This is a genomic window from Kitasatospora sp. NPDC005856, from assembly GCF_040629945.1.
GTDB lineage: Bacteria > Actinomycetota > Actinomycetes > Streptomycetales > Streptomycetaceae > Kitasatospora.
In genome coordinates, this window is sequence record NZ_JBEXWT010000004.1 from 107,473 (window position 1) to 165,143 (window position 57,671).

General features: G+C 72.6%; 36 protein-coding genes and 1 pseudogene (2 of these 37 only partly in view). 18 read left to right on the top strand and 19 right to left on the bottom strand.

The window, feature by feature from the left end:
- The 3 genes from ABZ449_RS04795 to ABZ449_RS04805 all read right to left on the bottom strand — a co-directional run.
- Positions 1-6,583, bottom strand: the 5' portion of a protein-coding gene (locus ABZ449_RS04795) for an amino acid adenylation domain-containing protein (RefSeq protein WP_360340196.1). 2,984 nt of this gene lie to the left of the window's left edge; the window shows 6,583 of its 9,567 coding nt (coding positions 1-6,583); the start codon lies at positions 6,581-6,583; its stop codon lies off the left edge, out of view.
- Positions 6,583-10,821, bottom strand: a complete 4,239-nt coding sequence (locus ABZ449_RS04800; RefSeq protein ID WP_360340199.1) for an amino acid adenylation domain-containing protein — start codon at positions 10,819-10,821, stop codon at positions 6,583-6,585. Before ABZ449_RS04800 ends, ABZ449_RS04795 begins: the two co-directional genes overlap by 1 nt.
- A gap of 509 nt (positions 10,822-11,330) precedes the next feature.
- Entirely contained in the window at positions 11,331-12,857 is a 1,527-nt protein-coding gene (locus ABZ449_RS04805; protein WP_360340202.1) for an FMN-binding glutamate synthase family protein, read from the bottom strand.
- A gap of 278 nt (positions 12,858-13,135) precedes the next feature.
- Here ABZ449_RS04805 and ABZ449_RS04810 point away from each other — a divergent pair, with 278 nt between their 5' ends.
- Complete coding sequence (locus tag ABZ449_RS04810; RefSeq protein ID WP_360340205.1) at positions 13,136-15,103, top strand: lamin tail domain-containing protein; 1,968 nt, start codon at positions 13,136-13,138, stop codon at positions 15,101-15,103.
- A 104-nt stretch (positions 15,104-15,207) separates the two neighbouring features.
- Here ABZ449_RS04810 and ABZ449_RS04815 read toward each other — a convergent pair.
- The 5 genes and pseudogenes from ABZ449_RS04815 to ABZ449_RS04835 all read right to left on the bottom strand — a co-directional run.
- Positions 15,208-15,297 (bottom strand): annotated as a pseudogene (locus ABZ449_RS04815) (L-rhamnose mutarotase); the annotation flags it as partial.
- Positions 15,294-15,947 carry an LUD domain-containing protein gene (locus ABZ449_RS04820; RefSeq protein WP_360340208.1) on the bottom strand — a complete coding sequence of 218 codons (654 nt, stop codon included), beginning with the start codon at positions 15,945-15,947 and terminating at the stop codon, positions 15,294-15,296. The gene ABZ449_RS04820 and the pseudogene ABZ449_RS04815, both read right to left, overlap by 4 nt.
- Positions 15,944-17,419, bottom strand: coding sequence for a LutB/LldF family L-lactate oxidation iron-sulfur protein (locus ABZ449_RS04825; RefSeq protein ID WP_360340211.1), 1,476 nt, complete (start codon positions 17,417-17,419; stop codon positions 15,944-15,946). The genes ABZ449_RS04820 and ABZ449_RS04825 overlap by 4 nt, the downstream gene beginning before the upstream one ends.
- On the bottom strand, positions 17,416-18,156 hold the full coding sequence (locus ABZ449_RS04830) for a (Fe-S)-binding protein (protein ID WP_360340214.1): 741 nt from the start codon (positions 18,154-18,156) through the stop codon (positions 17,416-17,418). Before ABZ449_RS04830 ends, ABZ449_RS04825 begins: the two co-directional genes overlap by 4 nt.
- A gap of 72 nt (positions 18,157-18,228) precedes the next feature.
- Positions 18,229-18,513 carry a hypothetical protein gene (locus ABZ449_RS04835; protein ID WP_360340217.1) on the bottom strand — a complete coding sequence of 95 codons (285 nt, stop codon included), beginning with the start codon at positions 18,511-18,513 and terminating at the stop codon, positions 18,229-18,231.
- A gap of 284 nt (positions 18,514-18,797) precedes the next feature.
- Between ABZ449_RS04835 and ABZ449_RS04840 the strand changes: the two genes are divergently transcribed.
- The 5 genes from ABZ449_RS04840 (at position 18,798) to ABZ449_RS04860 (ending at position 25,059) form a co-directional block, all read left to right on the top strand.
- Positions 18,798-19,028: a hypothetical protein gene (locus ABZ449_RS04840; protein ID WP_360340220.1), complete on the top strand. Its 231-nt coding sequence runs from the start codon at positions 18,798-18,800 to the stop codon at positions 19,026-19,028.
- Positions 19,029-19,057: 29 nt separating this feature from the next.
- Positions 19,058-20,095 carry a hypothetical protein gene (locus ABZ449_RS04845; protein WP_360340223.1) on the top strand — a complete coding sequence of 346 codons (1,038 nt, stop codon included), beginning with the start codon at positions 19,058-19,060 and terminating at the stop codon, positions 20,093-20,095.
- 599 nt (positions 20,096-20,694) lie between these two features.
- Entirely contained in the window at positions 20,695-21,609 is a 915-nt protein-coding gene (locus ABZ449_RS04850; protein ID WP_360340226.1) for a S8 family serine peptidase, read from the top strand.
- A gap of 601 nt (positions 21,610-22,210) precedes the next feature.
- The gene (locus tag ABZ449_RS04855) at positions 22,211-23,392 is read left to right on the top strand and encodes a serine hydrolase domain-containing protein (RefSeq protein ID WP_360340229.1); all 1,182 of its coding nucleotides are present in this window, start codon (positions 22,211-22,213) and stop codon (positions 23,390-23,392) included.
- A 752-nt stretch (positions 23,393-24,144) separates the two neighbouring features.
- Positions 24,145-25,059 (top strand): DUF4436 family protein, encoded by a 915-nt coding sequence (locus ABZ449_RS04860; protein WP_360340232.1) that lies wholly within the window; start codon positions 24,145-24,147, stop codon positions 25,057-25,059.
- Positions 25,060-25,075: 16 nt separating this feature from the next.
- Here the strand turns inward: ABZ449_RS04860 and ABZ449_RS04865 are convergent, their stop codons facing one another.
- Positions 25,076-25,549 (bottom strand): phage tail protein, encoded by a 474-nt coding sequence (locus ABZ449_RS04865; RefSeq protein ID WP_360340235.1) that lies wholly within the window; start codon positions 25,547-25,549, stop codon positions 25,076-25,078.
- A gap of 584 nt (positions 25,550-26,133) precedes the next feature.
- Here ABZ449_RS04865 and ABZ449_RS04870 point away from each other — a divergent pair.
- Both ABZ449_RS04870 and ABZ449_RS04875 read left to right on the top strand, forming a co-directional pair.
- The gene (locus ABZ449_RS04870) at positions 26,134-26,862 is read left to right on the top strand and encodes a peptidase inhibitor family I36 protein (protein ID WP_360340238.1); all 729 of its coding nucleotides are present in this window, start codon (positions 26,134-26,136) and stop codon (positions 26,860-26,862) included.
- Between the two features lie 17 nt (positions 26,863-26,879).
- Positions 26,880-28,391, top strand: coding sequence for a phosphodiester glycosidase family protein (locus tag ABZ449_RS04875; RefSeq protein WP_360340241.1), 1,512 nt, complete (start codon positions 26,880-26,882; stop codon positions 28,389-28,391).
- Positions 28,392-28,642: 251 nt separating this feature from the next.
- On the opposite strand, the gene ABZ449_RS04880 is transcribed toward ABZ449_RS04875, so the two are convergent.
- Positions 28,643-29,827 carry a cytochrome P450 gene (locus tag ABZ449_RS04880; RefSeq protein ID WP_360340244.1) on the bottom strand — a complete coding sequence of 395 codons (1,185 nt, stop codon included), beginning with the start codon at positions 29,825-29,827 and terminating at the stop codon, positions 28,643-28,645.
- A gap of 429 nt (positions 29,828-30,256) precedes the next feature.
- Here ABZ449_RS04880 and ABZ449_RS04885 point away from each other — a divergent pair, with 429 nt between their 5' ends.
- Positions 30,257-31,198, top strand: a complete 942-nt coding sequence (locus ABZ449_RS04885) for a glycoside hydrolase family 19 protein (RefSeq protein WP_360340247.1) — start codon at positions 30,257-30,259, stop codon at positions 31,196-31,198.
- A 158-nt stretch (positions 31,199-31,356) separates the two neighbouring features.
- Positions 31,357-31,653, top strand: a complete 297-nt coding sequence (locus tag ABZ449_RS04890) for a hypothetical protein (RefSeq protein ID WP_360340250.1) — start codon at positions 31,357-31,359, stop codon at positions 31,651-31,653.
- A 62-nt stretch (positions 31,654-31,715) separates the two neighbouring features.
- On the opposite strand, the gene ABZ449_RS04895 is transcribed toward ABZ449_RS04890, so the two are convergent.
- Entirely contained in the window at positions 31,716-32,384 is a 669-nt protein-coding gene (locus tag ABZ449_RS04895) for a metalloregulator ArsR/SmtB family transcription factor (protein WP_360340253.1), read from the bottom strand.
- Between the two features lie 50 nt (positions 32,385-32,434).
- On the opposite strand from ABZ449_RS04895, the gene ABZ449_RS04900 reads away from it, so the two are divergent.
- Both ABZ449_RS04900 and ABZ449_RS04905 read left to right on the top strand, forming a co-directional pair.
- Complete coding sequence (locus ABZ449_RS04900; protein ID WP_360340256.1) at positions 32,435-33,832, top strand: MBL fold metallo-hydrolase; 1,398 nt, start codon at positions 32,435-32,437, stop codon at positions 33,830-33,832.
- A complete protein-coding gene (locus ABZ449_RS04905) occupies positions 33,829-35,136 on the top strand; it encodes an MFS transporter (RefSeq protein WP_360340259.1) in 1,308 nt (435 codons plus the stop codon). The genes ABZ449_RS04900 and ABZ449_RS04905 overlap by 4 nt, the downstream gene beginning before the upstream one ends.
- A gap of 23 nt (positions 35,137-35,159) precedes the next feature.
- Here the strand turns inward: ABZ449_RS04905 and ABZ449_RS04910 are convergent, their stop codons facing one another.
- Positions 35,160-35,819, bottom strand: coding sequence for a DUF1326 domain-containing protein (locus tag ABZ449_RS04910; RefSeq protein ID WP_360340262.1), 660 nt, complete (start codon positions 35,817-35,819; stop codon positions 35,160-35,162).
- A 401-nt stretch (positions 35,820-36,220) separates the two neighbouring features.
- On the opposite strand from ABZ449_RS04910, the gene ABZ449_RS04915 reads away from it, so the two are divergent.
- Positions 36,221-36,844, top strand: a complete 624-nt coding sequence (locus ABZ449_RS04915; protein WP_360340265.1) for a DUF1326 domain-containing protein — start codon at positions 36,221-36,223, stop codon at positions 36,842-36,844.
- A 146-nt stretch (positions 36,845-36,990) separates the two neighbouring features.
- Here ABZ449_RS04915 and ABZ449_RS04920 read toward each other — a convergent pair whose 3' ends face one another.
- Entirely contained in the window at positions 36,991-37,794 is an 804-nt protein-coding gene (locus tag ABZ449_RS04920; protein ID WP_360340268.1) for a DUF2182 domain-containing protein, read from the bottom strand.
- A 154-nt stretch (positions 37,795-37,948) separates the two neighbouring features.
- On the opposite strand from ABZ449_RS04920, the gene ABZ449_RS04925 reads away from it, so the two are divergent.
- Positions 37,949-38,620 carry a class I SAM-dependent methyltransferase gene (locus tag ABZ449_RS04925; protein ID WP_360340271.1) on the top strand — a complete coding sequence of 224 codons (672 nt, stop codon included), beginning with the start codon at positions 37,949-37,951 and terminating at the stop codon, positions 38,618-38,620.
- 130 nt (positions 38,621-38,750) lie between these two features.
- Here the strand turns inward: ABZ449_RS04925 and ABZ449_RS04930 are convergent, their stop codons facing one another.
- Positions 38,751-40,091, bottom strand: a complete 1,341-nt coding sequence (locus tag ABZ449_RS04930) for an NADH-quinone oxidoreductase subunit D (protein WP_360340274.1) — start codon at positions 40,089-40,091, stop codon at positions 38,751-38,753.
- A gap of 1,002 nt (positions 40,092-41,093) precedes the next feature.
- Between ABZ449_RS04930 and ABZ449_RS04935 the strand changes: the two genes are divergently transcribed.
- Positions 41,094-41,513 (top strand): CBS domain-containing protein, encoded by a 420-nt coding sequence (locus ABZ449_RS04935; RefSeq protein ID WP_360340277.1) that lies wholly within the window; start codon positions 41,094-41,096, stop codon positions 41,511-41,513.
- A 64-nt stretch (positions 41,514-41,577) separates the two neighbouring features.
- Here the strand turns inward: ABZ449_RS04935 and ABZ449_RS04940 are convergent, their stop codons facing one another.
- The 4 genes from ABZ449_RS04940 to ABZ449_RS04955 all read right to left on the bottom strand — a co-directional run bounded on the left by ABZ449_RS04940 (position 41,578) and on the right by ABZ449_RS04955 (position 47,040).
- The gene (locus ABZ449_RS04940; protein ID WP_360340280.1) at positions 41,578-43,362 is read right to left on the bottom strand and encodes a prolyl oligopeptidase family serine peptidase; all 1,785 of its coding nucleotides are present in this window, start codon (positions 43,360-43,362) and stop codon (positions 41,578-41,580) included.
- A gap of 4 nt (positions 43,363-43,366) precedes the next feature.
- Complete coding sequence (locus ABZ449_RS04945) at positions 43,367-44,602, bottom strand: MFS transporter (RefSeq protein WP_360340283.1); 1,236 nt, start codon at positions 44,600-44,602, stop codon at positions 43,367-43,369.
- A gap of 105 nt (positions 44,603-44,707) precedes the next feature.
- Positions 44,708-45,874, bottom strand: a complete 1,167-nt coding sequence (locus tag ABZ449_RS04950) for a cytochrome P450 (RefSeq protein WP_360340286.1) — start codon at positions 45,872-45,874, stop codon at positions 44,708-44,710.
- Entirely contained in the window at positions 45,871-47,040 is a 1,170-nt protein-coding gene (locus ABZ449_RS04955) for a cytochrome P450 (RefSeq protein ID WP_360340289.1), read from the bottom strand. Before ABZ449_RS04955 ends, ABZ449_RS04950 begins: the two co-directional genes overlap by 4 nt.
- A 496-nt stretch (positions 47,041-47,536) precedes the next feature.
- On the opposite strand from ABZ449_RS04955, the gene ABZ449_RS04960 reads away from it, so the two are divergent.
- Together ABZ449_RS04960 and ABZ449_RS04965 are read left to right on the top strand one after the other, a co-directional pair.
- Positions 47,537-48,514, top strand: a complete 978-nt coding sequence (locus ABZ449_RS04960; protein WP_360340292.1) for a winged helix-turn-helix domain-containing protein — start codon at positions 47,537-47,539, stop codon at positions 48,512-48,514.
- Between the two features lie 310 nt (positions 48,515-48,824).
- Positions 48,825-49,517, top strand: a complete 693-nt coding sequence (locus ABZ449_RS04965) for a hypothetical protein (RefSeq protein WP_360340295.1) — start codon at positions 48,825-48,827, stop codon at positions 49,515-49,517.
- A 4-nt stretch (positions 49,518-49,521) separates the two neighbouring features.
- Here ABZ449_RS04965 and ABZ449_RS04970 read toward each other — a convergent pair whose 3' ends face one another.
- Entirely contained in the window at positions 49,522-50,367 is an 846-nt protein-coding gene (locus tag ABZ449_RS04970; RefSeq protein WP_360340298.1) for a hypothetical protein, read from the bottom strand.
- Between the two features lie 631 nt (positions 50,368-50,998).
- Between ABZ449_RS04970 and ABZ449_RS04975 the strand changes: the two genes are divergently transcribed.
- A protein-coding gene (locus tag ABZ449_RS04975; RefSeq protein WP_360340301.1) for a LamG-like jellyroll fold domain-containing protein crosses the window boundary here: on the top strand, positions 50,999-57,671 show its 5' portion. It continues 950 nt past the right edge of the window; the window shows 6,673 of its 7,623 coding nt (coding positions 1-6,673); its start codon is at positions 50,999-51,001; the stop codon falls past the right edge of the window.

Below are 57,671 nucleotides of genomic sequence, written 5' to 3' on the forward strand. Positions count from 1 at the left end.
CGGGACGGCCCGCCTGGAGGTGGCGCAGCACCTGCGGATAGGCGGCGGGCCGGGCCTCCAGGTAGTCCGCGATCCGGGCGGCGTCGGCGCGCAGGCCCGCTTCGCTGCTGCTGGACAGCAGCAGGCAGGGCGGCACGGAGGTGTCCGGTCCCGGCCGGTCGGTGCCCGGTGCCGCTTCGCCCGCCGTCGGTCCCGCGCCGCCCGTCAGTCCCGTTCCGCCGGCCGGAACCGCTCCGCCCGTCGTCCCGGGGGTCGACCGGTCGGCCTCCAGGACCGCGTGGGCGTTGGTGCCGCCGATCCCGAAGCTGCTCACCGCCGCGATCCGCTCCCGGTCCGCGGGCCAGGGCCGGGCCTCGGTGGGGATGTAGAAGGGCGTGGGGTCGGCGCCGAGCTGCGGATTGAGGGCGCGGAAGCCGATGTTGGGCGGGATCACGCCGTGGTGGACGGCGAGCGCGGCCCGGACCAGCCCGACCACGCCGGCCGCCGCGCCCAGGTGTCCTATCTGGCTCTTGACCGAGGTCAGCGCGCAGTGCCCGGACCGGTCCAGGTCGTAGGCCTGGCGCAGCGCGCCGACCTCGACCGGGTCGCCGAGCCGGGTGGCGGTGCCATGGGCCTCGATGTAGCCGAGGTCGGCGCCGATGCGACCGCTGCGGCGCAGGGCGGCGCGGATCACCTCGCGTTGCCCGGCGAGCGAGGGGGCGCTGTAACTCAGCTTGTCGGAGCCGTCGTTGTTCAAGGCCGTGCCGGTGATCAGGGCGTAGACGGTGTCGCCGTCGCGTCGCGCCAGCCGGAGCGGCTTGAGCACCACCATGCCGACGCCGCTCGCGCCGATGGTGCCGCCGGCGTCGTCGCTGAAGGGCCGGCAGCGGCCGTCCACGGAGAAGATGTGCTGCGGCTGGTAGCGGTATCCACCGGTGAGGGTCGGGTCGACCAGGACTCCGCCCGCCAGCATCACCTCGGCATCGCCCTGGCGCAGCATCCCGGCGGCGACGTGGACGGCCACCAGCGAACTGGCGCAGGCCGCCTGGGTGGTGAAGGCGGGGCCGGTCAGCCCCAGGTGGTAGGCCGCCTTGGTGGCGAGGAAGTCCTTGTCGTGGTGCAGGGCCAACTGGAAGCCGTCGGGCAGGCGTTCGGGGTCGGCCTCGCGGAGCATGGACTGGAAGTAGGTGCTCTCACCGGCTCCGGCGACCAGGCCGACGCGAAGACGCGACGGGTCGGCGATCCCGGCGTGTGCCAGTGCCTCGACACAGCTCATCAGCAGGTGCCGTTGCTGGGGGTCCATCAGCCGGGCCTCCTGCCGGCTGATGCCGAAGTGGTCCGGGTCGAACTCCAGTGGGCCGTCCAGCTGGCTGCGCGCCCCGACCAGGCCGTCGGCGGCGTCGAAGTGCTCGATGCCGGTACCGCCCGTGGTGACCATCCGCCAGAACGCGGCGAGATCGGAGGCGCCGGGCAGCCGTACCGCCATGCCGACGACCGCGATCGGCTCGTCCAGCGCCATCGGGCCGTCCGACGCGATCAGACCGGCGGCTTCGGCCGGTTCGGCAGCGGTGGCGACGTGTGGGGCCCGTTCCTCCGTGGCCGTCGCCGACCGGTCCAGGAAGCCGGCCAGTGCCCGTACGGTGACGTGCTCGAACAGGTCGGCGACGGTGAAGCGCAAGTCCGCCTCGGTGGTGCAGCGGAGCTGGAATCGCATCAGGCCCAGGCTGGAGGCTCCGGCGTCGAAGAAGGTCTGCCCCGGGTCGATCGCCAGGCCGGTGACCTCCTCGAACACCTCGGTCAGCAGGGCTTCGCGCGCCGACAGGCCGGTGCGCGAAGCCGTCGGCCCGCGCAGGTCCCGCCCGGCGGAGCGCAGCGCGCCCCGGCGGTCCAGCTTGCCGCTCGGGGTCCTGGGCAGCTCCCCCACCACCCGGAAGCGGGCGATCCGGACGTGGCCGGGCAGGAGCGGCGCCAGATGCGCGCTGAGGTCCTCGGCCGTGGGCGCCTCGCCACGGCACTGCAGGCAGGCCACCAGCTCCTCACCGTCGCGGACCACCACCGCGTTGACGACCTCCGGGTGCCGCAGCAGGGCCGCCTCGACCTGTCCCAGTTCCAGCCGGTGTCCGCTCAGCTTGATCTGGTCGTCGTCCCGGCCCAGGAAGTGCAGCCGGCCCTGGTGGTCGAAGCGGGCGCGGTCGCCGCTGCGGTAGCACAGGCCGAGGCCGGGCAGGTCGACGAAGCGCGCGTCGTTGAGCGCCCGGTCTCCCAGGTAGCAGCGCGCCACCATGGTGCCGCCGATCAGCAGGGTGCCGGCGCGGCCGGGGGGAACGGCCTCGTCGGCCTCGTCGACCACCGTGAGCACCGCGTTGGCCACCGGCCGGCCGATGGCGGGACGCTCCGGCCACCCGGTCGGATCGCCGTCCAGGCAGAGGCTGCTCACCACGTGCGTCTCGGTCGGGCCGTAGTGGTTGAACAGCCGCGCGCCCGGCAGGCCCGCGAACCAGCGACGGATCGCCTCGGTGCACACCAGTTGCTCGCCGGCGGTGACCACCTCCCGCAGCCGCGAGGGGTAGCGGCCCAGGTGGACCGCGTGCTCGGCGAGGAGCTGGAGTGCCACGTAGGGCATGAACACGCGCTCCACACCGGCCGTCTCCAGCTGCTCCAGCAGCGCGGGCGCGTCCTGCCGCCAGCCGGGCCGGACCAGGTGCAGGCGGCCGCCGGCGCAGAGCGTCCCGAAGACCTCCTGGAAGGACACGTCGAAGGAGAGCATGGAGAACTGCTGGGTGACCGCCGGACCCGCCAGTCCTCCCGACTCCGCCTGCCACTGCAGCAGGTTGGCCAGGGTGCGGTCGGAGACCTGCACGCCCTTGGGGACGCCGGTGGAGCCCGAGGTGAAGAGGGTGTAGAGCGGTCGGGCGCCGCTGTGCGCCGGGGCGGCGGCGGGTACGGGCGCCGGGGCGGCGGGTGACAGCACCACCGGGTGGCGCGCGAGGCGGCCCGGGTCGACGGCGTCGAACTCCGGGTCACCGCCCGGGGGCAGCAGCACGCACAGCGGCTCCACCTGGTCCAGCACCTGCCGGCGCAGGGCCGGTGGGTAGGACGGGTCGACCGGCACGATGGTCACGTTGAGCCGGGCCAGCGCCAGCAGCGCCACCACGTGCTCGACCGACGGTCCCAGGTGCAGCGCGACGCAGCACGGATCGTCGTCCCGCTCCGGCACGCGGTGGCGGGCCCGCAGCTCGGCGGCGAGCGCCGCCGCGTGGGCGTCGAGTTCGGCGTAGCTCACCGACCGGCCGTCGGACACCAGGGCCGGGGCGTCGGGCGTGCGGGCGACCTGCCGGGCGAAGCCCTCGGCCACCGTCGTCCAGGTCGGCACGGTCGAGGCGCCGCGACCGGGTTGCGGCAGTCCGCGGCGGTAGGGTGCCACGAGCTCGACCGGGGTCGCCGTCCCGCCGTCGGCGAGCAGGTCCAGACCCCGCCGGAACAGGCCCGCCATCGCCGCCACCTCGTCGGCGTCGAAGCGGTCGTCGGCGTACTCCCACAGGCAGTCGAGACCGCCCGCGTGCTCGACCACGGACAGCGTCATCGGGCACTTGGCCTCGGCCGGCGCCCACCACAGCGGGCGGGAGGCGCAGCCGGGCAGGGCCAGGGCACCGAAGTCGGTGTTCTCCAGGACGAACAGGTAGTCGAACGGGGAGTGGCCGCCGGCCGGCTCCCGATCGGCCAGGACGTCGGCCAGCGCGACCTCCTGACGGTCCAGCACCTGCCGGGCTCCGGCACTCAGGCGCAGCAGCTGGCCGCGCAGATCCTCGCGGGGCGCGACGGCCTGCGGCAGCAGCACGGTGTTGGCGAACATGCCGACGCTGCCCTCGAACTCCTGGACCGGCCGGTTGGCCACCGGAGCGGCGATCCGCGGCCTGGTCCCGCCGGTCACCCCGTACAGGCTCCAGGCGAAGACACCGAGCAGCAACTCGAAGCGGGTGATGCCCAGTTCGGCGCAGATCCGGTCCACGGCGGCGCGCCGAACGACGTCCAGCGAGGTGTGCAGCAGGCGGGCCGCCGGGAAGGGCACGGCACCGGACGGGCCGCCGGGGTCGTGGTCCGCCGCCTCGTCCGACCGGTCGTAGTGGGCCCGCAGTTCGGCCCGCTGGGCCAGGTAGGCGGGGCTGGCGAACCAGTCGCTCTGCCAGGCGGCGTAGTCCAGCGGGGTGGGCACCGGGGCGGTGTCCGTCCGCCGCGAGGCCTCGTCGGCGGCGCCGTCGTGCGCGTGCCGGTAGCCGGAGGACAGGTCCTCCAGCAGGACGTTGAGCGACCAGCCGTCGACCGCGATGTGGTGCAGATGGAGCAGCAACTCCCCTCCGCCGTCCTGCGGCAGCCAGCGGGCGCGCAGCATCCGGGGGCGTGCCAGGTCGAACGGCACGGCGAAGAAACGTTCCGCCTCGGCGCGCGCGCCATTCTCGCCGTCGCTGTCGACAGCGCCGACGACGGCGCCTTCGACAGCGACGCCTGGGCCCACCGCCTCCGGGCCGGGTTCGGTCCACGGGTCGTACGGGTCCCCGACCAGCTGGCGCAGGCCCTCGGGCGCGGCCGCGAAGGCGGTGCGCAGCGCCGCGTGGCGCCGCACCAGGCCCCGCAGGGAAGCACGCAACGCATCGGTGTCGACGGCGCCTTCCAGGCGGAAGGCCAGCTCCACCGCATAGGCCCGGGAGCGCGGCGCCCGCTGCTGCAGCAGCCACAGGCGCTGCTGCTCGCTGGTGGCGGACGCCGAGCGTGCCCGGGTGGGAGCGGGAGGCACCGGGTACGGCGAGTCGGCGGCGGATCCGGCTTCCGCCACGGCCCGGGCGATCCCGGCCACGTCCCCGGTCAGCACGCGGGCCTGGGGCAGTTCGCAGCCCCAGCGCCGACGCGCCTCGAAGCGCAGCCGCAGCGCCTTGAGCGAGTCGCCGCCGGAGGCGATCCAGCGGTCGTCCAGCCGCAGGTCCGGCACCCCGAGCACCTCGGCGGCCAGGGCGAGCACCTCACGCTGCCGCGCGGTGGCGACCGTGGCACCCGGACGGTCACCCTCCGGACGGCGCCAGGGCGGATCGTTGCGGCGCAGCAGGGCCGCCTGGTCGACCTTGCCGTTGGCGTTCAGCGGGAGCGCGTCCACGAGGTGGATGTGATGGGGCCTCATGTACCCCGGCAGTCCGGCCGCCAGATGGCGGTCGAACTCCTCGAACGGGACGTCCTCCCCGAGCACGACGTACGCCAGCAGCTCGTTCGGGCCGTGCTCCCCGACCCTGCGGGTGCAGACGTACGCCTGCCGCACCGCCGGGTGCGTGACGATCTGCCGCTCCAGCTCGCCGGGTTCGATCCGGAAGCCCCGGACCTTCACCTGGCGGTCGGCCCGTCCGACGTACTCGATCAGGCCGTCGGCGTCGGCGCGCACCAGGTCGCCGGTGCGGTAGTGCGTCGTGCGGCCGTCGTCGTACCAGGGCAGCCGGACGAACCGGCGCTCCGTCTCCTCGGGCAGGTTGCGGTAGCCGGCCGCGAGCCCGGCGCCGGACAGGTGGAGTTCGGCCACCTCCCCGGGCGCCGCGGCCCGGTCGCCGTCCGGGACCACCAGCACGGCCCCGGTCTGCGGCAGCACCCGGCCGATCGGGACCAGGTCCCCGTCGAAGTCGCGCGGGATCGGGTGGCACAGGGCGAAGGTGGTGGCCTCGGTGGGGCCGTAGACGTTGTGCAGGCGGGTGGGGGCCTCCGCGTTGTGCCGGTACCAGCGGCGGATCAGCCGGGCGTTGAGCTGCTCGCCGCCGACCAGCAGCTGTCCGACCCCGGCGAAACAGGACGGCTCCGTGTCCACCACCGCGTTGAACAGGGCCACCGTGACGAAGGCCGTGTCGATGCGCTCCCGCAGCAGGGCGGCGGCCAGCCGGTGCGGGGTCTGGACGTCCTCGTCACCGAGGACGACGCAGCAGCCGCCGGTCAGCAGCGGCACCCAGACCTCGAAGCTGAGGGCGTCGAACGCCGGATTGGCCAGGCAGGCGTAGCGGGCTCCCTCCTCGATGCGGATGTACCCCGGGCGCGCCAGCCGCAGGATTCCGGCGTCCCGGACCTCGACGCCCTTGGGGCGGCCCGTGGTGCCCGAGGTGTAGAAGAGGAAGGAGACCGGTGCCCCGCCGAGGACCGCTTCCGGGTCGCCAGGTGGGGCCGCGAGCAGCGCCGCCGCCTCCAGCGGGCGCACCCGTCCCGGCAGGTCGTCAGGTGCCGTACCGCCGTGGACCAGTGCCACGCTGGACGAGTCCGTCAGGATGTGGCGCCGGCGTTCCGGCGGGCTCTGCGCGTCCAGCGGGACGACCAGGGCGCCGAGCCGCAGCACGCCCAGCATGACGCAGACCAGCTGCCAGGACCGCGGCAGGCAGACGGCCACCGCCTGACCGGGGCGGACACCGGCACGGCGCAGCCCGTGGGCCACCGCGGCGGCGGCGGTGTCGAGGGCCGTGTAGTCCAGCCGGACGGCGCCGTCGACCAGCGCGACGGCTCGGGGGGTGCGCAGGGCCTGCTCGTGCACGGCCCGCGCGAGGCCGGTGGCCGAGGACGTGACGGGGAGGGCGCTCTCGGCACGCATCAGGCCTCCACGACGGAGGCGGACGCGGCAGAGGCGCCGGACGCAGCAGCGGCACCGGACGCGCCGTACCCAGCGGACGCCTCGGACGGCTGTCCGGGCACGGGCACGGGCGCAGCCGGCGACGGCGACGGCGACGGCGACAACGGCGGGGAGTCCGGGAAGCGGTCCAGTTCGGCCGCGATCAGCTCCGCGATCCGGGGCACCGCCCCGCTCTCCAGCAGGTCCCAGTGGCCGCCGGCGACCGGCTCGACCAGCAGGCCGCCGCCGGCGCGCCGCTGCCAGAACGCGCGCACCTCCCGCGCCTGCCGCTCCTCCTCTTCCCCCGGCCCCTCGCCGGTGCCGTCCCCGGCGGCCTCGACCAGCACCAGCCGGGCCGGTGAGGACGGCGCCCGGTAGTCCCGGGCGGTCATCCGGTTGTGGTTGTAGATGCGGAAGTACCGGTCGACCTGCTCGTCCTCGATCCCCGGGTACATCCCGTTGAACCTGATGAGCTTGTCGCGGAAGTCGTCCATCGGCACGGGCTCGATCGAGGCGAGCTGTTCCGTGTCCTCGGTCCCGTGGGTGTCGAGCAGCACCACGCTGAGCCGGGTGTGCCCGGCCAGGGCCAGTCGGCGCCCCATCTCGTGGGCGACCAGGCCGCCGTAGGAGAGCCCGCACAGCACCAGCGTCTCCTCCGGCCGGGGGTCGACCAGCGACAGGTAGTGCTCGGCCATGGCCTCGACCGTGGCCAGCGGCGTCTCCCCGGGGTTGATCCCCGGCGACTGCACCCCGAGGACGCCGACCCGCTCCGGCAGCGCCGCGGCCAGCGACAGGTAGCAGAAGGCGGTGCCACCCGCCGGGTGGACGCAGACCACCCGCTGCCGTCCGTCCCCCCTGCGGAACTCGACCAGATTGCCGTCCGGTGCGCCCGACGCCCCCGCCCGGAGCCGTTCGGCCAGCGCCTCGATGGTCGGGTTCTGTACGAGGTCGCGGATCGGCAGGGTCTCGCCGAACTCCTCGCGGACGGCCACGGCCACCTTGATGGCGGATATCGAGGTGCCGCCCAGATCGAAGAAGTTGTCGGATATCCCGATGCCGGGGTGGAGCAGCACCCGTCGCCAGATGGTGTGCAGCGCCATCTCCACGTGGTCCCGCGGGCTCGCCGTGTTGACCCGCGTACGGGTCGCGGAGCGGGCCGTGTCCAGCAGCGCGGCGCGGTCCAGCTTGCCGCTGCGGTTGAGCGGCAGGTGCGGCAGTTCCACGAAGACGGCGGGGATCATGTAGTCCGGCAGCCGGGGCGCCAGGGCGGCACGCCACTCGTGTGCCGGGCACGGCTGGGCGTCGCCCCGGCCCAGGCCCGCCACCAGGCGCAGCTCGCCCGTGGCGTCGCGGTCGGCCAGCACCGCCGCCTCCCGCACGCCGGGAAGGGCCAGCAGCGCGGCCTCGACCTCCCCCGGCTCGATCCGGAAGCCGCGCAGCTTGACCTGGTCGTCGCCGCGGCCGAGGTACTGGGCGTTGCCGTCCGGGAGCCAACGGGCCAGGTCACCGGTGCGGTACAGGCGTTCGCCGGGCACGAAGGGGTCGTCGACGAAGCGCTCGGCGGTCAGGTCCGGACGGTGCAGGTAGCCCCGGGCCAGGCTCGCCCCGCCGAGGTAGACCTCGCCGGTCACCCCGGTCGGCACCGGACGCAGCCGCCGGTCGAGCAGGTGCAGGCGGGTGTTGTCCAGCGGGCGGCCGATCGGGCACGGCCGGTCCAGCGGCTGCGGGTCGGTGTAGGCGGTGCTGTACAGGGTGGCCTCGGTGGGCCCGTAGCCGTAGCAGACGTGCAGGCCGGGCAGCGCCTTTTCGACGCGGTGCAGCGTGAGCTCCGGGATGGGCTCCACCCCGGTGAGCAGCTGACGGAGCGCCAGCCCGGCCAGGCGCGCCGCCGCGTCCTCGCCGATCCACTTGACGTAGGACGGCGGCAGGAAGGCCTGCACGACGCGGTGCTCGCGCATCCAGCCCAGCAGTTCCTCCGGGTCGCCGCGCAGCTCGTCGGGGACCAGGTGCAGGACGGCGCCGGTGGTGAGCGGCAGCAGCAGCTCGTGGATCGAGGCGTCGAATCCGATGCTCGACCAGGCGGAGGCCGCCTCACCGGGGGTGGCCGCGAACCGCGCCTGCCAGGTGTCGAAGAGGTTGAGGACGCTGCCGTGGGTCACCGCCACGCCCTTGGGGCGGCCGGTGGAGCCGGAGGTGTGGATGACGTAGGCGAGCTGCGACGGCCCGACGGTGATCCCCGGTGCGTCCTCGCGCTCCGCCTCGGCGGCGACCGCCCGCACCGGCAGCCAGCCCGCGGGCGGGACGTCGGCGTCGCTCAGCACCAGGGCCGGCATCGCGCTCTCGACCATCGCGGCCAGCCGCTCGACCGGCTGCCCCGGGTCCAGCGGCAGGTAGGCGGCGCCCGCCTTGAGGATGCCGAGGACTCCCACCACCAGTTCGGTCGAGCGCCCGGAGTGCAGGCCGACGACCTGGTCCGGGCCGACGCCGCGGGCGATCAGCGCGTGCGCCAGCCGGTTGGCGCGGCGGTCGAGCTCGGCGTAGTCGAGCCGTTCCCCCTCCAGGACCAGGGCCGGGCCGCTGGGGCGGGTCCGGACCTGGGTCTGGAAGCGCTCGACCAGCCCTGCGGGGGTGGCGGGGGCGGGCCCTGCCGGCTCGTCGGCGCGGTCGTCCTGGCCGGTACGGTCGTCCTGGCCGGTGAGGTCGTCCTGGTCGGCACGCTCGGCACGGTCGTGCCGGTGGGCGCGGTCGGCGCCGCTCCACTCCGACAGCACCCGGCGACGCTCCTCCTCGTCCATCAGCTCCAGGTCGTCCACGCCCAGGTCGGGCCGGTCGACCAGCTGGGTCAGCACCCGGCGCAGGTAGCCCGCGTAGCGCTCGGCCGTCGGGTGGTCGAACAGCGCGACGGCGTAGTCCAGGTGCCCGGCCATCCGGCCGTCGTCCTCCTCCGCCAGCGACAGGGCCAGGTCGAACTTGGCCCCGGCGTAGGGGATCCCGAGCGGCTCGACGTCGATCCCGGGCAGGTCCAGCAGGCCGTTCCGGGAGGGCTGCCAGGCGAGCATGGTCTGGAACAGCGGTGTGTGGGCGGTGCTGCGCGGCGGGTTGACCAGCTCCACCACCTGCTCGAACGGCAGGTCCTGGTGCTTCAGGGCGGCCCGCAGCGCACCGCGCGCCTGCTTCAGCACGGCCGAGCCGGTCGGCGAGTCCGCCAGGTCGACCCGCACGGCCAGGGAGTTGACGAAGAATCCGATCAGGTCGGCGAAGGCGCCGCGGCGGCGGTTCGACGCCGGGACGCCGACGACGATGTCGGTCTGCCCCGTCAGCCGTGAAAGCACCACGGACCAGCCGGCCAGGACGGCCGTGAACAGGGTTCCGCCCTGCTGCCGCGCGAGCGACTTGAGGGCGGCGCCGAGCTCCCTGTCGATGGAGACCGCCACCCGGCCGCCGCGGTGGTCCTGCTCCGGCGGGCGGGGGCGGTCGGTGGGCAGTTCGAGCAGGGACGGCGCGCCCGCGAGGGCTTCCCTCCAGTACGCGGCCTGCACCACCGGTTCGTCGCCGGCCGACCACTCCCGCTGCCAGCGGCTGTAGTCGGCGTACTGCAGGGACAGCGGCGTCAGCGGGGAGTCCGCGCCGTCACGGAAGACCGTGTACAGCGTGCCGATTTCGCGCAGCATCACCTCCATCGACCAGCCGTCGAAGACCGCGTGGTGCAGGGTCAGCAGCAGGACGTGGTGCCGCTCGTCCAGGACGATCAGTCGGCCGCGCGCCAGCGGGCCGCGGCCCAGGTCGAAGGGCGTGTCGGCCTCCGCGCGTTGGAGGTCGGTGACGCGCGCCCCGGCGTCCGGGAGCCCGGTCAGGTCGTCCGTCACGAGGGTGTAGCCGGAGCCGGGCGGACCGATCAGCTGGCGCACACCGCCCGCGGTGGCGACCAGCCGGGTGCGCAGCACCTCGTGCCGGGAGACCAACGCGTCGAGCGCACGGGCGAGCACCGCCCGGTCCAGCGTTCCGCGCAGGGTGAAGGCCAGGGTCTCGTTGTACGCCGCCCCGTCGGCACCGTCCGGTTGTGACAGCACCCAGAGCCGCTCCTGCCCTGACGTCGGCTCCGGGAGCCCGCCCCCGACCTGCTCCGGGGACTCGGCCTCCCGCGCGGGACGCGCATCCGCCTGGCCGGTGATGGTGCCGTGGGTCCCGTGGGTCTCCTGCGTCTCCTGCGTCTCCGACAAGGCCAGACCTTTCCTGGGGCGGGTCAGTGCAGGGGTCGACGGCGCGACGGCGGTGCGTGAGGGCAGCGGCCGACGACCCCGGTGGGACGGACCTGATCGCCTGGATCGACACCCCGATCGGATCGCTTCGACCGCGCGTGGACCTTCACAGGTGACGGGAAGTCAGCATCCTCTTGGGGCATGGGCGAACCAGGGCAGCACACAGAGGTGCCGGTGAAGCCGACGATGACGATGTGCAGTGGATCAACGTCTACGAATGCATAGTTAAGATGACTAATTCGGTCGGGGCAAGAGCCTGGATCTTCTTCTCCCGTCCATCCATTCGTCTCCGGACTGCGCTCCGACGCCCCCGGGCCGGCCGTCGCCCGCCGCGTCGGCGAGGCGGTCGAACCGCGCGGTCCCCTCGGGACCACAGCGGCCCGCCGCCTCGACGACGGCCTCGGGAACGGGTGGTCAGCCGATCACCCGACCCGATCTCGACGCGTACTCGACGCGTACTCGACGCGTACTCAGACGGCCGGCCTGCCGGTGAGGAGCGCCGTGATCTCCTGCGCGAGGTGCGGGCCGAGCTCGCCCCAGCCGTCCTTGTAGCCGTAGACACCGGCCAGGGTGCGGGCCTCGTAGTCGCCGTTCATGATCTCGAAGTCGTCGGCCGTGATGAGCCCCGGGTGGGCGGCCCCGACGGCCGCCGAGACCTTCATCAGCTCCTTGCGCAGGGTGCGCAGGTAGGAGGCCGCCCGGTCGGCCTTCGAGACCGGGTCGACGCCACGGGCCAGCCACGGGTTCTGAGTGGCGATGCCGGTGGGGCACTTGTCGGTGTGGCACTTCTGCGCCTGGATGCAGCCGATCGACAGCATCGCCTCACGCGCCACGTTGATCATGTCGACGCCCAGGGCGAAGGCGACGGCCGCGTTCTCGGGCAGGCCGAGCTTGCCGGAACCGATGAAGGTCAGGTCGTCGGTCAGCCCCAGCTCCGCGAAGGTGCCGTAGACCCGGGAGAAGCCCATCCGGAACGGCAGCGACACCGAGTCGGCGAACATCCGCGGCGCCGCCCCGGTGCCGCCCTCCCCGCCGTCGATCGTCACGAAGTCGACCCCGCGGTCACCGCGCGCCATCAGCGTGGCCAGCTCCTGCCAGAAGCCCGCCTCCCCCACCGCGCTCTTGACCCCGACCGGCAGACCGGTCTCGGTGGCGAGCAGCTCGACGAAGTCGAGCATCGAGTCGACGTCGCCGAACGCGGTGTGCCGCGACGGCGAGGCACAGTCCTCGCCGACCGGGATGCCGCGGATCCCGGCGATCTCGGGCGTCACCTTCGCGCCCGGGAGCATCCCGCCCAGCCCCGGCTTGGCGCCCTGGGAGAGCTTGATCTCTATCGCCCTGACCGGCGCGCCGGCGACCACCTCCTTGAGCTTGTCGAGGTTGAAACTGCCGTCCTCGTTGCGGCAGCCGAAGTACGCCGTGCCGAGCTGGAGGACGAGGTCACCGCCGTTGCGGTGGTACGGCGAGAGGCCGCCCTCGCCCGTGTTGTGCATCGCACCCGCCAGCGCCGCCCCCTTGTTGAGCGCCGTGATCGCCGCACCGGAGAGCGAGCCGAAGCTCATCGCCGAGACGTTCACCACGCTGGCCGGCCGGAACGCCTTGGCGCGCCCGCGAGGACCGCCCAGCACCTTGGCCGAGGGCAGCGGAGCCTGCGGGTCGTGGGCGTCGGGCAGCGCGCCGGCGAACGTGCGCTGCTTCAGGTAGGCGTGCCCCTGCACGTGCTCGACGTCGACCTCGGTGCCGAACCCGAAGTAGTTGTTCTCCTCCTTCGCCGAGGCGTAGATCCACGAACGCTGGTCACGGCTGAACGGGCGCTCCTCCTCGTTGGAGGTCACGATGTACTGCCGCAGCTCCGGCCCGATCCTCTCCAACAGGTACCGGGCGTGCCCGACCACCGGGAAGTTCCGGAGCAGCGCGTGCCTCTTCTGCACGAGGTCGCGGGCCGCCAGGAGGGCCACCGCTGTCGCGGCGGCCGCGCCGATCTTCCGGGCTTGCATGGACGTTCCTCCTCGGTGGACGGCTCCGCCGCCGGGCGGTGGGGCCGTCGTGTCGTACGTGGTGCGGGACGGGATGTGGGACGGGTGTGGCACGGCGGGGTCACGGCCAAGCGGGCAGCGGCTCCGTCGAAGAATGCCAAACGATGTTAAGAGGGCACCCGGACGGCCCCGCGCCCAGGGGCCCGGTGCCGCCGTACGCCTGGCGTTCCGGTGGCCAGCAGACGCCATTCAGCCGGAGTCCACCCCGTTTCAACGTTGTGTCATCAGAGTTCGGCCTCGTGACTACCTCACACTCCCGCACCGGCGTCGCCTCCGCGTGCGCCGTCGCCCTGACGTTCTCAGGACTGGTCGCCACCGGAATCCTCGCCGCGCAGCCCGCGGCCGCCGCGGACCCGGCCGGCTACCAGAACATCCGGATCAACGAGGTCACCTCGTCCAACAACGACACGGTGGAGCTGTACAACACCGGCTCGACCGCAGTGAGCATCAGCGGCTGGAAGATGTCCGACGGCGGCTTCTCGCCGCAGGCGTTCAGCCCGTCCTCCACCACCATCCCGGCCGGCGGCTTCGTCACCTTCAACTCGCCCAAGGGGCTCGGTGACGCGGACAAACTGGTCATCTACACCTCCGACGGCACCGTGGTCGACCGCGTCGACTGGGCCACCGGCGGGGCCAAGCCCGCCATCGCGCGCTGCGGCGGGGACGGCACCGGGGCGTGGGTGACCACGACCACCGCCGCCACCTTCGGCGCCCCGAACGCCTCCGGCTGCCCCTCGTCGACGCCCGTGGCGAGCCGCGTGCGCATCAACGAGGTCACCTCGAACGGCACGGACACCGTCGAGCTGTACAACGGCGGAACGAGCGCCGTCAGCATCGCGTCGTGGAAGTACGTCGACGGCGACACCACCCACGCCCCGGTCTCGATCTCGTCCTCCTCACCCAGCGCGACCAGCATCCCCGCGGGCGGCTACCTCACGTTCGACTCCGCCCTCGGACTGGGGGACAACGACTCGGTCTTCCTCCTCGACGGCAACGGCAACACCATCGACTCGGTGACCTGGGCCACCGACGGCGCCAAGCCCTCCGACGAACGCTGCGCCAACGGCACCGGCTGGTTCCGGACCTCCACGACCGCGACGCCCGGCGCCGCGAACTCCTGCTCCGGCACCGGCGGTGGCGGCCAGACCGGCCACCTGCTCGGCGGCGGAGGCGCGCTCACCAGCGGCTGCACACCCGAGGCACCCAGCGGCACCGGCTCCACCCCGGCCGGAACCCTGGCCTGGCCGGGCGGGCTGGACGTCACCATCGCCGACAACGTCTGCGCGTTCACCACGTCCACCGGCCCGGAAGGCCGCGACCTCAGCGGCCTCGCGTTCGACCCGGCGAACCCGTCGGTGCTGTGGGCGGCCAAGAACAAGAACTGGCTGTTCAAGCTGGTCAAGAGCAACGGCAAGTGGATCCCGGACCCGTCGTGGAGCGCCACCGGCAAGCAGATCCGCTTCGCCGGCGGCACCGGCCAGCCCGACTCCGAGGGCCTGACGGTCGGCGGCAACGGCCACATCTACGTGACCTCCGAGCGCGACAACACCAACAACACGGCCCCCAAGGACACCATCATGGAGTTCGACCCGGCCGCGACCGGATCGACCCTCACCCCGATCCACCAGTGGGACATGACCTCGCAGTTCCCCCAGCTCGACACCGGCAGCAAGGACGACGCCAACCTGGGCTTCGAGGGCGTCGGCTACGTACCCGACAGCTGGCTGACCGCGAACGGCTGGATCGACCCGCTCACCGGCGCCCCCTACAACCCGGCGAACTACCCGCTGCACGGCTCGGGCCTGTACTTCGCCGGCCTGGAATGGGACGGCACGCTGCACGTCTACGGCCTGAACTCCGACGGCACCTTCACCACCTTCGGCACCATCGCGACCGGCAAGACCTCCGTGATGGACGTGACCTACGACGCCGGAACCCAGCGCATCATCGCCACCTGCGACAACACCTGCGGCGAGACCCACACCTTCCTGAAGGTCAACACCGCGGGCGCCATCGTCCCGGACGTGACCTACACCAACCCCGCCGTCATGCCCGTCGACAACCTGGAGGGCTTCGCCCTCGCCCCGCCCTCGACCTGCCTCAACGGCTTCCGCGAAGCCGTCTGGAGCGACGACGGCATCTACGGCTTCGGCACCGGCACCACCTCCTACGGGCACTCCCTCTACAGCGGCACCTTCCCCTGCTGACCCCCTGACCCCTCCGCCGGCCGGAGGCGGCTCCCACCCGGGGGGCCGCCTCCGGCCGGCGTCTGCGATGCCCGGGCGTGCCGGCGTGCCGAACGGGCGGAGACCGCTGTCGACTCGTCCTGCACGGCGCGGTGGGCAGCCTCGAATTCCTCGATCCGGTCCGCTCGGACGCGGGTGTGCACGGCCACCCTCACACGTGGTGCTCCGAGCGGGCGGTGTCGACGATGACGACGTCGAGGGTGCGGGGGCCGTGGACGCCTTCGACCCGGTTGAGTTCGATGTCGCTGGTGGCGGACGGGCCGGAGATGAAGGTCAGCGGCCGGCTGGGGTCGAGACGGGCGAGCGCGTCGGGGACGTCGTCGGCGATCTGCTCGGCGCGGACGACGCACAGGTGGTAGTCGGGGACGAGGGTGAGGGCGCGGCGGCCCTGGCCGGGGCCGGTGTCCAGGACGATGGTCCCGGTGACGGCGATGCCGGCGGCGGCGAGGGTGATCGTCCCCTCCAGTGCATCGAGTTGGGGGATGTCCAGGGGTTCGGGGTGCCATTCCCAGTCGCCGGGCGGCAGCAGCTCGACGGGAAAGCCGTCGGGCAGCGCCAACTGCCGTACGCCGCGCGCGGTGAGGGCGGCGGCGATGGCGGCGGGCAGTCCGGCCGGGTCGGTGCGGGTGACGGTGGCCCGGTAGTCGGCGACGCGTTCGTCGAACAGGGCGACGACGTCGACGCCCGGTTCGACGTGGCCGCGACGGTAGGTCCTCGGAACTGGTACGTCCTCGGGGGTCTCACCGCGCGGGACGTCGGTGAGGGCGGCGCGGATGCGGCCGAGGATCGCTTCGCGGCTGCTCATCGCTCCTTCTCCTCCTTGTTCTCGCGCCACCAGCTCCGGAAGGACTGAGCGGGCGGTGCGGGGGTGTCGCGGGTGTCGGACCAGCCGTGCAGCGGGCCGGGCAGCCGTCCGATCCGCCCCTTCCGGGCGAGGGCCCGGCCGCCCAGCGCGGCCGCCTTCTGGGCGGCGGCGAGGAGCCGCGGGGAGTCGAGGACGGTGGCGGCGGCCTTCATCGCCGCAGCCTCGGCGGTGGGCAGGCGTTTGGCGGCCCTCTTGGCCTCGACCACCTCGGCCCGCAGGTGGGCGAGGACTTCGGGAATGTCGATCTTCACGGGGCAGGCGTCGTAGCAGGCCCCGCAGAGGGTGGAGGCGAACGGCAGCGAGGCCGCCTTCTCCACCCCCACCAGCTGCGGGGTGAGCACGGCCCCGATCGGCCCGGGGTAGACCGAGCCGTACGCGTGGCCGCCGGTGCGCTCGAAGACGGGGCAGACGTTGAGGCAGGCCGAGCAGCGGATGCAGGCGAGGGCCTGGCGGCCGACGGTGTCGGCCAGGGTGTCGGTGCGCCCGTTGTCGAGCAGGACGAGGTGGAACGTCTGCGGCCCGTCGCCTTCCGTCGTCCCCGCCCACGTGGAGGTGTACGGGTTCATCCGCTCACCGGTGGAGGAGCGCGGCAACAGCTGCAGGAACACCTCCAGGTCCGTCCACGTGGGGACGACCTTTTCGATGCCCATCACGGTGATCAGGGTCTCGGGCAGGGTGAGGCACATCCGGCCGTTGCCCTCGGATTCGACCACGACGACCGTGCCGGTGTCCGCGACCGCGAAGTTGGCACCGGAGACGGCGACCTTCGCGCGGAGGAACTTCTCCCGCAGGTGACGACGTGCCGCCTCGGCGAGTTCGGCCGGGTCGTCGCCCAGCCCCTCGGGGGCGGGCTGACCCCACTCCCCCATCCGGGCGGCGAAGATGTCGCGGATCTCGGTGCGGTTCCTATGGATCGCGGGGACGAGGATGTGGGAGGGCCGGTCGTCGCCCAACTGCACGATCAGCTCGGCGAGATCGGTCTCGTAGGCGGTGATCCCGGCCTCGGCGAGGTGCTCGTTGAGGCCGATCTCCTGGGTGGCCATGGACTTGACCTTGACCACCTCCCGTTCCCCGGTGGCCCGGACCAGCTCGGTGACGATCCGGTTCGCCTCGGCCGCGTCCGACGCCCAGTGGACGGTGCCGCCCGCCGCGGTGACGGACTCCTCCAACTGCACCAGGTAGCGGTCGAGATGGCGCGCGGTGCGCTTCTTGATCGCCGCACCCGCCGCGCGCAGCGCCTCCCAGTCGTCCAGCTCCGAGGAGACGGCGAGGCGCTTGTCGCGGATGGTGCCGGTGGCCCGCTTCAGGTTGGCCCGCAGCTGGGTGTCCTTCAGCGCCTCGCGGGCGGCGTCCGGGAAGGCGGGGCTGCCCAGGAACACGACGCCGCGGTCGTCCATCGCACTCCCGCTCATCGCGGATTCCCTTCCTCCGCCGCCAGGATCTCGGCCAGGTGCATGGTCCGTACGCCCTTGCCCTCGCGGGACAGTCCGCCGCCGATGTGCAGCAGGCAGGAGTTGTCGGCGGCGCACAGCACGTCGGCGCCGCTGTCCAGGACGCCTCGCATCTTGTCGGCGAGCATGGCGGCGGACGTCTCGGCGTTCTTGACGGCGAAGGTTCCGCCGAAGCCGCAGCAGGAGTCGGCGGCCGGGAGGTCGATCAGGTCGAGGTCCCTGACGGCGCGCAGCAGTCGCTGCGGGCGGTCGCCGAGCCGCAGTCCGCGCAGGGAATGGCAGGTGGGATGGTAGGCGACCTTGTGCGGGAAGCGGGCGCCGACGTCCGTCACCCCGAGGACGTCGGTGAGGAACTCGGTGAACTCGAACACCCGGGGCACCACTTCGGCGACCTCGGCCTGCAACCGGGCGTGTCCGTACTGCTCGGCCAGCACGGCGTGGTTGTCGCGGATCATGCCGGCGCAGGAGGCGGACGGGGTGATGACGGCGTCGTAGTCGGCGAAGGTCCGCGCGAAGCGCGTCACCAGAGGGACGGCCTCCGGACGGTAGCCGGTGTTGAAGTGCATCTGGCCGCAGCAGGTCTGCTCCTGCGGGAACTCGACGGTGTGGCCGAGGCGCTCCAGGACGGTGACGACGGCCCGGCCGGTGCCGGGGAACATGGTGTCGTTGAAGCAGGTGATGAACAGGGCGATCCGCATCTACTCTCCCTCCCCCGGGGTCGGGACCTCGGAGAGTAGCAGCCCGTGCTCGGCGGCTATGACTGCTGGTAGCTATGACTGCGAGTACGGATCCGGATCGGGGTACATGCAGATCCTCCAGGACTGCAGGCAGTCGGCGTTGCACGGCTGCCAGGCGTAGTAGTTGTCCTTGAGTTGGTCACACCCCTCCTCGCAGATCCTGTAGTACCGCTCGCACTCCTCCATCAGGTCGAGCTGCTCCTGCGTGAACATCGGCGCGATGCGGTCGGCGAGCGCGGCGCGGGGCCGGCCGAGTGTCCGGTACGCCCCGGTGCCGGGCTGGACAGCGGCCTCGGCGCGGAAACCGGGGATGGTCATGATGGGTCCTCCCGTCTCGGCCTCGTGGGGCCCGGGCCCTGCGGTCCGGCGGCGTGTCCACGGCAGTCCGGCGCCCCTCGCCTTCCAGGCTACGGCACCGGACCCGCGGCACCGGGCCCGCCAAGGTGCGCGGGCGACGGCGCGGAGGCAGCCTGGAAATGTGGCACGTCGTGGGTGCGCGCGCTCGTGCGGCGCGGCGGGTCCCAGGTCTCCGAAACGGTCTCCGGAACGGTCTCGGCGTGCGGGTCCTGTCCTGCGCCCGCGCCAGGTGAGGAGTGTCCGACATGACGACGGGCGAGAAGCGTGATCGCCGCGAACAGGCCGCCCGGGGTGCGCCGCGGCGGGTCCGGCTGCCGGGGTTCGTCACGGACCAGGACATCGGGCTCGGCGACGCCGTCAAACGGGTCACCTCGACACTGGGCATCCGGCCCTGCGGCGGGTGCGAGCGGCGCGCCGCCGCGTTGAACCGTCGGCTGGTCGTGTCCGGCGGGCCGAGCCGTCGGCAGCGGAACTGACCTCCGAGGAACCAGCGATGGAGCCAGCGATGGAACAGGACCAGGACTTCGGCGAGCCGGTGCAGGCCCGCGCGACGGAAGCGACGGAGCCACCGGGAGTGGAGCAGCCGGTGCCCGAACCGCCGCCGGAAGGCCGGCAGTCGGCACCGAACCCCGCCTACGGCGGAGCCTGGTCGGACCCGCCCGGCCACCTCGAACCCGCGTCCGCGCCGGTCACCCCGGCCTGCGGGTGCGGCGGTCCGGGCTCCGGCGCGGCCGAAGGGCGACAGCCGACGGCCTCCGGTTCGGGATCGGACCAGCCCACCTTCGTCTACGCGATCGGCCAGATCGACTTCCGTTTGCCGAGCCTGGGGGTCGAGAAGGAGCTGGCACAGGCCGCCGGCCGGGTGGAGGCCGCGGGACTGAGCGACCGCCAGACCGTGCACTCGGTCATCTCGCAGCCCGATAACCGCTACCTCGCACGGCAGTTGTGCTACGTGCTGAACGTCCAAGGCATCGACACCTACCTGCTGCGCCCCCGCGATCCGGCCGACGTCGCGCTGCTGGTGGACGCCGTCCGGCCCGACCCGCGTCCGACGGACCTGGACGTGGTGATCGGCCTGCGAGGGCCGTTGGCGCCGCCGTCGCTCTGCAACGGCCTGACGCTCCCGGTGGTCTTCTTCGATCAGCTCTACTCCTTCGACAGCTCGGAGCTGATCAGCGCGATCGAGCGGCCCGAACAGATCCCGGACGACCAGTTCGAGTCCGCCTCCTACGAACTCCTCAGCCGGATCCTGCACTTGGGCGACAACGCCGGCGACACCGACGAGCACCGCGCGCTCAACTACCTGGCCGTTCGGTACCAGGGGATCTACCACAAGACCGTGGAGGCGTTCGCGGCCAACTCCGCGCTCAGCGCCGTCGAGGTCTGCGACTCGAGGCTGAGCGGCGCCCGCCGGATCCTCGACGTGGTGCTCTCCTACACGAACCGCCACAGCGACGTCACCGAGAAGTTCTTCGTGCGGCTCGACTGCACCGAGGAGTTCCCCTTCGTGGTGACGAAGCTGGGGCCCTACTACGACCGCTGACCGGCCGCCGGGCCGAGATGAGGTGAGCGACGATGAGCATTCCGGGTTTCACCGCGGACACGGTGACCTACCAGGACGGTGGACGGTACCGGACGGGGCACGGCGCCCCGGCACGGAGGAGGCCGGGCGTGCTGGCACAGGGTCGAGCCCACCGACCGGCCGGTGGCGACGTCATGCCGGGCGTGTGCATCCGGCTGTGTCGGAACGAATGCCGAGACTTCTGCCACAACCCGCGCAGCGAGCAGTGTCACGCGTGCTACTCCCCCTGCATTGCTGACTGCATGGGCCCCAACGACACTGCGGGTCCGTTCTGAGACGAGGTGTGTACCGATGAGGATGCCAGGCTTCACCGCCGAGGCGGCGGTCTACCGGAGCCGGCGGCACTACCGTGCGGGACCGTCCCGGGGTGGGCCGGCACGTGCGAACGTCCTGGTGCCGTCCGGATGGTCGGGCAGGGGCTCGGGGCCTCCGATCGACCCGATCTGCATCCCCGAGTGCCGTGGGGCCTGTTTCCCGGTCTGCTCGCATGACCCCTTCGGCTGGAGGTGCCGCAACTGTCTGAGCGACTGTTACGCCCAATGCCCGCCGTTCCCGGGCGTGTGAGGCCGCTCGACCTGGTCGGGCTGGCGCCGCTGATGGCGCGCAGTGCCGGACGGCCGGAGGTCGCCGTCGGGTTGCTCGACGGCCTGGTCGCCGTCGGACAACCCGCCTTCGCCGGGCGGCGGTTACGCGTTCTGTCCGGCCGGCCGGACGCCACCGGCGGGTCGGCCGGAGCCGGGCCGGTCTGCGCGACCGCCGGCGACGGTCCCTGCGTGCACGGCAGCTTCGTCGCCGGCGTGTTGAGCGCCGACCGCGCCTCGCCGTCACCGGGCATCTGCCCCGACTGCACCCTGCTGATCCGTCCTGTGTTCGCCGGCCACCGCACCGACCCGGCTGCCGTACCGACCGGTCGTCCCTCCCCGCTGGCCACCTCGGCCGAGGAGCTGGCCGCCGCCGTCGTCCAGGCCGTCGATGCCGGAGCCCGGGTGCTCAACCTGAGCGTCGCGCCCGAGCGGCCGTCCGGCAACGGGCACCGCGAGCTGACGGCCGCCCTGGACCACGCGGCGGCGCGCGGGGTGCTCACCGTCATCGCCACCGGTAACCAGGGCCGGCTGGGCAGCTCCGTGCTGACCCGGCACCCCTGGACCATCCCGGTCGTCGGGTACGACGGCCGGCGCCGCCCGATGGACCTGTCCAACCTCGGCGGCTCGATCGGCGCCCGTGGTGTCGGCGCACCGGGACAGGCCGTGGTGCAGCTCAACCCCGGCGAGCGCCCGCTCGTGCTCTCGGGCACCAGCGTGGCCGTCCCCTTCGTCGTCGGGACCCTCGCCCTGCTGCTGTCCTGCTTCCCGCGGGCCACCCCGTCCGAGGTCCGCGCGGCCGTGCTCCGCGGCACCGCCCGCGCATCTGTGCGCCGCTCGGTGGTGCCGCCGCTACTGGACGCCTGGGCCGCGTACGAGATCCTGCGGGGCTGACATCCGACGGTTGTCCAACTGGCGGCCCGGGCAGCCGCGGCCACCGCGGCAAAGGCGGGCGAAGCCCACCGCGCCGATGGCGGTGGGCTCGGGCTTCCTCGTCGGCGGCGGGCTGCCGACGACGGCCGGCGCGCGGCCAAGGCAGCCCGGGCCCGAGCGGGCGAGGTCGCCTGGGTGCAAGCGGACGAGACCGGACGTGCCCTGCCTCCAGCGCACGCCGGAGGGCGTGGACTGCCGGGCCTGGTCCTGGACGTCGACGCCACCCTGGTCACCTGCCGCTCCGAGCAGGAAGAGACCGCCGTGACCTACAGACGCGGCTTCGGCTCCGTGCGGACCCTGTACCAGGGTCCGTCCCATCTGCCGGCTTGTTCATTGTGGCTCACCGGGCGAGTGTGCCGGGCTGATCCTCCGGCCTCAAGAAGTCCGACATGTCGATCACCCACTACAACGCCGTCCACAAAGCGGCCGACACCATGCACATCGACCGCTGGTGACGCCCGACCCCTGACCCGAAGGGCCCGGCTCTCCTCCAGAAGACGGAGGGCCGGCCCCTTCGCCAGGAGGACGACCGCCACTGCCGTCCGGTGCGAGCGTGACCCCCATGACCACAACTCGCCTCCCCCACCGCCGAATCGCCGCCGCTGTCGTCACCGCGGCCACCCTCGTCGCGCTCGCACCCAGCGCCGCCATTGCCGCCCCCGCCGTCCCGCCAAACGTGTCCCTCGACTTACGGCCCGAGCTGAACGCCCTGGTCGAGCACGGCACCAGCACCGCCGCGCTTGCCGAGGTCCGCGACCACGGGCGCACCGTCTTCCGTGGTGCGGTCGGCACCGCCGACCTGGCCACCGGCCAACCGGCCCGCGCCGACGGGCGGTTCCGCATCGCCAGCACCACCAAGTCCTTCGTGGCGACCATCACCCTGCAACTGGTCGACGAAGGACGAATCAAGCTCGACGACCCGATCGAGTACTACCTGCCCGGCGCCATCCCGAACGGCGGAGCCATTACCATCCGCCAACTCCTCAATCACACCAGCGGGTTGTACAACTACCTCGACGACCCGCACGTTCGCTCCAACACCGAAGCGGGCAACCGGGAGTTCCTCGCCACCGGCCGCTGGACCGAGTACACCCCACAGCGACTGCTGGCCATCAGCACCGCCAAACCCCCGTACTTCCCCCCTAACCAGGGCTGGCACTACTCCAACACCAACTACGTCGTCATCGGCATGCTCATCCAGCAGGTGACCGGCCACAGTTGGCGGGACGAGGTCGAGGCGCGGATCATCCAGCCGCTCGGCCTGCGCCACACCACCCTGCCGACCGACTCCACCACCGTCCCCGGCCCGCACGCGCACGGCTACTTCAAGTTCCCCGAGGGCCCGGGGGACGTCACCCGGCTCTCCCCCACCATCGCTGACGCGGCCGGCGCGGGGATCTCCACCACCGACGACCTCGCCCGCTTCCACGCGTCCCTGTTCGGCGGCCGCCTGCTCTCCCCGGCCCAGCTCAGCGAGATGACGACCACCGTTCCCATCCCCGGTGCGCCCGACCACGCCGAGTACGGGCTCGGCGTGGTCCGCTACGACCTCTCCTGCGGCCAGTTCTGGGGCCACCCCGGCGAGATCCCCGGCTACTCGACCGGCCTGCTCGGCACCCGGGACGGCAGCCGCCAGTACGCCCTGTCCTACAACGAGTACGACAAGAGCGACTCCGACAAGTCCAACCGGCTCTACCGAGCCTTCGAGGAGAAGGCCCTCTGCGGCCCGGCCGCCTCGGGCTGACCGACGTGCATCTCGATGGCGTTCGGAGTGGAAATCAGGATCCCGCGCTCGCGCGTGATCCGTTCCGCCTTCTTCCGGTTCACTCCCGGCCCCGGCGGCGAATTTCCGCGTGAACGCGCGGGACGCCGTAGGCGCGCCGTCCGGCACTGCTCCGAGTGGATCCCACGAGTGGTGGGTGTCTCCCGGTGGACCGAGGCTGGGCTGCGCAGTCCCCGTACGAACCGTTCGGCGGCGGCCGGAACACTCGGCGCCGTCCCTCCGGGGCCGTGAGAGAGACGAGACCACATGACGAGACAGGGCGACAGCAGCCCGGGCCACCCGCCGTCCGTCCGCGGGACCGCCAGGTCCGGACGCATTCGGCCGCGGCACCGGTGGGGCGGCGACGCCGCCGGAACGCACGCACCGGGATGGCGCTCGCCACAGCCGGTCTGGCCGTCCTGGGCGACGGTCCCCTACGTCGCACCCCTGGTCTTCGCCGACTCACCGTGCGCCCAGTCGATCACGCGGCCGTTCGTCGACACGCCGACCGCTCCGGACACGGGTCGCCTCGCAGGTCTCGAGCCGCCCGCGTTCGAGATCGCACCGTAGGGCCGACCGGTCCTGGAGGGATCCCCGCCCAGGAAGGCCACTGAAGACGCCGGGGCCCGCCCCGAAAGGAGAGTCACCCGGGTGACCGTCGACCTCACCGCCTCCGGTGGCGAAGGCGCCCACCGCATCGCCCGGCCGCCGACCGCACCCGGCGCGGGCCCGTCGTGAACGCCCTCGCCAGGCTGCGCGGCAACCGCTTCGCCCTCGCCGTCGTGCTGCTGGCGCTCGCCTGCGGGACGGGTGTCGCGCTCTACCTCGACGAGCGCGACACCCGACAGCAGAGCCGGGCGCTCGCGGTGCCGAGCGCCCCCGACTGGGTCGAGCTGAACATCGCGTCTCAGGACTTCGACCCCGGGAGCGCGCAGCTGACGCTCTTCGTCGTGGCCGTTCCGCACGGCGGCCTGGCCCAGGGGCCCGGTTCGTCCGCCTTCACCCGCCAGGTGGAGATCACGGTCGGGGCGATCGCCAAGACGGTCCTGCGGACGGCGCCCGGAGAGGTGGCGGAACCCCAGCTCGTCCCGGCCGGCCTCTACGGCGGCACCGAGACCGACTACCCGTTCGACCGCTACCGGTTCACCGCGGCCTTTTCGGCCTCGGACAGCACCGGCACCGTGCCCGTCGGCCTCGTCTTCGGTGACGCGGACCCGTTCTTCGCCGTCCATCCCACCGCCACCGCCCCGGCCTCCGGGGCGGTGGTCCTGCACGCGCGGGCCACCCGGGCGCGCAGCACACTGATCCTGGCGTGGTTCATGATCGCCGCGATGTGGGCGCTGGCGCTGGCCGTCATGGCCGGCGCGGAGGTGGTGTACCGCGGCGGCCAAGGGATGGTGTGGCCCGCCCTCGGCTGGATGGCGGCGACCCTGTTCGCACTGGTCGGCATGCGCAACGCCGCGCCGGGTGAACCGCCGATCGGCTCGCTGATCGACTACATCGCGTTCTTCTGGGCCGAGGCGATCATCGCGACCAGCCTGACCACCGCCGTGATCGCCGGCACCCGTGTCGAGCGCCGAAAACGCGCCCAGTCGGAACGGGCGGCCCAGGCCGACCAGGCCAGGCGGGCGGAACCGGGCGACCCCTGACACGGAGGCGCCGTGTTCAGTACTCACTCTTGACGACGAAGAACGAGCCGCGGACGGTGCCGGCGAGCTTCGACTTCTGCCGGGCGAACTTGAACCGGGAGGCGAGTTCCTCCGGGATCTCCATCCCCTCGGAGAGCTTGAACCCGACCGCCCGCTTCTTGGGGTCGTCGACGGTGTACATCACGTTGATCGACAGCCCGCTCTCGTAGAAGACGTAGGCCATGCGGATGTTCTCGACCTGGAAGGCCGTGGCCTCCAGCGGTCGGGACGAGACGACGATGTCGCGTTCCTCCTTGAGGATCCGGTGCACCCAGTCGACGGCCTCCCTGGCGTCGCCCGCCGGCTCCACCGTTTCCACCGTGAAGACGTGGCCGTACTTGTTCCTGAAGTAGCGGGCCTCGTTCGCCCGCAGACCGGCCAACGCCTCCGCGACGGGCGACGACTCCAGACCCACGGTCGAGACGGTGTCGAAATCCACGGTGTACGTCATGACAGGTACTTCCTCCTCGACGTCGGTGAACGACGGACGCCCCAGGACCAGGGGAGAACCGCTTTCCCGCCAACCGGCCGTGAGCTCCCCGGTGGGCGCCGCACCACTCCGTACGGTGCCACACCGCACCGTACGATCCCGGTTGACGCGCACACAGCGCGAAGCGCATCCTGATCGGCGTTCTGGAATGATTCAACTCACGGCCAGGAAGCGGCGGATGGGAACATCGCATCCGAACCAGCACATCTCTCGGGAGCTCCGGCCCGGGCACCGTGATCACTGTGCCGCACCCGCCGGCCGCTCCCCAAGCCCGACCTGCAGGGAAGTACGGCCGAGTACCGCTCGGTCCTGCAGGACGTGGACCTGCGGCTGACCGCGACCCGGACCGGGTTCACCCAGGTCCTCGTGGACTACGGCGCCGACCTCCCGACGACCACCGGTCCCTGACCGGTTCGGGACCCTGGACCGGGTGGCCGTACGGCCGCCCGGTCCACACCCCTCGTTCCACCCGGGACCGACCACCGCTCCAGCCACCGCTCCAGCCACCGCTCCACCCATCGCTTCAGCCAAAGGGGAACTCCGCCGTGAGGCCACACCTTCCGCGCGCCGTCATGGGCATCCTGCTCGTGGCGCTCGTGATCGCCTTCCTGCCCGGCACCCGGGCCACCGCCGCGAGCTGGACCAGCCACTGCGCCGTCGGCGACTTCTGCCTCTACGACCAGAACGGCGGCCAGGGCGCCGAACTCGCCAACGACCCCCGCGTCCCCGTCCAGGACGTCACCCCCGCCTGGAACGACCGGGCCCGCTCGGTGGACAACCAGTCCGCCTACTGGGCCTGCCTCTACTCCGACGGCGCCTACGGCGGCACCCTCCAGGCCATCCGGCCCGGCGGCCAGGCCGACCTCGCCGACCTCAACACCCACCTGGACGGCAAGGTCACCTCCTTCAAGGGCGCCAAGTCCAAGGCCGGCTGCTTCACCGGCTACGAGCGCTGCGAGACCGGACGGCTCTGCCTGTTCGCGCAGGAGGGCGGCCGCGGCGCGATGACCTCCTTCACCGATGACGAGGTCCGCGACTACGGCGCCGAGTGGAACGACCGGACGGTCTCCGTCTTCAACCACACCGCCAAGCACGCCTGCTTCTACCCGGACAGCGGGCTCACCGGCTCGTGGACCGCCAACGGCTCCGGCTACCGGGCCTTCGTCGTCCTCAGCGGCGACAGCACCTTCGTCTCCGCGCCCTACGCCGGCACGCTCAGCTCCGACCGTCTGGTCGTCGCCGCCAACGGCCGCCCCGCCACCGACTTCTGCTGAACCGGGAGCCCTCTCACATGAAGCACACCCTCGTGCGGCGGGCCGCCGCGATCAGGACCGCCACCGCCCTCGGCCTGGCGGCCTCCGTCCTCGCCGTCCCCGGCAGCGCCACAGCCGGCGCGGCGACCGGCGACACCGACCCGGGCGACATCGTCCTGGGCACCATCACCCTCGCCCAGGCCGCCACCACCACGCCCTTCCCCGGGATCACCCGCACCGTCTACCAGGACGCCGACCGCACGTGGACGGTCAACGTCATGGAAATCGACCCGAACCGGGCCCCGATCACCTTCGACGGCTCGATCGGCCAGGGCATGTACACCACGCAGACCGTCCAGGAGATGCTGGAGCAGACCACCGGCGTGACCAGCCGACGCCCCTACCTCGGGGTCAACGGCGGCTACTTCGACGACGGCGTGGTCCTGGACCAGACCGACCGGATCTACCTCGGCGACCTCGGCGGCACCTCGATCAAGAACGGACGACTGCTCAGCGAGGCCGGCGGAGGCCGCTACGCCTACGACCCCGTCACCGGAAAGGCCGTCGGGCTGCGCCCCGCCAACTCCGTGCTGATGCTGCAGGACGGCCGCCCGTACATCACCGAGCTCGGCACCGCGCTCACCGTGCGGCTCTCCGACGACGCCACCGTCAGCCGCAAGGTCGACGGCGTCAACCGGCTCCCCGGCCGGGCCGGCCACTGCCTGCGCAACACGGACCCCGCCAACACGGACGTGACGGTCGTCGGCGGCGTCTGCTTCGACCCGTCGGAAATCGTCGAGTTCACCCCCGAGTTCGGCGCGCGGACGCCGGCTGCCGACCTGCTCGGCCAGACCGGCACCACCACCGACGACGACCCGGGCGTCGAGGTGCTGTTCAACTCGGCGGGCGTGGCCACCGCCTGCTTCCGCCCCGGCGCCACGGCCGGCGGCATCGTCTCCGACGCCCCTCGCGGCGGCCACGACGTGCCGTCCGGCGGGCGGGCCCTCCAGGGCACCGGCGACGGCGCGACCTGGCTCTGGGACAACGCCTGCGCCGGCAAGCCGGTCAGCCTGCACACGGTGGTCACCGACACCCGCTTCGGCGACACCGTCGCCGACACCTGGTTCGGCCGCGCCCCGGCCGGCGCCGTCGAGCGGCCGATCGACCCGGCGATGTACGCCACCCCCGTCGGCGACGTCCTGATCCGGGACGCCTCGGTGGTCTACCAGGTGGCCGGTGACTCCGCACGGGCCTGGCGCACCGCCGGCGGCGCGGACGGCTTCGGCCACCTCTTCTTCGTCACCGTCGAGGGGCAGAAGGGCGGCTCCGCGCCCCTCGCCGCCGGAGCCACCCGCAGCGAGCTCGCCCAGCTGCTCAAGGCGCTCAACCTCGTGGACGCCGTCAACATGGACGGAGGCGGCTCGACCACCCTCAACCTGCGCGACCAGAACGGCGGCGAACCGCCCGTCACCACCACCACCGACTCGGCCCCCCGTCACGTCGCCGACACCGTGTACGCCGGTGTCGGCGGCTACGGCCTCGCAAAGTAGGCCACCCCACCGGCCCGCCCCGGCCCTCTCGCCGAACCGGTCCGCTCACCGTCCCGGCCGGCGAAAGGGCCGGCCGGCGAAAGGGCCGACCGGCGGCGCGGCACCGCGCCCCGGCGGCGTGCCGCATCCGCCTCCCGAACGGCCCGAGCCCCGGCGCCACAGACGACCACTCGACCTGTCGCGAACCCGGACTCGACCCCGGCGCCCTCTCCCGGATGGACGGAGGGCGCCGGGGTCGAGGTCACGGGTCGTCACCAGGTGACAGGCAGTGCGTGGAGACCGTAGACCTCGTTGTTGACGCGGTAGGGCACGTCCTCGGCCGGGCACGCGAGCGCGAGGGCGGGCAGCCGCCGCAGGAGCGCGGGCAACGCGATCCGCAGTTCGGTGCGGGCCAGTGGTGCGCCGAGGCAGTGGTGCGGGCCGTGCCCGAAGGCCACGTGCGACACGGGTTTGCGCTCGATGTCGAGACTGTCCATCCCGGCCCCGAGCGCCGGATCGCGGTTGGCCACCGGCAGTTGACAGACGACCTGGTCACCGGCCTTGATCGGCACGCCGCCGACCTCGGTGTCGCACCGCGCGGTCCGGGCCAGCGCGGTGCTGGACACCGACAGGTACCGCAGCAGTTCCTCGACGGCGCGGTCGATCACCGGATCGGTGTCCGCAGCGTTGCGCAGCCGGTCGGCCTGCTCCTGGTGCGACAGCAGGGCGAGCATGCCCAGGCCGATCGTGTTGGACACCGTGACGTGGCCGGCGAGCAGCAGCAACTCGCAGACACCGACCAGTTCGGAGTCCGACACCGCGCCGCCGTGCTCCCGGATGAGCATGCCGATCATCCCGTCGTCCGGGCTGCGCCGCTTCTGCGCCACCAGGGAGGCCATGTACTCGTGCGACTCCCGGCCGGCCGCGAGCCGTTCCTCGATGGGCAGTGCGAGATCCAGCGTGGTGCGGGACCAGCGGTGGAACTGCCCCTGGTCGGGATCGGGAACGCCGAGCAGCGCGCAGATCACCCCGAGGGGCAGCGGCAGGGCGAAGTCGTCCATCAGGTCCGCCGTCGGCCCCCGCGATTCCATGGTGTCGATCAGCTCGCCGGCCAGGGTGCGGATCATCGGCTCCAGTGAGCGGATCCGCTTCCCGGTGAACTCGGGTGTCAGGACGTGGCGCAGCCGCGTGTGCTCCGGCGGGTCCATGTTGAGGAGTTCGTCGGGCAGGACCGGAGCGCGTTCGGGGTCGTACATCGCGAAGGTCTCCTGGTCGGACAGCACGCACCGCACGTCGGCGTGCCGGGTGACGAGCCAGTACTCACCGTCCCGGTGCAGCCAGAAGTCCCGGACGTACCGGACCGGGTCCGCTCGCTGGGCCTCGCCCAGTGCCGGGCCCGGGCCGAGCCCGTCGCGGCGGTAGAAGATCGAGATCGGCGGCACTTCCTGCTCACTCATGAAACCTCCCGTGGATCGCCCGATTCCCACTTCCCGATACCCGGGTGCTCGTGCCGTTGCGCGGTTCGGTCGCGGTCCCGTACGGCGTGCGGGGGCGCGGAGTCCTCGAACGCGCCCCTGCTTCGAGCCGGAGGCTCCCCCTCTGCACCGCGCCCTGCCCCTGACTCCCCGTCCCTGCCCCCGTGCCCGCCGGCCCCGCCCCGCGCCGCCGCTTCCTGGCCGCCGCCGTTCCGCGGGGTGCGTCTTTTTGCCGGAACCCCTTGACAGGTATAGACCACTCCGCTTGAGTCTGGGGCAGCCCCGCACCGGCCCGCACCCCGGTCGGCCCGTCCCCCACGACGTGCCCCCACCCCGCGGGGCCCGGCTCCCCTGCCCCGACGTCCCTACCTCCACGACCGTGCGGCCCCACACCGCACAAGGGGTGATCAAGTGTCCACGAAACGCCTGCTCGCACTGCTGTCCGCCCTCGCCACCGCGCTGGCGGTCTTCCTGCTGCTGCCCGCGGCCGACGCCAGCGCCGCCGCCTGCGCCACGCCCTGGAACTCCTCGGCCGTCTACACCGGCGGCGCCACCGTCTCCTACAACGGCCACAACTGGCTCGCCAAGTGGTGGACCCAGAACGAGCCGCCCAGCACCGGCGGCTCCGGCGTCTGGTCCGATCAGGGCGGCTGCGGCACCGGCCCGACGCCGACCCCGACGCCGACGCCGACGCCGACCGTCACGTCGACGTCCACCAGCACGCCGAAGCCGGGCGGATTCCCGGTCAGCCAGGCCCAGTTCGACCAGATGTTCCCGAACCGGAACCCCTTCTACACGTACCAGGGCCTGGTCGACGCCCTCGCCGCCTACCCCGCCTTCGCGGCCACCGGCACCGACACCGTCCGCAAGCAGGAGGCCGCGGCCTTCCTGGCCAACGTCAACCACGAGACCGGCGCGCTGGTCTACGTGGTCGAGCAGAACACCGCCAACTACCCCCACTACTGCGACACTTCGCAGCCGTACGGCTGCCCGGCCGGGCAGGCCGCCTACTACGGGCGCGGCCCGATCCAGCTGAGCTGGAACTTCAACTACAAGGCGGCCGGCGACGCCCTCGGCATCGACCTGCTGCGCAACCCCAACCTGGTGCAGACCGACCCGGCCGTCGCCTGGAAGACCGCGCTCTGGTACTGGAACACCCAGAACGGCCCGGGCACCATGACCCCGCACAACGCGATCGTCAACGGCTACGGCTTCGGCGAGACCATCCGCAGCATCAACGGTTCGCTGGAGTGCAACGGCGGCAACCCCGCGCAGGTGCAGAGCCGGATCAACGCCTACCAGCGCTTCACCCAGCTGCTCGGCACCGTACCGGGCGACAACCTGAGCTGCTGAGCGCCCCCGACCCATCGGGACCGGCGCCGACCGCGGATCCCCCTTCGCCCCTGGCCAAGGGAGATCCGCAGGCCGGCGCCCCACCGTGCACGGCCGTGCGCGCGGAGCTACCGTCGACAGCAGCTCACCCCGCCTCTTCTCCCGATCCGGAGGTTCCCGTGGCAGCCGACGCCGTACAGGTGGCACCCGATGTGTACAGGGTCCTCTTCGAGAACGATCGCGTGCGGCTGCTCGAGGCCCGGCTTCAGCCCGGTGCCGCGACAGCCCTGCACCACCATCGCGACTACCTCGTCTACAACCTCGCGGACGGGCAGGCGTCCTTCACCGACGAGTCCGGTGAAACCACCGACGTCCCGCTCGTGGCCGGCGAGACGATGTGGTTCCCGGCCGTGGACCACTCCACGCACAACACCGGAGGCACCGAGGTCCGCTCACTGCTGTTCGAGCTGAAGTAGCGACCCGCGGGAGCGCTGGTCGGCTCTGGACCGAGCGGATGACGATGAAGGAAGCCCGTCGGTCACGCCGGCTCGCCGGCGGCGACGGGCAGGTCGGCCAGGCGCCACTCCAGCATGCCGTCGTTCAGCCGCAGCGCCCGCCGGCCGCGGTCGGACAGTAGCCGCACCGCGTCGTGGGCGAGCACGCAGTACGCCCCGCGGCAGTAGACGACGATCTCGGTGCCGTCCGGCAGTTCGCCGATCCGCTCGGCCAGTTCCTCCACCGGGATCGAGAGCGCCCCCGGAATGTGCCCGGCCAGGTACTCCTCCACCGGCCGTACGTCCAGCACCACGACTCCCCCGGCCTCGACGCGGTCCCGCAGCTCCTCGCGGGTGACCTCCTGCCCGTCGCCCGGGCCCAGATAGGCGTCCCGGGCGGCGGGGACGGCGGCCTGGTGCGTCTCGGCGACGTCACGCAGCAACGCGAACAGCCGGGCCACGTCGTCCCCGGCGAGCCGGTAGTGGATGCGGGTGCCCTCCCGTCGGGTGGCGACGAGTCCGGCCTGCTTCAGGGTCTGCAGGTGCGCGGAGGCGGTGGTCAGCCCGAGACCGGCCGCCCGGGCGAGCGCGTCGACGCTGCGCTCGCCCTGGGCGAGCAGGTCCAGCAGTTCCAGGCGCTTGCCGCTGGCCAGCGCCTTGCCGGTGGCGGCCAGCGCCTCGAACAGGGCGGCCTTGCGGGCGGGGTCTCCCATGAGCATCCTCCAAAGATCTATGGAATATTGTATGAGTAGATTGAGTGGGGATGCCACTCCTTCGCCATCTCCCGGAGGACGTCATGAGCTTCGCCGACGAGCACCTGATACCCCTCGTGGATCCGGGGCTGGGCAACAGCGCCTACCTGGTCGACCTCGGCGACGGCCGTGCCCTCGCCGTCGACGCCTCGCGGGACCTCCGCGCCTTGCGCGCGGCCGCCGACCGGCGCGGCCTCACGGTGGCGTTCGCCGCCGACACCCACCTGCACGCCGACTTCCTCACCGGCGCCCTCCAGCTCGCGGCCGCCGACGGCGCCACCGTGCTGGCCTCCGCCGCCGGCCACCGCGCCTTCCCGCACCGGCCGCTGGGTGACGGCGACGAGGTCGATCTCGGTGGGCTGACCCTGCGGGCCCTGGCCACGCCCGGCCACACCGACGAGCACCTGTCGTTCCTGCTCCTCGACGACGGCAGCGAACTCGGGGTGTTCACCGGCGGATCGCTGATCGTCGGCTCCGCCGCCCGCACCGACCTCCAGGGCGCCGAGCGCGCGGAGTCGCTGGCCCGCGCCCAATACCACTCGCTGCAGCGGTTGGCGGCCCTGCCGGACGCGACCGCGGTGTGGCCGACCCACGGCGCCGGCTCGTTCTGCTCGGCCCCACCCGGCAGCGAACGGACCACCACCATCGGCACCCAGAAGCGGGCGAACGACCTGCTGGCCGCCCCGGACGAGGACGCCTTCGTCGCCCGACTGCTCGGCTCGCTCGGCTCCTACCCCGCCTACTTCGACCGCCTGGGCGAGATCAATCGCCGCGGCCCCGCCCTGCTCACCGCCACGCCCGGCCTCGCCCGGATCACCCCGGCGGACGTACGCGCCCTGGTCGCCGACGGCGCCCACCTGATCGACGCCCGCCCCGTGACGGAGTTCGCCGCCGGACACATCCCCGGCGCCGTCTCCAACCCGCTGCGTCCGGCGTTCGCGACCTGGCTCGGCTGGCTGCTGCCCGGCGACGCCCCGCTCGCCTTCGTCCTCTCCCCCGACCAGGACCCGATCGAACTCGCCTGGCAGGCCGCGAAGATCGGATACGACCGGCTCGCCGGACAGCTCGCCGGAGGCATGGACGCCTGGCGCACCGACGGAGGCCCGGTCGAGACGATCGGACTCGTGACGGCCGACCGGATCGGCAGCCGCCCGGTGCTCGACGTCCGTCAGACTTCCGAGTTCGCCTCCGGGCACATCCCCGGCGCCGCCCACCACGAGCTCGGCGACCTCGCCGGCGGCGGCCACCGCACCGCCGACGGAACGGTGGTGATGTGCGGTCACGGTGAGCGCGCGATGACCGCCGCCAGTCTGCTCGCCCGCCGCGGCGCCCGCGATCTGGCGGTGCTGGTCGGCGGCGTGCAGGACTGGGCGAAGGCCACCGGCCGCCGACTGGCGGACGGCTCGTGAGCACCCCCGTACGCACCGGCGCCACCTCCGGCGGGATCCGGCTCGGCCTGCGCGCGAACCTGGCCCAGTTCTCCCTGCTCGTCGCGGTCAACGCCCTGGTGGGCGGCATGCTCGGCCAGGAACGCACCGTCCTGCCGCTACTCGCCGACCACACCTTCCACCTCTCCGCCTACACCGCCGCGCTCACCTACATCGTGGCCTTCGGCGCGACCAAGGCGGTCACCAACTTCTTCGCCGGCACCCTCTCCGACCGGTACGGCCGCAAGCCCGTGCTGGTGGCCGGCTGGGTGATCGCGCTGCCGGTGCCGCTCCTGCTGATCTGGGCGCCCTCCTGGGGCTGGGTCGTCTTCGCCAACGTCCTGCTCGGCGTCAACCAGGGCCTGACCTGGTCGACCACCGTCATCATGAAGATCGACCTCGTCGGGCCCGCCCGCCGCGGCCTGGCGATGGGCTTCAACGAGGCCGCCGGCTACCTCGCCGTCGCGGCCACCGCCATGGCCACCGGCGCCATCGCCGCCCACTGGGGCCTGCGCCCCCAGCCGTTCTTCCTCGGCATCGCGTACGCCGCCCTCGGCCTCGGCCTGTCCGTCCTCGCCGTCCGCGAGACCCGTGACCACGCCCGCGCCGAAGCCGCACTCCACCCCGCCCCCGCGAACCCCGACCACCACGGCGAGCTGACCACCGCCCGGATCGCCCGCGCCACCAGCCTCACCGACCGGGCCCTGTCCTCCGCCAGCTGGGCCGGGATGGTCAACAACCTCAACGACGCCCTCGCCTGGGGCATCTTCCCCCTGCTGTACGCCGCCCACGGCCTGAGCATCGAACGGATCGGCCTGCTCGCAGCCCTCTACCCCGCCGTCTGGGGCCTCGGGCAGGTCCTCACCGGCTGGTGGTCCGACCGCATCGGCCGCAAACACCTCATCACCGCCGGCATGCTCCTGCAGGCCGTCGCCGTCGCCCTCGTCGCGATCGGCACCACCTTCCCGGTCTGGGCGCTCGCCCAGGTCCTGCTCGGCGCCGGCACCGCCATGGTCTACCCGACCCTGCTCGCCGTCGTCGGCGACGTGGCCCACCCCGCCTGGCGCGCCCGCGCCGTCGGCGTCTACCGGCTCTGGCGCGACGGCGGCTTCGCCGTCGGCGCCCTGCTCGCCGGAGCCCTCGCCGACGCCTACGGCCTCACCACCGCCATCTGGACCGTCGCCGTCCTCACCGCCGCCGCCGGCCTCGTCGTCGCGGTGCGGATGTACGAGACCCACCCTCCGCGACAGGCGGACGGCGGCCCGAGGTGTGAGCCGCCCGCCTGACCGCGTGGGCGCTCAGGACGACGTCATGCCGGGCCGTTCCAGTCGAACGGGAAGTGCTTGCTCGACCGCCCGGACCGGTCCCAGCTGAAGCCGAAGGCCTCCGCGAAGTGCGCGGTCGATCGCCCCCAGGTCGCGACCTGCCCGGGACCGACCTCGGCACCCGGCGCGTTGTGAACCTGGACCCGGGCGCCCTCCGGCGTGGTGGGTCCGGTGAGTGCCTCGGCTCTCGCCCGCACACGCCCGGGCACCTCGGCGCTCCAGCTGCCCAGATCGTCGTCGACGCTGATCCGGATCGGCGCGAAGTCCATCCCACGCATCTCGGCCCCGAACATCTCGCCGAACTCCGCGGGCCATCCGCCCGCCTGCCCGCCGAAGATCGCTCCCAGCGCGGCCCGTTGCCGCTCATCGGCCCGCTCGTCGATGAACACGCCGGCGTAGGCGTCCGTGTGCTCCCGGGTCCACAGATTGCCCGTGAAGGAGCCGATCATCACGACGCCCAGGCCGTCCAGGCGTACGTCTCCGTAGTTGCCCTCGCGTATCCGCCAGGCCAGTACGGCGTCGCAGTCACCGTAGGTCGGAGGCTGGGCGAACGTACAGGGACACGGAACGGTGCACTTGCACGTGTCGAACCAGTCACCGGCGAGGTGCCATCGCGTGTCGGCCGGGGCAGCTTGCTCAGTCATCTCGTTCGCTTCCCTCGTGCCGGTTCCGGGCGGAACCGGCCGGTGCGACGGGGCCGCCGTCCCGAGTCCACTCCCGGGATCCCGCAGCGGCCTCCCCTCCAGCCTGCCGCCGCCGACGTGGAAGGGAAAGGCGGAACGGTGTCACGCGGACCGGGAACACCGTGGGTGCGACGGAGGACGACAGGGAGTTCCCCTGCGCCGCGCACCCCCGGAAGGAGCGGTCACGGACGGTTTACAGAGTCCGTACGGCACGCCTAGCGTGAGAGTACCGACGCTCCCCGGCACATCACGAGGAGCCGAGAACGCCATGCAGACCTCCCGCGCACCCCCCGCCCCGCCCAGCCCCCGACGCCGTCCGGAAGGGCCGGACGGCGGGGCCCGTGGACGAGAGGGAGGCCCCCATGACGTACACCATCTCCGGGCAGTACCTGGCCGCGTGCTCCTGCGCCGTGGTCTGCGGCTGCAGCGTGGACGCCCAGCCCCGGGACGCCCGCGGCGGCACCGACTGCCGCGGCCTGGCGGCGTTCCACATCGCCGAAGGGCGCTTGGACGACACCGACCTCGCCGGGGTCGACTTCGCCTTCTACAACCTCTTCCCCTCCCACCTGACGGCCGGCGACTGGAAGGTCGGCGTCGTCATCGACAACGGCGCCAGCGAGGACCAGGCCGACGCCGTCGGCCGCATCCTGTCCGGGCAGGAAGGCGGACCGTTCGCCGAACTGGCCCAGTTCATCGGCGAGTTCCTCGGAAGCGAACGCGGCGAGGTGTCGATCTCGGACGGGGAGAAGCCAGGCGTGGACGTCGCCGGGCACACCCGGGTGACCTACGAGCCGCTCCTGGGCGCCGACGGCACCCCCACCACCGTGAAGAACGCGATGTTCGGCTTCTCCCCCGAGTACGGGATCGGCCGCGCCCACGGCACGTCCTCCGCCTTCGGCCTCACCTTCGACGCCGACTACGGCGAGAAGGCGGACTTCGTCTTCAGCAGCGAGCCCGTGGCCGGAGGAGCCAAGGGGCGGGTGTGACACCACCCGACGAGCAGCGGCGGCGCGGGACTGCGGCCCCTCCTCCGCCGCTGCTCGCCACCGTGTTCTCGCGCGCCTCCCTCGCCGAGTGGTGGCACGACCGCCGACATCCTTGAGCACACCGACGCCCCTGAGCGCACCGGCTGTCACATCGGCATGCCGCTGGGTGTCAGCCCCGGCAGCAGCCAGTCCTGGAACGGCGCCAGCACCGCCAGCACCAGGAACCCCACCCCGGTCACCCGGGCCAGCTGCGGGCCGCGCCGCCACAGCTTCTCCAGGAACACGACCACGGCGATCGCGGCCATCGCCGCCACGTTCATCACCCCGAGTGGCACCAGCACGACCATCAGCGCCCAGCAGCAGCCCACGCAGAACGCCCCGTGGTGCGCCCCGACCCGCAGGTCCCGCGCGGGAGCCCGCCAGGCGGCGTAGCGCATCAGCTGCGCCATCGGGCTGCGGCAGTGCCGCAGGCACACGTACTTCAGCGGCCCCAGCTGGTACAGCCCGGCCAGCGCGAACGCCGCCACGCCGATCCACTTCCCCGCGTCCGGATCCCGGTCCACCAGATCGCCGGTGAGCGCCAGACCTCCGTACGCCAGCAGCCCGAACGCCGTCCACACCACCAGGTATCCGCCGAGGAACTCGGTGGTGCGCAGCGCGCGGGCCCACCCGGTCGACTGCCGGCCGATGCCGCGTGCCCAGGTCACCGCCACCGGCGCGACCGAGGGCAGCATCATCGCGGCCATCATCGCCAGCCACAGCAGCAGGAACGCCGGCAACGCCATCCCCATCGTGCCCGGCTCGATCCCCATGTCCCGGGCCTGACCGGCGGTGATCACCCAGGCCAGCACGGCGATCACCACGATCAGGCCCCAGGCCACCACCAGGTCCCTCGCGGGCATCAGTACACCGGTCCGCAACGGCTGCTTCTCCACGGTGACGGTTCGCATCGTGCTCTCCTGCCTGGCCCTTCCAGGACAGCACACCCACCGTGCGGTCGTCACCTGCTGGCCCCCGGCCCGGAACGCCCCCACCGAGTGGACGCCGATTCGGCCCCGACGGCGGATAGCCTGAGGACACCACCTGCCGATGGGAGGCGCCGTCATGGCGATGGGGCGTCGGGCCGCCGGGCGGGCCGGGGTGAGCCATCCGGTGTTCGCCCGGATCTACCCGCGGATCAACGCGAGCGCCGAGGCCCACGGCGGCCTGGAGCACCGCCGGGAACTGCTGGCGGACGCCACCGGGCGGATCGTGGAGGTCGGCGCGGGAACCGGCGCGAACTTCCGGCACTACCCGCCCGGGGTGGAGCGGGTGATCGCGGTGGAGCCCGAGCCCCGGCTGCGGGAGCTCGCGCGGCAGGCGGCACCGGACGCCCCGGTACCGGTGGAGGTGTCGCGCTCCGGGCGGGCGGAGGAACTCCCCGTGCCGGACGGTTCCGTCGACGGTGTGGTGGCCTCGCTGGTGCTGTGCACGATCGGCGACGTCCCGGCGGCGCTCGCCGAAGCCGCGCGGGTGCTGCGTCCGGGCGGACGGCTGTACTTCTACGAGCACATCCGCTCGGCGGATCCCCGCTTCGCCCGCGTGCAGCGCGTGCTGGACGTGGTGTGGCCCCTGCTGGGCGGCGGCTGCCACCTGACGCGTGACACCGAGCGGGCCATCACGGACGCGGGGTTCGTCATCGAGCGGGCGCGGCACTTCCAGTTCCTGGTCAACGGCCGGGCGACGCCCAGCTCGCCATGTGTCATCGGTGTCGCCCGGAAGCCTGCGGCAGCCTGATCCCGCGCCGACCGCGCGGAGCCCTGCACCGGGGAAGCGTTCTCGATGATGCGGCGGATCACGGCGGCGCGGGGAGAAGGTCGCCACCGACGGCGTGCCGGCCGAGGGTGCCTCGACGGTGCGACAGCTCTCAACGGTCCACGCCGCCCATCACCGGGTCGATGCTTGCGACGGCGACGATGACGTCCGCGACCTGGCCGCCCTCGCACATCGCGGCCATCGCCTGCAGGTTGGTGAAGCTCGGGTCGCGGAAGTGCACCCGATACGGCCGCGTGCCGCCGTCGCTGACCACATGCACGCCCAGCTCTCCCCTGGCGGACTCGACCGCCGCGTACGCCTGGCCGACCGGGACCCGGAAGCCCTCCGTCACCAGCTTGAAGTGGTGGATCAGCGCCTCCATGGACTCGCCCATGATCTTCCGGATGCGGTCGAGGGAGTTACCCAACCCGTCCGGCCCGACGGCCAGTTGGGCCGGCCAGGCGATCTTCTTGTCGGCCACCATGACCGGACCCGGACGCAGCCGGTCCAGGCACTGCTCGACGATCCGCAGCGACTGCTTCATCTCCTCCAGCCGGATCAGGAAGCGGCCGTAGGAGTCCGCGGTGTCGGCCACCGCGACCTCGAACTCGTAGTTCTCGTAGCCACAGTACGGGTCGGTCCTGCGCAGGTCGTGCGGCAGGCCGGTGGCCCGCAGGATCGGCCCGGTGGCGCCGAGCGCCAGGCAGCCGGCCAGGTCCAGGAAGCCGACGTCGACCAGCCGGGCCTTGAAGGCGGGGTTCCTGGTCGCGAGCTTGTCGTACTCGTGCATCCGCGAGCGCAGCAGCCGCACGCCCTCGTGGATCTGGTCCGGCGCACCCGGTGGCAGGTCCTGGGCCAGGCCGCCCGGCCGGACGTAGCCGTGGTTCATGCGCAGGCCCGTCACCAGCTCGAAGATGTCGAGGATGACCTCGCGGTCCCGGAAGCCGTAGACCATCAGCGTGGTGGAGCCGATCTCCATCCCGCCGGCGGCCAGCGCCACCAGGTGCGAGGAGATCCGGTTGAGCTCCATCATCAGCACCCGGACCACGCTCGCCCGCTCCGGGACCTGCTCGGTGATCCCGAGCAGCTTCTCCACCGCCAGGCAGTAGGCGGTCTCGTTGAACAGCGGGGTCAGGTAGTCCATCCGGGTCACGAAGGTCGTGCCCTGGACCCAGTTGCGGAACTCCATGTTCTTCTCGATGCCGGTGTGGAGGTAGCCGATGCCGCAGCGGGCCTGTTTCACCGTCTCGCCGTCGATCTCCAGGATCAGCCGCAGCACGCCGTGGGTGGACGGGTGCTGGGGGCCCATGTTGACGATGATCCGCTCGTCGTCCACCCGTTCCTGTCGCTGCGCGTCACCGGCGACCTCGTCCCAGTCGCCGCCGGTGACGGTGTACACGCGGCCCTCGGTCGTGTCCCGCGCTCCTGCCGACTCGTTCTCGACGTCGCTCATCAGCCGTATGACCTCCGCTCGGGTCGCCGGTCGCACCTGGTGCGTCCGTGTCACGGCGCGCCAGCCGCACGGGCACCAAGTGGCGGCATGGGCTGCTCAAATCCAGGATCGCGCACATCTGCCCGGAACACCCGGCCTGACCGGCGGCGCTCCAGCCGGCCGCACGCCGCGGAGACAGCAGGCGGACCAGGCAGGCGGAACGGTCAGGGGGTTCCGGTCGGGCAGACCGTTCTCGTACGTTCGAGGAGCCGGTCGTCGTCGACGGTCCGGCGGCCGGGAGCACGGCGCGCAGGGGCGTGATCGTCATGACGCGCCACGGGTCTGCTTCAGGGTGTGCCCGGTGCGCACCGAGTGGGCCCGGGTCGAGTCGGTCGGGCCGACCCGGGCTTCGTGGACGGCGTGCGGGACATGACCCGGACCGGCCGGCGGCGCCACCACTGGCGGGTCGGCCTTCCGGAAGCGGAACGCGAGTTCGACACCGACATCGTCGACCGCACGCCTCGGCGGCTCATCGCGTTCCGTGCCGTCGGCGGCCACTCCGAGTACCACGGCACTGTGCGGTTCCACCCGCTCGAAGGCCGTCGCAGCAGGATCGATGTGTCCCTGACGATCGCGGCGGCCGGCCTGGCCCAAACGGACGGCGAACGCCCTGGGGCTCTTCGCTCGAGGCCTCCAGGGTGCTCTGCAGAACGTCAAGAACGCTTTGGAGGGGCGCGATCACGAAGAGTGAAGGGCCCGGGGCCCCATGAGTGGGCCGCTCTTCGACCGTCGGCCCCGCAGGATGGTTGACACCCGTGGATCCCGGGAAACCGCCCGGTACGTCCCGGTTCCGGAACGACCACCGGGACGGCCGGCGTCCCCGCCCCGACCGGGCCGCCGCCCGGAAGCCCCGCGCACCATGCCGGGCCCCCGCAGACCGGCCGGCCTCGCGTCACGCCGGCCGCTCACCGCGCTCACGGTGAATCCCAGGGCCGTCCCATCCGATTTCCGTGGAGGGAAGACATGTCCCGGAAGATCAAGGAGATCACGACCCCCAACCCGGTCACGGTGCCCGAACTGATCTCGGTGCGCGATGCGGCCCGCTGGATGCGCGATGCCGCCATCGGCGACGTCCTGGTGGCGGACGGCGACCGCCTGCTCGGGCTCGTCACCGACCGCGACCTGGTCGTCCGCGTACTGGCGGCCGGAAAGGACCCGGACAGCACGAGGATCGGCGAGGTCTGCAGCACCGAGCTGATCAGCGTCTCCTCCGACGACGACACGGGCCGCGCCGCCGACCTGATGCGCCGCCACGCCCTGCGCCGCCTGCCGGTCCTGGACGACGGCCGAGCTGTGGGCATCGTCTCGCTCGGCGACCTCGCGACGGCTCGGGACCTGGAGTCCGCACTCGCCGACATCAGCGCGGCCGACCCCAACACCTGAACCCCGCCCGAACACTGGCCCCGGGCGGCATCACCCGCGGCCCTCCTCCGCCTGGGTCAGCCGATCAGGACGTGGTGATGTGGGCGCCGACGAAGTCGATCATCTCGATGGTCTGCCGGATCCGTTCCTCCGCGACCAGCGAACCGTGGCCCGCGTCGTACCGGTACACCCGGCACTCCTTGCCCAGTTCGCCCAGTCGTTCGACGTACCGGTCGATCTGCCGGATCGGGCAGCGGGGATCGTTCTCCCCGGCGAGGATCATGACGGGGACGCGGATCCGCTCGGCGTAGCTGAGCGGGGAGGACCGCCGGTACCGCTCGGGCACCTCGTCGGGGGATCCGCCGAAGAGCGACCGGTCGTACGCCCGGAGCATCTCCGTCTCGTCCCGGTAGGCGGTGAGGTAGTCCGCGATCGGCGCGTCGACAAACCCGAGGGTCCAGTCCTCGGGCCGCAGGCCGAGGCCCAGCAGGGTGAGGTAGCCGCCCCAGGACCGGCCGGAGAGCACCATCCGGGCCGGGTCGGCGATCCCGTCGGCCACCAGGCGGTCGCGCACCGCGTGGATGTCCTCGAGCTCGGTCAGTCCGGGGCGGCCCTCGATCGCGTCGCGCCACTGCGAGCCGTAGCCCGTCGAGCCGCGGAAGTTGACGTGCACGACCAGGAATCCCTGGTCCACCCAGACGGCGGCGGGCGGGTTGTACGAGTCGTCGTTCCAGCCCGCCGGGCCGCCGTGCACGTCGAAGAGGCAGGGGTGGGGCTGCTCGCCGCCGGGCGGCCGGGAGATCAGCACGTGGATCGGGCCGCCCGGTCCGTCGACCCACAGGTCCTCGACCGGGACGGAAGGGGGCGGCGGCGGGCCCGGCGGGGTGAGGATCACCGCTCCCGACGTCGAGCGGACGACCGGTGGTGAGGCCGCGTCGGTCCAGGCGAACGCCACGGTGCCGTCCGGCCGGGCCGCAGCCCCCGCGATGACTCCCCGCGGGCTGGGCAGGCGGGTCAGCTCCTTGTGCGCGAGGTCGTAGCGGTAGAGCTGGTGACGGGCGTGGCGGGTGTGGGTGATCAGGAGGGCGGAGCCGTCCGGGTACCAGGAGGCGGTCAGTTCACCGGGCAGGTCGAGGACGATCTCCTCCTGGTCGCCGGTCAGGACGTCCCAGAGCAGGGGTTCGGGGCGGCCGCGCCGCTCGTGCTCCACCAGCAGGCGCGCATCGCCCGGGGTCGGGCAGAAGGCTCCGGCCCGCACGCCCAGACCGGGCCCGTCCGCGAGGTCGGCCACGACGGTTCCGTCGGGGCGCAGCACGCGCAGGGCCGGGTGCCGGCTGTCCCCCGCCTCGCTGTGCCCGATCGCGATGAGCGACTCGTCGCGGGACAGCGCGGCGACCCAGGCGTCCTGCTCGTGCCGGTAGAGGACGGTCGGGCTCGTCCCGGGGACGCAGAGGTGGATGGTGGTTCCGCCGCGGACCGTACCGCCGACGACCGCCAGACCGTTCGACCCCAGGGCCAGACCCGCCGGGTAGGACGGCTCCAGGCCGGGGACGGCCGGTTCGTCGTCGCCACCGTCGAACGGCTGGCGCATCCAGACGCCGTACTCACCGCCGTCCTCGTCGGCGAACCACCACAGCCAGTCGCCGGCCGGGTCGATGGCCGCCGTGAGGGTTCCGTTCGTCCGGTCGGTCACCTGCCGGGTCGTGCCGGAGCTTTCGTCCCGGGCGTGGATCTCCCAGGTTCCCGAGGCGTTGGAGCGGTGGAAGCTGCGCGCGGGGGCGTCCCTGGCCCATTCCGGCAGGCCGACCCGGGCCGCTCGGAACCTGGCCTTCCACCGTTCCTGGTCGATGACGGGCTCGTGGTCGGTCAACTCTTCACTCCGAGGCAGCGGTGACGGGGGCGTCGGTCCGGTGTTCCGGTCGACGGGCGGGGCCGGGCCCGATCAGGCAGGCGACGCAGACCAGGCCGCAGCAGCCGGCGATCGCGATGACCTGGGCCGGTGCGAGGAACTGGGCGGCCGCACCGGCCGCGGCGAACCCGAGGCCCTGCCAGAACATCAGGCCGGTGGACTGGAGGTTGAGCGCCCGGCCGCGCAGTTCCTCGGGGGCGACGTCCATCAGCAGCCGGTCCAGGCCGAGGTGGTGGGCGAAGCCGAGACCGCTGACCACGAGCAGCGGCAGGGCGACGGCCAGCGGCGGGTGGAGGACGAACACCAGCATCGGCGCGAAGACGGTGGCGGCGGCCCAGCCGACCAGCCGGACCTGCCGGCCCGCGTCGGCCAGGGTGTTGGTGAGCACCTCGCCGAGCACGGCGCCGGCCGGGACGGCGGAGAGGAAGAGGCCGGCGCCGAGGCTTCCGGCGTGCACGCTCCCGGTGTACGGGACGGCGAGCGCCTCGGCCGCGACGCCCAGCGCGGGGACGGCCCAGCTGAGCAGGAGGACCCTGCGCAGCGGTCTGACCCGGAACATCGCGCCCGTGCCGCTGAGTGAGTCCCGGATCAGGGACGGGCGTTCGGCGATGTCGTCGGGGCGGCGTTCCTGGGTGCCGAACCTGAGCAGCAAGGCCGAGACCACGAAGCAGACGGCGTTCCCGATCAGCACTCCGGTCGCCGAGACGCCGGTGAGCAGCACCCCGGCCAGCGCCGTGCCTCCGAGCTGCGAACTCTGCGACACCAGTCGCAGCAGGCTGCGGGCCGGCACGTAGGCCGGTCCGGACACCACGTCGGGAAGGGTGGCCGCGCGCGCCCCGGCGATCACCGGGGCGATCAGGCCGCGCCCGAACGCGAGTGCCAGCAGCATCAGCACCGGGGTCCCGGGGAGGGCCATCACCGCGGTGAGCGCTGCCGAGGCCAGGTTGCACCACACCAGCAGCCGGCGGATCGGCAGGCGGTCGGTCAGCGCGTTCAGCAGCGTCCCCGCGACCAGGTAGGGGGCGAAGGTGACGGTGAAGACCAGTGCCGACAGCAGCGGCGATCCGGTTCTGGCGTAGATGAGCACGGTCAGCGCGAAGTTCGCGATGACCATACCGGTGACCGAGACCACATGGGCGGCGAAGATCGCGCGGAACTCCGCCACGGCGAGCGCGTCTCGGTAGCGGTCCGTCCTGCTCACGGGGGCGGCTCCCATCTCCTCATTCGGAACCCGGCTCAGTCGGAACCCGGCTCAGTCGGAACCCGGCTCAGTCGGAACCCGGCTGGGCCGGAATCCGGCCGGAACTCAGCCGGAGATCTCCACCGGCAGCGCGGCGAGCGACCGGATGGTGGCGTACGGATGGCGGGTGACCTCGTCCGTCAGCCGGAGCGACGCGCCGCGGCGGGCGAGGGCCTGGAGCACCTCACCGAGCAGGAGCTTCGAGAGCATCGACCCGGCGCAGGCATGCGCACCATAGCCGAAAGCCAGATGCCCGTTGGGAGTTCGGTCCAACTTGATCCGGTCGGGCTCCGGGAAGCGCTCCGGGTCCCGGTTGGCCGCGCCGAAGAACACCACGACGTCCTGCCCGCGCCGGATGCTGGCGCCGGACAGCGTGGTGTCGGTGACGCACAGCCGGGTGGTCGCCTGCAGCGGGGTGTCGTAGCGGAACAGCTCCTGGGGGGCGGTGTCGTCGAGCACTCCCGGCACGGCCAGGTGTTCCTTCAGCGGGATGCGGTGGAGCGCCAGCGCGTACAGCGAGTTGCCCAGCGATCCGGGCACGGAGCTGAAGGCGTTGACCACCAGGGTGCGCAGCGAGTTGATCGTCATCAGCTCGGGGAGGCCTGCCAGGCGGGCTTCGTCCAGCAGGGTCCGTAGCGGTGCGCCGGGCTCCATGTCGTCGATCCAGGACTTCAGCATGCCCGTCAGCTGCTGCCGCGCGGCCGCTCCCGGCTTTCCGGCCTCGGGCACCAGCCCGGCGTCCATGGCTCGCATGATCGCCGCCGCGATCGGTTCCATGACCTCCGGTTCGAACTCCGGCAGTCCCATGGCACTGGGGACGAACCAGCGGGACAACGGCACGGTGAAGGAGCCGATCAGGTCCACGGGCCCGGGCGGCAGGCTGTCGAGCATGCCGTCGACGGTGACGCGCACCCGCGCCGCGAACTCCGGTGAGCTGAGCGGCCGCAGGGCCTTCGCGATGAGGCCGGCGACCGCACTGTGCTCGGGCGGATCGAGGTGGTGGATGCTGAGCGCGCTGTCCGGCATGCTCTCACCGGCCCGCCGCCAGTCGGCGGCGAAGGTCTCGTGGTCCCGCAGCACCTGGCGGCAGTCCCGGTGGGAGGTGACCAGCCAGCCGTTCAGCTGCTCGTTCCAACACGGACCGCCGGTGCTGCGCATGGCCGCGTAGGCAGGATACGGATCGGCGTGGACGGCCGGGTCCAGCGGGTGGTAGGGGCTCGTCTCGATGGTCACGCGTCATGCTCCACGGGGAGGAAGGTCATCGGCAGCCGGTCGGGGTAGCGCAGGGTCGCCCGGGGAGCCCGCCAGGGGGCGGCGGCGAGCCGGGGGGTGGCCGGCGAGTCGAGCAGTGCCGTCACCAGTGACCGGATGATGATGCGGGCGAGCGAGGCGCCGGTGCAGGCGTGCGGGCCCCAGCCCAGGGAGAGGTGCCGGTTCTTCGTCCGGTCCACCCGGAGTTCGTCCGGGGCCTCGAAGCGGGCGGGATCGCGGTTGGCCGCGCCGAAGAGCGCCATGACCAGGTCACCGCGCTCGATCGTCACCCCGCCGATCACGGTCGTGGTGACACAGGCCCGGGTGGTGCCCTGCACCGGGCCGTCGTAGCGCAGGAGTTCGTCCACCCCGGTCTCCAGCACGCCGGGCGCGCGCATCCGGCCGAGTGCCTCGGGGTGCTGGAGCAACGCGAGCACCGCGTTCACGGCCGCGGCCACGGTGGTGCTGAAGCCGGCCAGGAACAGCACCCGGACATTGCTCCACACCTCGTCGTCCGGCACCCCGGCGCTCCGGGCGCCGGCGAGCACGTCCGCGATCAGGCCGGGCTTCGGCTCCGCGGCGGCCCACTCGGCGAGCAGCTGAGTGATCTCGACCCGGGCTGCGAGTGCCGGCTCCCGCACCTCGGGAACCAGCCCCGCGTCCATGCCGCGGACCAGCGCGTCGGACAACTCGGCGAAGCTCGCCACCGGTGGCGGCTCCACGCCCAGCAGCTCGCAGACCGCCCGCAGCGCCACCGGCCGGGCCACCTGAGCGGTGAAGTCGAACTCGGGCGCGTCCGCCAGTCGTTCGAAGACGCTGCGCGCGGCCTCGGTGGCCCGGAGCCCGATGCCGTCCAGGTCCTGTGCGCGATAGGCGAGGGTGAACAGCCTCCGGACGGGCGTGTGCTCCGGCGGATCGAGCGACTGCATGGACGGCGTCCCACCGCCCTCGTCATGACCCGCGCGACGCCAGTCGCTCGCGAACGTCTCGGTGTCGCCGATGACGGCACGACAGTCCTCGTACGAGGTCAGTACCCACGATCCGAGCCGTTCGCTCCAGAACACCGGGGCGGCCGAACGCAGTTCGGAGTAAACCGGATACGGGTCGGCAATCACGTCCGCCGAAAGCGGGTCATAATCGAGCATCATGCATTCCTCACGAACCGGCGACAGCAATGCTGACATGCGGCCCAGGTGCATGACCTGGGCCGCATCAATTAGTCAATCTCAGTAGTTGTAACGCATGTCAGCCTCCCCACCTGGCCGGGATTCCTATCGCTGCGGTGGCAGCCACCACTACCCTCACCCGGCCGCCCCGGGTTGTCGAGGACGTTCAATCCACGCTTAAAAGCCGTGGAGAAGCGGGGATTCGGCGATCCTCACGGATCCCTTCGAGGCAAACCGGACAAACCACGGCCAACAGCGTCTACCGCACCGAGCTGCGCAATACGCTCCCGGTACCGTCATCGCACTCGCCATTCATTCACATCCAAGAAGGTCGACTCCGGACCGGAGACGGGACTTTCGTCAAAACACTGGACAGGAACGATCACCCTGACGAAGCTGACCCGGAAGGCAATCACGGGCGATAGCACAGGGGGAGCCAGTGTTGCGGGTCCATTTGACTTCCGATGATCTTTCACGGGTGCGAATCGCCCTCGATCCGGATCCGCTCGCCGAAACGGCGAACAGCGTCCGGGTACTCCAGCGTCGCGACCAGGCCTCCGCCTACGGGCCGTGGCGCGCACTCGTCCGGTCCCGGTTCTCCCGCGAGACCATGGGCCCGCTGCTCGATCTGCTGCCACCCGACGCCCCGATCGGCCGGCCGGAGTTCCTCACCACGGTACGCGGCACCCGAACCCTCGACGAGGGCCTCGCCCGGCTCCGCGCGGAACCCGAGCGGATCGCCGCCGAACTGGCCTCGCTCGGATCATCACGCCCGCTGCCGGACTGGATGCGCGGCCTGGCCGAAGCCGACCGCGCGGCACTCGACCGGATGAACACGGCATTCCGCGCCTACCACGACATCGCCGTCGCCCCGTTCTGGCAGCGCATCTCGGCCGCCGTGCACGGCGAGATCGCCATCCGCCGCAGGATCATGGCCGAGCAGGGGGTCGAGGGCCTCCTGGCGACGCTCCACCCGTCCGTCCGCTGGCACTCCCCCGTGCTGGAGATCCCGTCCGCCGACGCCGCCGAGATCCGGCTGGACGGTCAAGGCCTGCTGCTGGCACCGTCGTTCTTCCTCTGGCCCAACGTCGACAGCCACCGCAGCTGTGCGGCACACGACCAGCCGCTCCAACTGGCCTTCCCCGTCGCACTCGACGCGGCGTCCTTCCGGACCACGGTCCGGGGGATGCCGACGGAGGGGGACACCGCCCTGCCCTCACTGCTGGGCCGCACCCGCGCCGCCGCGCTGGAGGCGATCGCCACCGGCACCACCACCAGCGAACTCGGCCGACGACTCGGCGTCACACCCGCCGCGGCCAGCCAGCACGCCGCCGTCCTGCGCGCGGCCGGCCTCGTCATCACCCGCCGCCAGGGCAGCTCCGTACTCCACAGCATCACCCCGCTGGGCACCGAGCTCGTCGGCGGATGCCGCCCGTCGGCGGACCTCCCGGCGTAGGGCATCGCCGCGGTCGGGCCCTCCGCACCGAAGGCCGGCCACGGCGCCGGGGCCGGATGGCGGCGGCGGTTCGGGCGGCCGCGCGGCCCGGGCCACGTCCTGGCCACCCGGCAGGAGCCCGCCGGTCAGTACCCCGGTGATCGGCTTCCCTTCCGGGTGACGCCACTCCTGCCGACAGCCCCCGCCAAACGGCCTCGACCGCCGCTCGTGCGAGTGATGACGCGTGGCACGGAGGCGAGCCGAGGCCCCCCGGGCGCGCGCGTACGCAAAGGTTCGACCGCGACCCATTTCTCACGGAGCGGAGACGATCGTGCCTGGTGGACGGAACGTTGTTCGCGCAGGGCGGGCGGCGCGGGCAGCCGCGCCCCTCTTCCTGCTGGCGCTGACAGCCGGGTGCGGCGGTGGCGGCGGCGGCTCGTCCTCCGGCGGAACGACTTCGGCAACCGTCCTGCCCACCGCGCAGACGTCCGCGCCGACCGACTCGAATCCGAGCGCGATCGCCACGCTCTTTCCGGGCAGCCAGGGCGGCAATGCCGTGGCCACGGCGAAGGTTCCCAGCACGCCGCTCGGCGGGCAATCCGGCAAGACCGTTCTCCTCGCCGCTCCTCACAACCCGTCCGAAAACAACACCGGCACCAGCACCGAAGCCGTCACCAGCACCGGGACGACGATCGGGGCCGTGCACCTCTCGGCGGGGAGCTTCTCGGTGGCCGACAACCCGTGCACCGGAAGGACCCTCCAGCCCGGGGACACCTGCACCCTCACGGTCACCTTCTCGCCGACCACCGTCGGCACTCACACCGCCGAGCTCACCGTCGACACGTCGGCGGCCGACGCGGCCTATCGCGTCGAGTTGATCGGTGAGGGCGTGGAGTCGGGTTCAGCGTCACCATCGTCACCGTCGCCGTCGTCGCACTCGAAGTCGCCCACGCCCGAGACCACGCCTTCGCCCGAGATCACACCCCCCACCGGGGAGCCCTCAGCCGGAGCGACGGAGAGCTGAGGAGTCAGCCGAGTGTCTCGATGCGGATGTCTTCGTCGTCCCGCAGGACCACGGTCACGTCCTTGGGGCGGCGGCGGTCGTAGGAGACGAGGTAGTAGCGGGCGCTGGACTTGGCGAGCAGGATGAAGCCCCGGTACTGGTAGCGGTACGGCCCGCCCGCGTCGCCGAGGTCCGCGGAAAGGATGCCGCGGGCATCGTGGGTGATGGGAGAACGGGAGTAGATCAGGACGCTGACCCGGCCCGCGAATCCGGCATCCGAGTCGCGGACCGCCTGGTCGTCCCCGGCTTCGTCCGCGTAGCGCGCCAGGGAGAAGAACAGGCTCATCGTCAGCAGCCCGATCAGCGCGGCACCGCCGAGCCGCTGGACCCGCAGACCGACCGGCGGGGCGCCCCGCTCCCGTCGGCCGATCCGGTGGAGGCGCAGCGCGAACAGGGCCAGCGCGGCACCGAGCGCCACGACCAGCGGAGGAATGACCACCCGGGGCCAACCGGCCTCCAGGAGCGACAGGACTCCGCCGGTCCACCAGCCCGGCTCGGTGAAGACCGGAAATCCCAGCAGGAGCAGCAGGCCGCCCGCGAGGGCGCACGCGAGGGCAGCGCGCTGCCACAGCGGCTCCTCCCGCGGCCGTGCCAGCCAGTGGAGGACCAGACTGAAGACCGCCAGGACGACGAGCACGACCCAGAGCAGCACCCACAGCGGGAGGAACAGGGCCGTGGGGCTGACCGTCAGATAGCTCTCGCGCGACAGTTCGAGGTCGCTCGTCGGGACGCCGAAGTGAACGTAGTACGAGGTCGTGTAGGTCCTGCCCATGTAGTACAGCAGGCCGACGATGACCGATCCCGGTGCCACGACATACGCGGCCTTCTCCAGGAACGCCCTGGTCCGGTCCTCCCCCGGCCTCGCCGCGGGCTCGGTGGCAGCCGGGGCGTCACCGGCGCCGCGGGCGGACCCGGCGCGCTCTGCCTGCCGACGGATGCGACGAGCCGCGCCCCTGTCACGCGCGGGCCGCTCGGTCACCGGTCATCCGTTCTCATGCCCCGACAACGAGCCACCTCACGGTTCGGTCACGGACGGCCTTCCACGGACGGCCTTCCGGCGCCGCCGCCCACGACCGATCACCGACGTGGCCGAGTGCACGGGCCGCAGGAGGTTGTCCCGCGGGTCGGCCGGCCCGGCGGGTACACGCCGATCACTCGTACGGATGAGTTTCGCCGTTCGGCCGCGAGCCGGACCGGAACCGGCGATTGGATGACCCTCGCCGGTCGACGGAGACAACGCGTCCGGCGGACGCCGGGTGGCGCGTTCCGACCGGTCGAGGACGGAAAAGTGGTTCTTGACGGTGTGTCACATTCCGTTCGATCGTTTGATCATCAGAGCCCGTCCCGTCGGCCCGGCCGGCCGACGGCGGCGGCTCCCGCGCGGTCCCGACGGCCGTTCCGTCGTCCGCCTCCCCGACACCGAGTTCCTCCGAGGAGACCTCTTGCCCGGCGAGCAGCACCTGCTCAAGGTCTACAGCGACCGCACCTACGTCCACACCACCACCGTCCGGCACCAGGGCACCACGGTGGCGCTGGCCATGGACGACCGGCGTCGGATCGTCTACGGCGTGCTCGATCTGTCCCGGCACGACGAGGCCAAGGGCGAACCGGACGCCGCCTACTGGTCGGAGGACCCGCTCCCGCTGCGGTTCCCCTCCGAGGTCACGGACACCGGCTACGCCGTCGCGGGAGCCACCGCCCTGCCCGTCGTCAAGAACGGCGGGCGGGTCGAGGCGGCCCCGGGCGAACGGCTGGACGAGGACGAGGTGGACCCGTTCCTGTCCACCACGGCCCGGCTCACGGCCCCCGTCCCCTTCCACGCGCTGTCGGACGGCACGCACATCGTCGTCCTGCGCCAGTCCATCGGCGCCGACCACCCGGATGCCGTCCACCGGCTGGCCGGGGGCGGCTCCTCCGGCGACCGGGGCCGCGACGGCTACGCCACGGACGGTGCGGGCGCCCTGGTTCCGCTGGTGGCGGACACGCTCCTGTTCGACCGGTTCCTCCTCGTCGGCGGGGAGCTCAAGCCCGTCCTGGAGGCGCGTTTCCGCCGCAGCCGCCACCGGACCCGCCCGGATTCGGCCAAGGACAGCCTGGGCACGACCGACATGGAAGGCCGGCCCTTCCACGAACCGACGCAGTTGCTGTCCTTCGTCCGACGGCTGTCCGGCGGGCGCTTCACCGCCCTGCTCCTCCCCACCGCCGTGCACGGGCAGCAGCGCTGGCAGATCTTCGCGCACAACGACGCCAGCGGCCGCATCGACTCCTTCAACGTCGAGCAGGGCCGCGACGGCCTGTTCAACCTCCAGGGCACCCAGGCCTGGACCAGTCCCGACCCGACCCACCGCGACGCCGTCTACGAACCCGCCCCGGGCACCTGCCCGTTCACCGGGAAGCCGCTGGTCCCCGTGACGAGCACCGAGGGGCACGCGGAGACCGCACTCGCCTTCGGCCAGGGCGACGCCCACGTCCGCGTCTCCGACTCTCCGGGCCTGGCCGAGCGGGACTTCACCATCGAGTTCTGGGCCCGGCGCACCGCGACCGGGCGCGAGGAGTACCTCGTGGGCCACGGCGACCCGGCCGGCACGGTCCGCCGCTCGCTGCACATCGGCTTCCGTTCCGACGACCGCTTCACCTTCGCCTTCTACGGTGACGACCTGAACACCGACGCGCGGACCGGCGGCACCGGCTGGCACCACTGGGCCTGTGTCTTCGAGCACGCGGCGCGCCGCCAGAGCGTCTACCGCGACGGCGAGCAGGTCGCCACCCGCACCACCGACGGCGGCTACACCGGGACCGGGCCGCTGGTGCTGGGCAAGGCCCTGCTGTTCGGCAGCGCCCGCGCCGAGCTGGACGAGGTCCGGATCTGGGACCGTGCCCGCACCGCCGAGGAGCTCGGGCGCGACCGGGGCGTGCGCCTCATCGGCGACGACCCCGGCCTCGTCGCGTACTACCGCTTCGACGAGGGGTCCGGCACCCGCCTGCACGACCAGACCGACCACGCCCACCACGGCGAACTCGTGGGCGGCCCACGGTGGGTGACGTCCGAGGCACCCGTCCGCGACCACCCGGGCGTGCGCCGGGACAGCTTCGCCGTCACCGGCCGGACGACCGCCTCGGGACTCTCCGCCGTCCTCTACCACCAGCAGGAGGCCACCAGCGCGGGCTACGACAAGGACCCCAAGCCGGCGAAGCGCCAGGCCCGGGTGCTGCTCTCGTACGCGACCTCCGGTCCGGACCCGAGGACCGGTGCGGCGAGCGACCAGGCGTACCTGGCCACGCTGGACTTCGGGGTGGGGCGCGACGGGCGGCTCGCCGAGATCCCCGACGAGCTGGCCCTGTCGGTGCTCGCCGCGCCGGACGGCACCGCCGACGTCGAGACGATCAGTGAACTGGACGCCCGGATCCGCCAGTTGACGCAGGACATCACGGCCAGGGAGGCCGAGGCCGCCGACCTCGCCCGGCAGAGCGCCGACCTGCCGGAGCTCGAGCGCCGGCGCGATATCTCCTACGCCAGGTCGCAGGACATCACCGGCTGGGCGATCCGGCTGCGCTTCAAGAACACCCGGGACGGCAAGCCGCAGTACCTCGCCGTGCGGGGCGACGAGACCGGCAACGAGGCGCCGCTGGTGCGGACCGCCGACCCGGACGCGAAGTCCGCGCTGTGGGCGGCCGTCGAACCGCCGGGGTCGGGCTGGAACGGCTCCATGCTCTACCACCTGCAGAACCTGAACTCCGGCAAGGACATGAACGTCGCCGGCGAGCGTCAGGACGACGACGCCCCACTGATCATCTGGCCCCGCCTGGACGGGCACTGGAACACGCTCTTCGGCATCTACGACCACGGCGACGGCTTCAGCACCCTGGTCAACCGGCACAGCGAGCGGGCCGTCTGCGCCCCCGACCGGCTCGGCGACCGCGTCGTCCAGTACGACCCCGACCCCGTCACCGCCTCCGGCGAAGGCCTGCTCACCATCGAGCGGGTCTCCCTCCACGACCTCGGCCACCCCGACATCCGCGAGGCCGGCGAGCAGGTGGCAGCCCTCGACCGGCAGCTCGCCGAACTCCGGCCCCGACGGGAGCTGCTGGAGCGGCGGCGGCACGAGATCGCCGCGCACCAGGCCGAACTGACCGCGGCACGGGAGGAGCTCGCCCGGCTCACCGGCGGCCTCAAGGGGGCGAACGACGTCGCGCTGCCCGTCCCGCGGCTCTCCCTCGACCGCACCGGCCTGAGCTGCTCCGGCGCCCTGCTGGCCTTCGCCCGCTCGGCCGACCGCCCGTACCTGCTCGACAGCGCCACCGGCAACGTCGTGCTGTACTTCCGCGGCGCCGACGGGCAGTTCTTCGCCGCCTACTACGACACCACGGTCGCCCGCTCCACGCGACGTCTGTCGGAGGGGCAGGGCAAGGCGATCACCTTCACCGCCCGCGACGCCGGCACCCCGCTGGAGTCCGTGACCATCCGCATCACGCCGGGCACCCGGCCCGAGCTGTGCGACCTCACCGTGGAGCACGGCGAGGAGGTCGAGACCTGGGAGCGGCTGCCGCGCCGCGCCGCGGACTTCGCCGCCATCGTCAACGGCGCTCCGGAGGAGCCCGTCCGGATCGGCGCGGTGAAGTCCTTCGAGACGACCTTCCGGATGCTCTCCGGCGGCCGCTCCGGCAACATCGCCGGCGGCGCGCTCGAACTCGCCGAGCCCCTCCCGGTCGCCCTGCCGGCCGGTACGCCCGTCACGGTCGGCGGCCACCTCTACCTCACGGAGAAGGACCACGCGCCGGGGGCCGTCACCGTGCACCTGGAGGACGGCGAGGGCGGGCCCCAGCCCCAGCCGGGCGAGGTCGTCCGGCGCCTGCGCTACGACCACCGCCAGACCTACTCCAACCGTCCGGGCAGCCCGCTGTCCGCGGGCTCCCGGCTGGTGGTCGCGGACCCGGAGGGGGCCCACGAGATCCCCCTGGGAGAGGTGACGGACCTGGTCACCGGGCAGGGCTGCCGGTGGCGCGCGGACTCCCCCGGTCGGGCCTACTCGTTCGACGGGCAGGCCACCGTCCTCACCCTGCCGCCGGCCCAGCTGGACCGGGTCACGGCGACCCGTGACCTGACCCTGGAGGCGTGGGTCAACCCCGAGCAGGTGTCCGGCCCCGCCAGGATCATCCACGCCGGTACCGACGAGGCGCCCTACACCCTGGGGCTCCTCGCCCCGGCCGCCCCCGTCGTGCCCGCCCTCGCCTTCGACGGCAGGAGCGGCGTCGCCCTGACCGAACGCGGGTTCAGCCTCGCCCAGCAGGACTTCACGGTGGAGTTCTGGGCCCGGCGCACGACGGCGTGGGACGGCCGGGAACAGTTCCTCGTCGGCCACGGCACGTCACAGCCCAGCGACAGGGGCAGCCTGCACATCGGCTTCCGCCGGAGCAGTGCCTTCACCTTCGCCTTCTACGGCGAGGACCTCACCACCCCGCACGGGTACGACGACACCGACTGGCACCACTGGGCCTGCGTCTTCGACGCGGCCACCCGGGAGCAGGTGATCTACCAGGACGGCGTCGAGGAGGCCCGGCGCAACGCGGCCGCGCCCTACCTCGGGGACGGGCTCTTCAGCTTCGGCAGCCACTTCGCGGGCTGGGTCCCCGACTACGCGGCCGTCGAGATGGACGAGGTCCGGCTCTGGGCCACCGCCCGCACCGCAGCCCAGGTCCGGGAACTGAAGAACCGACGGCTGACCGGCAAGGAGGCCGGCCTGACGGGCTACTGGCCCTGTGCCGACCCGGTCGACCGGGTGAACGGCAAGCCGGCGGTCCTCGACCGCTCCGGCCGGGGGCGGCACGTCGTCCTGCGCGGCGGTGTCACCACGGCGCCGGCCCCCGCCGCGCTCGACACCGCGAGTGCGGCGGTCTATCACGTCGCCGCCGGCGTCGGCGACCGGCTGGTGGCCACCCGAGACGCCTTCCCCCTGCACGAGTGGGCGCACCTCGCCGTCGCCCACGAACAGTCCTGGGCGGTCGAACTGACCGACGGCGCCCACCTCGACGTGCCCGACGACGACGCCCTCGACATCACCGACGACCTCACCCTGGAGGTCTTCTGCCGCGTCGACGCCCTCGGCGCGACCCAGGGCCTGGTCTCCAAGGGCCGCGCCGCCGACGGCACCGACGGAAGCGTCCCCTACCGCCTGGTGGTCCTGCCCGACGGGAAGCTGGAGTTCGGCTTCGAGGAGCCCGACGGCAGGCTGGTGCGGTTCACCTCCTCCGAGGCCGTGCGCGCCGGGGCGTTCCACCGCCTCGCCGTCGTCCGCGAGGGCGGCCGGTCGCTGCAGGAACGCAGGGGTGGCAAGGAGGCCACCACCACGGGCGCCGACGGCCAACCCGTCCGGCAGGACGTCGGGCCGGTGGAGTCCGTCGACGTCCGGGACCGGCAGGACATCCGCTTCTTCGTCGACGGCCACGAGGCCGGCACCGCCCGCTACGAGGGGCCGGGCGCCCGGGGCAACTCCGGCACGCTCGACATCGGCCGGGCCCGCGAGGGCCTGGAGACCCACGCCCTGACCGGTGTCGTCTCCGAGGTCCGACTGTGGAGCACCGCGCGGGACACGGCCCGGCTGGGCACCGCCGTCTCCGCGCGCGACCGCGGCCTGACCGCGCAGTGGCGCTTCGAGGAGAACGCGGGCAGCACCGCGGCCGACACCGGCGGCTCCCACCCGGCGCGACTGCGCGGCGCCCGCTGGACCCGCAACCCCGACCCCCGCGGCAGCCTCTTCCGCCTGTACCGCAACGGGGTCTCCGTGGCCTGCGACCCGCTGGCGGACACGGCCTTCGCGGGCTACGGCGACCGGGCGTTCGCCCTCGGCGCCCGACTCGAAGGCGGCCAGGCGACGCAGGCGTTCCACGGCGTCCTGGAGGAGGTCCGCGTCTGGCGCACCGCCCGTACCCAGGAACAGGTCCTCGACAACCTCTTCACCCGGCTCAAGGGCGAGAAGGAGGATCTGATCGCCTACTGGTCCTTCGACGACGCCTCGACCGACGGGAGCACCCGTGTCGTCCAGGACGAGGGCCTGCGCGGCAACCACCTGACCGTTCCCGCGGCCCCGCGCCGTCCGGCGGCCGTGCTCTCCACGGCGCCCGTCTCCAGCGACGCCGCACAGGTCCGGTCGGCGCTCGCGGCCATGCGCACGCCCTTCCACGAGCGGATCACCGGCTCCCCCGCCGTCACCGAGTACGCCGACATGCAGTACTCGGCCAAGGGCGAGGCCTTCGGCGTGCTCAAGCGGGCCTACGGCTACCTGCGCGAGGGGCGCTGGCACCTGGTCACCGGATACAAGGTCGGCAACCTGGTCAGCGAATGGGTCGGCCAGGTGCAGTTCGACCCCCAGCTGATCGGCTACGTCGAGGGCGCGCCGCCCGTACCGTCGGAGAACCTCACCCCCAACACCGTCGACCCCGACAGCGCCACCTACGACAGCGCCTCCTCGGTGGAGTTCACCGAGGCGGAGGAGGTCGTCCACTCCCTGTCGTCGGCCAAGGAGCGCAGCGTCGACGCGGCGTTCGGCTTCGCCCTGTCGAACGAGGTCGACGTCGACATGTGGGTGATCAGCGCCCCGCTGGGTTTCGGCACCGCCAAGTCCATGGCCAAGGCCAAGGTGTCGGCGGGCGTGCGCGGCACCCTGGAGTTCTCCAACAGCTGGGCCGAGGAGACCGCCGTCTCCCAGGGCGAGAACACCGCCCGCGCCATGAAGGTGGAGCTCTCCGGCAGCTGGGAGGACCCGCGCAAGCCGCTCAACGCGGCGCTCGGCCGCCGCTACGTACCCGCCAACACGGGCTTCGCCCTGGTCCAGTCCCAGACCGCCGACGTCTTCGCCCTGCGCCTGGCGCACAGCGGGGCCCTGGTCTCCTACCGCATCCAGCCCAACCCGGACATCCCCAAGGACTGGAACGTCATCCCCTTCCCCCTCAACCCCCGCTACACCAAGCAGGGGACGCTCGACGGCACCGTCGGCTACGACGAGCGCGGCAGGGTCCTCGACCCGGACTACACCGGAACCCTGGACAACGGCGAGCACAGCTACTACAAGCCGCGCGAGGCCTACACGATCAAGCGCCGGATCCAGCGCGAGCAGCAAC

Coding starts and splice junctions, on each gene's coding strand:
- ABZ449_RS04805 (WP_360340202.1), bottom strand. CDS start 12,857: ATGCAAGCCCGGAAGATCGGCGCGGCCGCCGCGACAGCGGTGGCCCTC.
- ABZ449_RS04820 (WP_360340208.1), bottom strand. CDS start 15,947: ATGAGCAGCCGCGAAGCGATCCTCGGCCGCATCCGCGCCGCCCTCACC.
- ABZ449_RS04825 (WP_360340211.1), bottom strand. CDS start 17,419: ATGAGCGGGAGTGCGATGGACGACCGCGGCGTCGTGTTCCTGGGCAGC.
- ABZ449_RS04830 (WP_360340214.1), bottom strand. CDS start 18,156: ATGCGGATCGCCCTGTTCATCACCTGCTTCAACGACACCATGTTCCCC.
- ABZ449_RS04835 (WP_360340217.1), bottom strand. CDS start 18,513: ATGACCATCCCCGGTTTCCGCGCCGAGGCCGCTGTCCAGCCCGGCACC.
- ABZ449_RS04840 (WP_360340220.1), top strand. CDS start 18,798: ATGACGACGGGCGAGAAGCGTGATCGCCGCGAACAGGCCGCCCGGGGT.
- ABZ449_RS04845 (WP_360340223.1), top strand. CDS start 19,058: ATGGAACAGGACCAGGACTTCGGCGAGCCGGTGCAGGCCCGCGCGACG.
- ABZ449_RS04855 (WP_360340229.1), top strand. CDS start 22,211: ATGACCACAACTCGCCTCCCCCACCGCCGAATCGCCGCCGCTGTCGTC.
- ABZ449_RS04865 (WP_360340235.1), bottom strand. CDS start 25,549: ATGACGTACACCGTGGATTTCGACACCGTCTCGACCGTGGGTCTGGAG.
- ABZ449_RS04875 (WP_360340241.1), top strand. CDS start 26,880: ATGAAGCACACCCTCGTGCGGCGGGCCGCCGCGATCAGGACCGCCACC.
- ABZ449_RS04880 (WP_360340244.1), bottom strand. CDS start 29,827: ATGAGTGAGCAGGAAGTGCCGCCGATCTCGATCTTCTACCGCCGCGAC.
- ABZ449_RS04895 (WP_360340253.1), bottom strand. CDS start 32,384: ATGGGAGACCCCGCCCGCAAGGCCGCCCTGTTCGAGGCGCTGGCCGCC.
- ABZ449_RS04900 (WP_360340256.1), top strand. CDS start 32,435: ATGCCACTCCTTCGCCATCTCCCGGAGGACGTCATGAGCTTCGCCGAC.
- ABZ449_RS04910 (WP_360340262.1), bottom strand. CDS start 35,819: ATGACTGAGCAAGCTGCCCCGGCCGACACGCGATGGCACCTCGCCGGT.
- ABZ449_RS04915 (WP_360340265.1), top strand. CDS start 36,221: ATGACGTACACCATCTCCGGGCAGTACCTGGCCGCGTGCTCCTGCGCC.
- ABZ449_RS04920 (WP_360340268.1), bottom strand. CDS start 37,794: ATGCGAACCGTCACCGTGGAGAAGCAGCCGTTGCGGACCGGTGTACTG.
- ABZ449_RS04925 (WP_360340271.1), top strand. CDS start 37,949: ATGGCGATGGGGCGTCGGGCCGCCGGGCGGGCCGGGGTGAGCCATCCG.
- ABZ449_RS04930 (WP_360340274.1), bottom strand. CDS start 40,091: ATGAGCGACGTCGAGAACGAGTCGGCAGGAGCGCGGGACACGACCGAG.
- ABZ449_RS04935 (WP_360340277.1), top strand. CDS start 41,094: ATGTCCCGGAAGATCAAGGAGATCACGACCCCCAACCCGGTCACGGTG.
- ABZ449_RS04955 (WP_360340289.1), bottom strand. CDS start 47,040: ATGATGCTCGATTATGACCCGCTTTCGGCGGACGTGATTGCCGACCCG.